The sequence below is a fragment of the Shewanella sp. cp20 genome (genome assembly GCF_000832025.1).
Taxonomy (GTDB): domain Bacteria; phylum Pseudomonadota; class Gammaproteobacteria; order Enterobacterales; family Shewanellaceae; genus Shewanella.
Genome location: NZ_JPII01000019.1, coordinates 1 through 57,671 on the forward strand (window position 1 = coordinate 1; position 57,671 = coordinate 57,671).

The following is a 57,671-nucleotide window of genomic DNA, read 5'->3' on the forward strand; positions in this document are numbered from 1 at the left end:
CTATGGACTCTCATCATTGCATTGAGATTTAAATCGTTTTCGATTAACTCAATACCTGTGAGTGTCCACACAGATTTCTTGTTTTATCTTGTTAAAGAGCACTGCATCCTTACTTTTGGATGCCGCCGTTAGCGCTGGGCCGTCGGCTTAGGGATGCGTATTCTACACTTCCCGGTGTTGGCGTCAAGGGTTAATTTTAAGAAGTTTTTCAAGCGTCGATTCTTTAACCATAAGGCGACATTTGAAAGCCTTAAACCACTTTCTGCCTGACTTCAGCATAATGCGTATAACCGCTTACTAACCAGAGTCTCTGACCAGGCTGAACCCCTCTATTTATCAGGCTTTTACCTGTTAAAGAAGTTGCTGCGCCGTGTCAGTGGATGCGCATTATAGGGAGACGATTCTTTTACGCAAGGGCTTTTTGAAAGAAAATGACACTTTGATGTTCAAGCGGGCAATTATCAGGCATTACGTATAAAAAAGGGGCTAAAAAGCCCCTTTTAAGATGTTTCACCGTTAACAGCCAGCTTATTGGCTAAAGAAGCGCGACTCCTGGGTCGCCTCTACGGTTTCACCATCTAATACAGTCGTCACCTTGAAATCGACCTTAGTCATGGCACGCGACAGCCCCACGGGGTCGACGGCAACACTTACAGGCAGCGTCAGCACCTCGCCTCCCTCAATGGTCACAGACTGTGGGCCGTACCACTGATAATCAGGCAGACCTTCGACGCTGAGTTGATATTCATGCTTGGCTTCAGTCTTATTTAAGATCTTCAGGGTAAAGGTATTCTCGATCAGCCCCTGATTATTCTCTCTAAAGAGCTGGTTACGATCGCGAATGATGTCGATACGCACAGGGGCAATAGTCACAGTCGCATAGATAAACACGAAGACCATGAATGCCAATACTGCACCATAGCCTAATAACTTAGGTCGAAGTACCTTCTCTTTGACACCTTCGAGTTTATTTTCTGTGGTATAGGCGATCAGGCCTCTTTCGTACCCCATGCGGTCCATGGTGGTATCACAGGCATCGATACAAGACCCACAGTTGATGCACTCATATTGCAGACCGTTACGAATGTCGATACCGGTTGGACATACCTGCACACAAAGATCACAGTCGATACAGTCGCCCAGACCAAGCGCCTTAGGATCGGCCTTGCGTGAGCGGGGGCCACGACTTTCACCGCGCTTGGTGTCATAACCCACAATAAAGGTATTCTTGTCGAACATGGCCGATTGGAAGCGAGCATATGGACACATATGAATACACATGATCTCGCGCATCCAGCCGGCATTACCATAGGTAGCTACGGTAAACAGGGCTACCCAGAAATAGATGGCCCCCGAGGCACTGCCGGTAAAGACGTCGGCGTAGACTTCGGTGGTCGGCACGAAATAGGAGACGAAGGTCATGGCCGTTAATAACGACACCAATAACCAGGAGAGATGCTTGGCCGTCTTGCGCCAGACCTTATTAAAGCTCCAGGGCATCTGATCCAATTTCATCCGCTTATTACGCGCACCTTCAAATTTCTCTTCGAACCAGATGAAAATAAAGGTCCACACCGTCTGCGGGCAGGTATAACCACACCAGACACGGCCAAGATAGGTTGTCACAAAAAAGAGACCAAACGCGGCTATCATTAATAATGCAGCGAGTAAGGTTAGATCTTGCGGCCAAATAGTTAGACCGAAGATATGAAACTTCTGTTCACCCAGGTTAAACCAGACGGCTTGTCTGTCTCCCCAGGGAATCCAGGGCAAGATAAGGAAGAAGAGCATAGCAACCCAGCCTAAACGGCGACGTAGCTGAGTCCAAAATCCTTCTATTGCTCTAACATAAATACGATTGCGGGGATTAAAACGATCGGATTTATTCTCGTCGGGCTGATGAATTTTGATCCGTTCAGCCTTGGAATAATCCTTTTTATTTGATTCTGCGTTCATATTTAACAGCCTTACAGCTTTAATATTCCATGAAAACTGGCTTATTATACATTTCTAATACTGATTGTTCACCATGGTTGGATAAATAATGAGAGGCTGGATTATTTTAGGTGCAGGGATAGGATTACTCTATTATCTAGCAACCGAGACAGACAAACTCGATGAGCCCATCGCGCAAACGGATGCCCTGTTGAAGCGAATCGAACGTAAACTCGATTCGATGACGGGCACCCAGATCATCCGAGTAGACAAGAACATTGCGATGTTCAAGACACAAATTGCCGAGCGACTGACTCGACAGGAGTTGGCTGCGCTGGACGATATTCTCGAGTCCAGAGACACGGTAATCGAGTTTAAAGAGAAATACTGCGACAACAGCAGTAATCGCTTTGACAAATTGAGCAAAGATAACCAGCAATTTATCTGCGACAAGCTCAGATAATCCCTCAAAGGCGGCGGAAAGCTATGCCCAGTGCACGGTTTTCTGCAGCCTAATTGATCTCTACTCATAATGAGCCTAGCCTTGGCTCATCTTCTCGATGCGACACACATAGGGTTACGAACATGACAGACAAGGTTTCCGATATCTTTGATCCCTCCTTATGGGATCGAGTACCAGGATTTGATTTTGAAGATATTACCTACCACAGGGCCAAAGATCAGGGCACGGTACGTATCGCCATCAATCGCCCTGATTGCCTCAATTCATTTCGCCCTAAGACGGTCGATGAACTCTATATCGCCTTGGATCATGCCCGCCAATGGTCAGATGTAGGTTGTGTTCTCCTGACGGGTAACGGTCCATCGGCCAAGGGACAATGGTCCTTCAGCGCCGGTGGTGACCAGCGCATCCGCGGTAAGGATGGCTACAAGTATGAGGGTCAAGAGACAGATAAACCCGACTTGGCCCGCATGGGGCGCCTGCACATCTTAGAGGTACAACGCCTGATCCGTTTCATGCCCAAGGTGGTGATTGCCGTGGTGCCTGGTTGGGCTGTCGGCGGTGGTCATAGCCTGCATGTCGTCTGCGATCTGACCCTGGCCTCTAAAGAGCATGCGGTATTTAAACAAACCGACCCGGATGTGGGCAGTTTCGACTCAGGATATGGCAGCGCCTATCTGGCTAAGATGATAGGCCAGAAACGCGCCCGGGAAATTTTCTTCCTCGGCTTTAACTACAGCGCAGATGAGGCCTTCGATATGGGTATGGTCAATCGCGCCATTCCCCATGCCGAATTGGAAACCGAGGCCCTGAAGTGGGGTAAAGAGATCAACTCTAAGTCGCCAACCGCCATGCGCATGCTGAAATACGGTTTTAACCTGCCGGACGATGGTTTGGTGGGGCAGCAACTGTTTGCCGGCGAGGCCACCCGTCTGGCCTATGGTACCGACGAGGCAGTTGAAGGCCGCGACGCCTTCCTGGAAAAGCGGGATCAGGATTTCTCTAAATTCCCCTGGCACTACTAAGCCGTTATTACGCGACAACCCAGAACAGGCCACCGCTTTGGCCTGTTCAACCGCTTGCATCACAATAGCAAAGCTTGCAACACCACTATCAGCAGGAGCAATACGCTCAATCCCTTCCAAAACATAATCGGCTCACGTTCAATGAAGGGCTGTGACTGATATTTCTGCACCATCTGTTGATTAGGACTGTTCAGGTCCAACAGCATTTCTGACATAGACTGATACCTTACGCGAGTATCTGGATGGCACGCCTTCTCGAGTGCCAGGTCGAGCCACAAGGGGACGGACTCTCGATACTGACGACAAGAGGTATAACACCAGTCCTTGTTCCTATGGTTATTAATGGATAGGGACCGACCTGTGTTATAGGGTAATTTCCCGCTCAACATCTCATAGACAATGACTCCAATCGAGAATATATCCGCCTGATGAGACGCCATTCCCGTTTGCAAATATTCAGGGGCGATATATCCCACGGCGCCAAGTGGCAGCGCCTCCTGGGTCGCTGGAGTCAACTCTGCCAAGCCGTCTACCTGAGCGGCGCCATAATCGATCAACACCACTTTATCATCCGAGGTGAGCATCAGGTTTTCCGGTTTTATATCCCTATGCACCACTCCCATGCGTTGCAGGGCTCTAACCGCAATGACTATCTCCTCCAGTATGGATCTAACCTTACCTATATCGGCAGCTGGATGGTCATACATCCACTGTCTTAGGGTTTGTCCCTGGATATATTCACAAAGGTGATACAAGAAAGGCGATTCACTAGGGTAAACCTTCATCAGCGATGGGTGCTGAGTTCGCTGCCCCAGCCACTGTTCTCGCACGAAACTCGCCAGATAATCCCCATCTTCGCTGAAATTAAGTGAGGGAGCCTTGAGTACATATACGGCGTCAGTTCCCAACTGCTTTACCAGATAGATATGACTGCGTGTACCGCTGTAGATAACTTTGAGCACCTCAAAGTTATCTATGGTATTGCCAACCGTCATCACAGGCGGGATCACTTTCTGTGATGACGACAAGGTTAACCCCTGAACATCGGCATAGGGCAATGAGTCCACCTGCAACAATAGACTGCTGTTGTTATCCTGGCTCCCTGCGGCTAAAGCCATCGAGGTCAACTGCCTGGCCAACACCTCTAAATGCTCGTTGCTAGCGGCCACATCTCTTAGCCGACTCAAGCTGAGGCTATCGTGGACGCCATCTGTGGTTAACAGATAGCGATCGCCCGGCTGCAGTTCATGACTCTGGTAATCCACCTCTAAATGACTATCCATCCCCAAGGCTCGAGTCAGAAAGCCTTTTTCACCAAATCCCTGATGACAATGATCCTTAGAAAGCTGAATGAACTCGCCCTCTCTCAGTCGATAGACCCGGCAGTCACCCACGTGAAAAAGGTGCAAACGGTTAGCCTTAAATACCAAGGCGCTGAAGGTGGTCACGTAGCCATTATGTCGCAGTGCCGTCTGCTGACTGTGATGGTTAAGCCATATGTTCAAGGCGTTCAGCACTTTAGTTGCCGCACGTTTGACTCCCCAACTGTCGGGAGCACTCAAATAGTCTTCGATAAATTGAGTCACACAAAGCTGGCTAGCCAGCTGACCATGTTGACTACAGCTCACACCATCGGCAATACAAGCCACCACCCCTTTATGCAGCAACTGATGGCTATCGACACTATGGTGCACGGCAAATGCATCCTGATTCTGCGGCCTAACCCCAGCACATGAACTGCCGCCGAAACTCAACGCCAACCGCCTGGTCTGCCCGGGCGTCCGCGCTGAATGTACCGCTTCGACAAGCTTAGGGTGAGCATTCATCGACTTAGCCTCTCGCTCAACGGCTCGACACATCGATCAATGTGACACTACCATCTTGGTTTATTTCAGCCATTTGCCCCCTAGGCTCCTCCATCCAAGTCAGCGCAACAAAACCGAGTACCGCGGTGGCCGCAATCACATAAAAGAAGGTGCTGTAATCCACAAAGGATAATACCGTCAGGTAGCACACGGCACCCACGTTGCCATAAGCCCCCGTCATACCGGCAATTTGCCCCGTCATTCGACGCTTAATCAGTGGCACTGTGGCAAACACGGCCCCCTCTCCCGACTGCACAAAGAAAGAGCATGCCATCGCCGCAGCCACGGCAACCCATACCGGCCACTCACCGTTTACTTGTCCCATCAGAAAATAACCCGCCGCTAATCCTGCCGTTAATATCAACAGGGTGGGCTTACGACCAAATTTATCTGAGATCCAACCGCCACCTGGACGCGACATCAGGTTCATGAAGGCATAGGCAGAGGCCACCATGCCGGCCATCACGGGAGTGAGCGCGAAGGTCTCGGCAAAAAACAGCGGCAACATAGACACCACGGCCAGTTCTGAACCAAATGTCGCGAAATAGAGAATATTTAACACCGCAACCTGCTTAAACTTATATCTATGGATCTCAGGTACCGGCCCTTCAAATACGCTCTTATTCACTTTCCATACTTGAGAGACTTCATAGAGGTAGAGCAGCAGCAAGCAAAGATAGATGCCATACATGCTCACATCGCTCAACATAGCAACGCCCGCTGGCGACAACTTCCACGCCAATAGTGCCAACGCGCCATACATAGGCAGTTTCATTATCAGAAGCAGTATGAAGTCGCCTTTCGAGGTCACCTCCATCGCCGTGAGACTCTTCGGCTTGAAATAGGTCGAACCTTTTGGGGTATCGGCCACATTAAGGTAGAACACCCAGGAAAATATCAGGCTGATCACCCCGGTCAGCCCCAATGCATAACGCCAGCCATCTTCTCCACCAAAGAGCACGGCAAGCGTTGGCAGGGTAAATGCGGCCGCCGCCGAACCAAAATTGCCCCAACCACCGTAAATCCCTTCGGCCGTACCTAGCTCATTATGGGGAAACCATTCCGACACCAGACGTATTCCCACCACGAAGCCGGCACCGATAAACCCCAGCAGAAAACGCGCTATCGCGGCTTGTACAAAGCTGTCTGCTAGCGCAAAGGCAAAACAGGGCAGTGCACAAATGGCCAGCAACCCCGAATAGATGATGCGAGGCCCAAAGCGATCGGTAAGCATGCCTATGACCACCCGCGCCGGGATAGTAAAGGCAACATTAAGAATGAGCAGCGTCTTGATTTCGGCCGAGGTGAGCCCTAACGACGCCTTAACCGACTGCAACAGCGGCGCAAAGTTAAACCACACCACAAAGGTGATGAAAAACGCCATCCAGCTCAGGTGTAGCACCTTCATTTTTCCGGTAAAGCTCAGTAAATTAAAGCGATTATCTGTACTCATGGAACTCTCCTTAACCGGGGATTAGGGCAATTTTTAGTTGCAAAGTCCCCTGCCACACTCATGTAGCATGCTTTAGCGTTAATAAAATTAATGGTTAGCTGTAAATACCTATTTGAACCTCAGTGCCACTGATGCGCACCGGGTAGGTGTTCAGTTGATGCTCCGGAGTCTGAATACAGCGACCGGTATTGAGATTGAAATAGTGCTTATACAGAGGAGAGGCCACTACAGGCTCACCTGCAATTGATCCCATGATCCCCCGAGATAACACACTGGCGCCGCCGATAGGATCGAAATTATCGATCGCATAAAAGGCCTGTGTCTGACGACAGCAAAACAGCGCCACCTGCCGCCCTCCAACCAAGGCACACACCCCGGTGCCGGGAGTAATATCTTGTGGCGAACACACTGATATCCAAAGATCTTGCATCTTATCGATTGCTAGGTTCATCACTTGTCTCCCTATTCAACGGTTAATACATCGATGATTTGACTGGACTTGGCCGGCATACGCTGAGAACGCTTTACCTCATAGGCCAAGTAGCTATCCTCTTGTTCGGCATTAACGAAATGCTTAAAACGTTTGAGCTTTTCCGGATTTTCCAGCGTGGTTTTCCATTCGCATTGATACTTAGCTATGTTGCCGGCCATCTCAGCTTCCAGCTCGTCAGCCAGCCCCAGCTTGTCATGGATCACCACGGATTTAAGATACTCCAGGCCCCCTTCGAGGTTCTCAATCCACACAGAAGTGCGCTGTAGCCTTTCGGCGCTGCGAATATAAAACATCAGGAATCGGTCGATATAGCGGATCAAGGTCTGGTCATCAAGCCCTGTGGCAAACAGCTCGGCATGCCTTGGACGCATGCCGCCATTGCCGCCAACGTAGAGGTTCCAGCCATGTTCGGTGGCAATGATGCCGACATCTTTAGATTGGGCTTCGGCACACTCACGAGTACAGCCTGAGACGGCAAACTTTAGCTTATGGGGGGAACGTAAGCCCTTGTATCGATTTTCGATATCGATAGCGAAGCCTAAACTGTCCTTAACCCCATATCGACACCAAGCGTCACCCACACAGGACTTCACCGTACGCACCGACTTGCCGTAGGCGTGGCCTGTCTCAAACCCTGCATCCACCAGCTTACGCCAGATCAGCGGCAGCTGATGCAGTTGCGCACCAAACAGGTCGATTCGCTGGCCACCAGTGATCTTGGTATAGAGATCAAACTCCTTAGCCACCTCGCCTAACACGATCAACTTATCGGGAGTCACCTCACCACCGGCGATGCGTGGCACCACAGAGTAGGTGCCATCTTTTTGCATATTGCCCAAATAGATATCATTGGTGTCTTGTAGTCCGATATGGGCATCGTCGAGGATATAATCGTTCCAGAAAGAAGCCAGAATCGATGCAACGGCAGGCTTACAGACATCACACCCCAACCCCTTGCCGTGACTGGCTAACAGCTCATCGAAACTACGAATCTGCTTAATCCGCACAATATCCACCAGCTCAGGACGAGTATAAACAAAGTGTTCACACAAGCTGTTATCCACTTCATGGCCCAAAGCGGCGAGCTCACAGTCCATCACCTGCTTGACCAAGGCGCTGCAACCTCCACAGCCGGTGGAGGCTTTAGTGCAGCTCTTTATCATGGCCATATCGGTAGCCCCGTTAGCCACGGCAGCGGCCACATCCCCTTTGCTCACGTCATAGCAGGAGCAGATTTGGGCGCTGGCGGGTAAGGCTTCGACGCCCATGCCAGCAGCCCCCTCCCCCTCGACTTGAGGTAAGATAAGCGCCGAAGGATGATCCGGTAGTGGCATATCATTGAGCATCATCTGCAGCAGCTGGCCATAGGCGCTGACATCACCCACCAATACCGCACCCAAGACTCGATCTCCCGTCTGATTGACCACCAGACGCTTATAAACCTGAGCTATCTCATCATGAAAGGTGTAAGACTGTGCCCCCTCTGTCTGCCCATGGGCGTCACCGATACTGGCGACATCCAGACCAAGAAGCTTTAATTTGGTGCTCATATCGGCGCCCCTGAAGGCGAGTTCACCGCCAGATAGATGCGCCGCAGCGACCGCCGCCATGGCATAGCCAGGCGCCACCAACCCCAAAATACGCCCCTGCCACAGGGCACACTCGCCCACCGCATAGATGTCTGGGTCACTGGTCTGGCAAAAGTCGTTTATCACGATACCGCCACGCTCACCGACCGCCAGCTGCGCCTGTCGAGCCAGCTCATCCTGTGGACGGATCCCGGCAGAAAACACCACCATATCGGTTTCAAGATGTGTACCATCGGCAAAATTCAATCGGTAACGACTTTGCTCACCCGGGACAATCTCTGTCGTCGCCTTTTGGGTATGTACCTGCACACCTAGGGCTTCTATTTGATGGCGCAATAGATTCGCGCCGCCTTCATCGAGCTGAACCGCCATTAGTCTTGGGGCAAACTCCACCACATGGGTTTCCAGGCCGAGATTCTTCAGGGCATTCGCCGCCTCGAGCCCAAGCAGGCCACCACCGATCACCACCCCACTCTGGCTATGGCAACTCGACTCGGTGATCGCCTCAAGATCGGCAATGGTGCGGTAAACCAAACAGTGGGGTTGATCATTGCCGGGGATAGGTGGCACAAAGGGATAAGAGCCAGTCGCCAGCACCAGCTTGTCATAAGCCACGGTATTTCCCTTATCGGTCAATACGGTATGCGCAGTGGGGTCGATACTTATCACCTTGGTATCTAGCAGAAAATCGACCTTGTGCTGACGATAGTAAGCCTCATCGGTTAACGCCAGATCTTGCTCTGTCTTACCACTGAAATAGGCACTCAGCTGTACCCTGTCGTACGCCAATCTGGGCTCTTCTGAGAAGGTGGTTAGTTGCACATTATCCGCCGCTTCGCTGGCTAAGATATTGTCGATAAACTTGTGGCCAACCATGCCATTGCCCACCACGAGTACAGATATGTTATCCATCTTGCTCTCCTTATATCGCTAGGCACTCAAACGGGCCGATATATACTTGTCTTTAGCTTGCGCTTGCTGCTCGAACCAACTTAGCTGGGACGCAAGATCCACCACCTGTCCCACCACAATTAAAGTGGGCGATTGCAGCTGGTGTTTAACCACCAGATCGGGCAGTTCTCTTAGTAAGCCGCTGATAACTCTCTGCTCTTTAGAGCAACCACGCTCGATGAGCGCCACAGGGGTATGGCTGGCTAGCCCGGCTTGAATGAGTTCTTTGGCAATAAGTGATGCCTTACTTAGCCCCATGTAAAACACTAAGGTGTGCTGCAGCATCGCCAGACTCTGCCAATTGAGCCGTAGCTCTGATTCAGCATGGGCGGTAACAAAGGTGGTGCCCTGGGAAACCCCTCTATGGGTTAAAGGAATACCGGCATAAGAGGTGCAGCCAGAGGCGGCGGTAATGCCAGGCACCACTTCAACAGAGATGTTTTGCGCTTTAAGAGAGAGGATCTCCTCTCCCCCGCGGCCAAAGATAAAACTGTCCCCGCCTTTTAAACGGCAGACATGTTTTCCCAGTAAGGCTTGCTCAACCAGGATTTCGTTGATGCGTTCTTGTTCGACACTGTGTTCATGCTTAGCTTTGCCTACATATAGGGCCGGCGTCTTTGCTGGGAATAAGGCACAGATCTCATCACTGACTAAGCGATCATAAATAATCAGATCAGCCTGCTGAATAATGCGCATCGCCTTTAGGGTCAGCAGCTCGGCATCACCAGGCCCTGCGCCCACTAAACTGACACGCCCCTCACATGCAGGCTTGCCAGTCTCGCCAAAGCCGATATTGATGACACTGTGGTGAGGGGTTTGCTCATGCTCGTTCATAATTAAGCCTCGATGTTATCGCCAACTGAACAAGTATTGAGCAAACTTGATGCCAACAACTTTAAAAAAGTATCAAGCAGCAATTTAAACAGTTAAAAATCAAATAGATAATAAAATAAACGTGAAAGTAAAAGGCAAAGATTGATGTTTTTGAGGGCTTAAAAACAAATTAGATCGCACACTAATCGTGCAAACAATGATCATTATTGAACATTTATCCTAAGCCAATGAAAAATATGGCATCAATCATATACCCCTAAATAGGTATATTTATAAAAATAAAATTTCAAGACGCTGTTTTATAACAACTTTAAAAACCAATTACAGACATAAAACCATCATGGCCTACCACTTGCTTTCCAAAGAGTAAATTTAAAACCATTCCATCCGGCAGAGAGAGGTTTTCATGAGCCAAAATCCGATAACTCCTTGGATTAAAACAACCTGCGCTTATTGTGGTGTGGGTTGCGGTGTCGAAGCAAAACCGCAGCGTAACGGTGCACTACTCATTCGCGGTGATAAGAGCCATCCGGCCAACTTAGGTAAACTTTGCTCTAAAGGACAAGCATTAGGGGAAACGCTATCGGACACCCATCGACTTAAGTTTCCAATGATCGAAAACCAACGGGTGAGTTGGGATAAGGCAATATCGACCGTGGCTGAGCAACTTCAGCAAACCATAGCAAAACATGGCCCCGACTCGGTGGCTTTCTATTTATCAGGCCAGCTACTAACGGAAGACTATTATGTCGCCAATAAACTGATGAAAGGCTTTATTGGTAGCGCAAATGTCGATACCAATTCGAGACTATGCATGTCCTCGAGCGTTGCGGGTCACAAACGCGCCTTTGGCAGTGATTCGATGCCTGGTTGTTATCAGGATATTGAGGCCGCCGATCTCATCATTCTTGTAGGCTCAAACCTAGCCTGGTGTCATCCTATACTCTTTCAGCGCATAAAAGCGGCAAAGGCCCAAAACCCCAACTGCAAACTGGTGGTGATAGATCCCAGAAAAACCGCCTCATGCTATGACGCCGATCTGCATCTAGCCCTTGCTAACGGTAAAGATGTACTGTTATTTAATCGCCTATTGACTTACCTCGCCGATAATCAATTACTCGATCACGGCTATATCGAGCAGCACACTCAGGGGTTTGAAGCCACATTACACAGTGCACAGCAAGATAAACTCACCCTGGAGCAGACCGCAAAACAGCTGCAGATAAGTCCTATACAGCTAAAGCAGTTTTTTGAGCTGTTTGGCCACAGCGATAAAGTATTAACCCTCTATTCTCAAGGCGTTAATCAATCCACTCAGGGTACAGATAAAGTCAATAGCATCATCAATTGTCATCTGGCCACGGGAAAAATAGGTCAACCCGGCAGCAGCCCCTTTTCTATTACCGGGCAACCCAATGCCATGGGCGGACGTGAAGTGGGCGGCTTAGCCAATATGCTTGCCTCACATTTGGACTTTAGCGACCGCAACTGTGAACTTGTGAGAGACTTCTGGCGCGCGCCTCAAATAGCAACCCGACCCGGCCTCAAAGCCATAGATATGTTCGACGCAATTGCAGAGGGAAAAATCAAAGCCATCTGGATCATGGCAACCAACCCTGCCGTCACTCTGCCCGATAGCCATAAAATTAAAGCCGCCTTAGCCCAATGCCCTTTTGTGGTGGTATCAGATTGTGTGGCCGATACCGACACTCTGGCATTAGCCGATGTGAAGCTACCGGCTCAGGGCTGGTCAGAAAAGTCGGGAACAGTCACCAATTCTGAACGACGCATATCGCGCCAGCGCAGGGTAACGACCACACCGGGCGAGGCTAAACCCGACTGGTGGATCATCAGTGAGGTGGCCAAAAAGATGGGGTTTGGTCATGGGTTTAACTATCGCCATGAAGCACAGATATTCCGAGAATATGCCAGCCTCACCAACAAAGCCCATGGATTAAGTCAAAATGCACTGGTTCTCGGCGACTTGGCCGATATTTCTGATAGCGATTATTATCGGTTAGCCCCCCAGCAGTGGCCTGTTAGCCGATTGCAATCTCAAATGTTCCATCAACGCCTGTTTGCAAACGGCCGATTTAATACCGACAACCGCAGAGCCAGGCTGATCCCGGTGCGCTATATTGCTTCGGCACAAGCATGTGATCAGCAGTTTCCTCTGAAACTCAACAGTGGTCGCAGCCGGGATCAATGGCACACCATGACACGCACCGCCTTGTCGGCTCGGCTATGCCAACACCAGCCAGAACCACAGCTGCAGATCCATCCCGAAGATGCCGCGGTTTATCGCCTCGATCAGCATGACATTGCAGAGATAACCAGTGCGACGGGCAAGGCGTTATTGAGGGTGAACATCAGCAAAGAGGTGAAGCCCGGCGAGCTGTTCTCGGCTATCCATTGGAGCAATAGCAACTCCAGTGCCGGCAAGATCAGTACCCTTGGCAAGGCATTTATCGACCCCATTTCGGGTCAACCTGAGATGAAAGCAACACCTGTAAGTATCCGCCGCTATAGCCCCCAGAGTCAGGCACTATTAGTGTGTCGCCAACCGTTAACCCAGCTCAAATCCCCCTACTGGGTAAAGCAGACAATCAAGGGAGGGTTTTGCTATTTCATTGCCAGCGAGCTGTCACCAGAATTACTTAATAAAAGCCTAAAAGCCCTGTCACCATATCAACAGATAACCCAAGTCATGGCCGAGTCGCCCCAACAAGAGTGTTATCGATTAGCCCAGAGTAGCCAGCAGCAGGTGCAATTTGCCTACATAGTGAGTGAGCAACTTGACCCGAGCCACCATGCCTGGTTTGCAGCACTATTTAATGATCAGGATGAGCTTTCAACCCTATTAAGCAGCCTGCTGTCGACGAAGCCTAAGGGAACACTGGCTGAAGGCAGAATCATCTGCGCCTGCAAGCAGGTCGGCGAGAAAACACTCACCTGCGCCATAAAGCAACAAGAGGTCAAAGATACCGCGACACTGACGACGCTGACTGAGGCGGGTAGTGGCTGCGGAAGCTGTATTGCGGAATTAGAGGAATTAATAAAAGCGGTTTATGAGTAGAAATTGGCAAGGAGTAAACCAACGAAAGCTATCAAACATGCAAAATTAATCGTTTTTTAAGATTAAAGCCATCTGACCAATTTTATTTACACCACAAATGATAACTATTATCATTTAAGTTAATTAAAGAGGAGTTGCATCATGGCTAAGACAATCACTTTCGCAATATTACACTTCGGTGTCGCATTCGGTATCACCTACCTGCTGACGGGTAGCATAGTGATTGGTGGTGCGGTGGCGCTTATTGAACCGGCAATCAACACTGTCGTCTTCTACTTTCACGATAAGGTGTGGCAGCGCATCGAGAAGCGCTCAAAGCCACTGCTGGCTTAAACTGCACGTATCACTAGCAAAGCTGCTTTAGTGATTAGCACTTTAATACTGTATACATTCAGTTTTTCATTGAAACAATGGCTAATTTAACAGTGATTAATATTGCCTGAATAAAAATTATCCTTACCTTTTATCGCCAACATCTGGTATAAATCGGGCTCGATATTTTGCTGTTATCACATTTCAAAGGATTGTTATGAAAGCTATTCTTGCTGCAGCCTGCCTGCTCGTCACGCCACTCTCTTTTGCATCCGACTACCATCACGCCCTGTCGGTCGGTGCGGGTATAGGAGAAGCTAAGGTCTCATCTGACAAAGCTATCGACGGTGATGATTTTCAAATCCATTATGACCTCGCCTACCGCTACCAATTCAGCCCAGAATGGGGCTTAGAACTGGGCTACATGCGACAAGATGTATTTGTTACCAACCTCTTTAACTTTTTTGGCAATCAACTCGATGATGTCGACAGCTTCCGTGCCGCAGCCCTATATACACTCCCCTTGTCTCAGCGAAACCGTCTGATATTTAAACTGGGGGCCAACCAATATCGACTGAAGTTTACCGATGTCGACAATAACGATCGTAAGTACACTGATGATGGTACCGGTCTGCTGGCAGGCCTAGGCTGGCGGATGGAGTTTGCATCGGGCATGGATCTCGGCCTTACCTATCACTATCAGGCGATGGACCTGCTCGATACCCATACACTGACGTTCGCCCTGGGATACCGCTTCTGATCGCTGCATAAAAAGTCGGGCAAACACATTTGTTTACCCGACTTCTAACTAATCACATTTATTGACCAAGCTTACTCAACGACTAGCACACCCTTATACATCTGCATCTGACAATGAAAGGCATATTCACCCGGTGTCGTAGCCGGAACATTAATAATGGTGGGCTTGTCGAATGCCAGCTCCTCGCTGATCGATAACGCCGGCAGTTGCAGAGTCGCCGAACAGGCCGACTTGTCCTGCCTAAGGAAGGTAAGTGTCGTCGCCTTACCCGCTGCTATCTTGATACGTGAAGGCGTATAGACTCCGTCTTTAACCACTATCTCTATACCCTCCTGACTCACGGCCGCCTCCGGCGAATAGAGCCAAAACCACCAGACGATAAAACCTATCATGGCGAGACAAATCAGATTGATAAATAACATACCAGCCTCCTAATGCACTTTGGCTTTAAACAGACGCAGACGATTGGCATTGCTCACCACGGTCAGCGATGAGAAGGCCATGGCCGCACCGGCGATCACTGGGCTAAGCAGCACGCCAAACATGGGGTAGAGAATACCCGCGGCAATGGGAATACCCGCGGCGTTATAGATAAAGGCACCGAACAGGTTCTGCTTAATATTTCTCAGTGTCGCCTTACTCACGGCTATCGCGTCGGCCAAGCCGTGCAAGGAGCCTCGCATCAGGGTGATATCGGCACTCTCGATGGCCACATCCGTGCCCGTACCTATGGCGAAGCCTACGTTGGCCAGGGCCAGTGCCGGCGCATCGTTGATGCCATCGCCCGTCATGCCCACTATCTCGCCCTCTTTTTGCAGTTCGGCCACCTTGCCAGCCTTATCCTGGGGCATCACCTCGGCGAAAAACGTCTCTATACCAACCTTTGCGGCAACTGCGGCAGCCGTGGCCTTATTATCTCCGGTTAACATGACCACCTTGATGCCATTATGCTTGAGCCTGGCGATAGCCTCCGCCGAGTCAGGCTTGATAGGATCCGCCACCGCGATGATAGCCAGCAGTTTATTATCGCGCGCCAGGTACATAGGCGTCTTAGCCTCCGCCGCCAGCTGCTGCGCCTTGGCTTGATAAGCCTGAATATCCACCTCATAGTCCTGCATCAACGCCTGGTTCCCAAACAGCAGCGACTGGCCATTCAGTTGAGCCTGTACGCCGCGACCCGAAATGGCGGTAAATGCCTCGACATCCTCAAGCTCAATTTCACGACGCGTCGCCGACTCGACGATCGCCTCGGCCAAAGGATGCTCAGAGTGACGCTCAATACCGGCCGCGAGGGCCAATACCCCTTGCTCGTCCATTGATGATGCCTGAGTAACGACTACGTCAGTGACCTGAGGCGAGCCCTGGGTAATTGTGCCCGTCTTATCTAACACCATGACACTGATCTTAGAGGCGGTTTGTAGCGCCTCGCCGTTACGGATCAATACCCCAGACTCGGCGGCCTTGCCCACCCCCACCATGACAGACATAGGGGTTGCCAGCCCAAGGGCACAGGGGCAGGCGATGATCAACACCGTCGTGGCCGAGACGATGGCAAACACCATGGAAGGTTCGGGGCCGAAGTTAAACCACACCATGGCACTCACTATGGCGATGATCATGATGGCAGGTACGAAATAGCTGGCGATCACATCGGCAAGCCGACCGATAGGCGGCTTAGAATTCTGCGCCCGTTTCACCATGGCGATGATTCTGGCCAGCGCCGTGTCTTTGCCCACATGGGTTGCGGTAAAGACGATGGCGCCCGACTTGTTTAGGGTGCCTGTGACCACTTCGCTGTCGATATGCTTCTCTACCGGAATGGGCTCGCCGGTCAACATTGACTCATCGACGCTGGTATTGCCTTCGATGACCACGCCGTCGACGGGGATCTTCTCCCCGGGGCGCACCCTTACCTTGTCCCCCTGCAGCACCTGGGCGATATCGATATCCAGCTCTTTGCCATCACGAATCACTCGCGCAGTCTTAGCCTGTAAACCGATCAAACGCTTAATTGCCTCTGAGGTCTTGCCCCTGGCCTTTACTTCCAGCGCCAGCCCCAGGTTGATCAAACCTATGATCATCGCCGTGGCCTCAAAATAGACATGGCGCGCCATCTCAGGCAACAGGGTCGGAAAGGCGACCACCAGCATAGAGTAGAGCCAGGCGGTCCCCGTACCTAAGGCGATGAGTGTGTCCATGTTGGCATTGTGGTGCACAAAGGATTTCCACGCCCCCACATAGAAGTGCCTACCCGATAACACCATGATAGAGAGGGTCACCAGCCCCACCAGCCCCCAGGCCAGCTGCTCTGCGGTGGTCGACACCGTCATCTCACCAATAAACAGGCCGTAGATCATCAAGGGAATACCGACAGACAGGGCGATAAAGGTGTGGCGCAGTAAGCTGTGATAATAGTCGAGATCCGCCTGCTCCTTCTCATCCATGGCATCAAATCCCGCCTCGGCCTGCAGCTGCGTCGCGTTATAGCCTGCCGCCTCGACGGCCGCAATCAACTGCTGCGGCGTTGCCGAGCCCGAAACATCGACGATGCGCTCGGCAAAGTTCATCTCGGCCGAGTCGACCCCAGGCACCGCCTTTAGTGCCTTTTCTATCTTACCGACACAGCTCGCACAGCCAGCGCCGATGATGTTGAGTTGTACTCTACTTGTGTCCATCTTCAATCCTCCTGGCTAAGCGTACTAGGCTCGAGAGTACCTTGGTGACGAGTGCTTTCTGCATGAGAGTCTTCTGCATAAGCTCCTTCCGCATAGGTGCCTTCGATTAAGTGGCAGATCATGTTGCCGGTCGGCGCCTTATCTGGCTTGTGGGACCAGTCCTCGACGGCATTCGACAGCTTGCGTCTCAGCTTCACCATCTCCTCGAACTGCTTCTCTGTCTCCTCGAGCTTCTGCTGGATCATCTGCCGCACCAGAGAGCAGGCACTCTCCCCCTGATCCGTACGCGAGAAGATCACCTTGATCTCATCGACGCTAAATCCCAGGCTTCTGGCACTCAGGATAAATTGCATTCGCGACTGATCTTTATCGCTATAGTCCTTGTAACCATTGACCGAAGACTTGGCAGGGCTCAGCAGCCCAATGCGGGTATAGAAGCGAACTGTATCACCCGTGATATTAAGATTCTTCGCTAGTTGATTGACGCGCATAACCACTCCATCAAGACACTTTTTAAAGCTCATGCTCTGACTATAAACCTATGTGTTAGACACAGGTCAAGGGAGTGATAGATAAAAAATTGAAACAATATTGAGCAGTAGCAAGGCACAAAAAAAGCAGCCTATGGACAGGCTGCTTTTTACTAAGGGTTATTTAACTAAGAGTGTAACTTACTCAACCGTTACCGATTTTGCCAGGTTACGCGGCTGATCCACGTCGGTGCCCTTGATCAAGGCAACATGATAAGACAGCAGCTGCAATGGAATCGTGTAGATGAGCGGCGCCATGTAGTCGTCACAGTGTGGCACAGGGATCACCTTCATGGTGTCATCCGACTCAAACTCGGCATCCTTGTCGGCAAATACATACATGAGGCCACCACGGGCACGCACCTCTTCGACGTTCGACTTGAGCTTCTCCAACAGTTCGTTGTTTGGCGCCACGACGATCACCGGCATGTCGGCATCGATCAACGCCAGCGGGCCATGCTTGAGCTCACCAGAGGCATAGGCCTCGGCGTGGATATAGGAGATCTCCTTAAGCTTGAGCGCACCTTCCATCGCTATAGGATATTGATCGCCACGACCCAGGAAGAGGGCATGATGCTTGTCGGCAAAGTCTTCGGCCAACTCGGCGATGGCATCGTCCAAGCCTAGCGCCTGCTCTACTTTAGCCGGCATAGACTGCAGGCTCTGGGTGATCTCGGCGAGCATCTCGGGAGACATGCCGTTGTGACGACCGATGGCGGCAGTCAACATCAAAAGACCAGCCAGCTGCACGGTAAAGGCCTTGGTTGAGGCCACGCCAATCTCGGCGCCGGCCTTCATCATATAGGCCATATCCGACTCGCGAACCAGTGACGAACCCTGTGCGTTACAGATGGTCAGAGTCGCCTTGTAGCCCATATCTTTGGCCAGACGAAGCGCCGCCAGAGTATCGGCAGTTTCACCCGATTGCGAAATAGTCACCAACAGGCTGTTGGGGAACAGGTGCGACTTACGGTAACGGAACTCTGAGGCGATCTCGACGTTACATGAGACACCGGCCCAATCCTCGAGCCAGTAACGTGCCGCCATGCCCGCGTGGTAGCTGGTACCACAGGCAATGATCTGCACGTGTTTGATATCTTTTAGGAATTCGGCTGCGTTTTCACCGAAGGCAGAATCCAGCACATGGCCACCGGCGATGCGTCCCTCAAGAGTATGAGCGATAGCGCGAGGCTGCTCATAGATCTCTTTAAGCATATAGTGACGGTATTCGCCCTTGTCGCCGGCATCATGGGTCACTTCAGACTCTTTCACTTCACGCTCGACCGCATTGCCATCGACATCGAAGATGCTCACTGTGCGGCGAGTCACCTCGGCCACGTCTCCCTCTTCGAGGAAGGCGAACGAGCGGGTAACTGGTAGCAACGCCAACTGATCTGAGGCGACGAAGTTTTCACCCAAACCGAAACCTATCACCAATGGGCTGCCTGAGCGCGCGACTATCATGCGCTCGCTGTCACGACGGTCGATCACAACCGTGCCGTAGGCACCTTCGAGTTGTTTAACCGTTGCCTGCACCGCGCCTAGCAAGGTGTCGTGAGACTTAAGCTCATGATGCACCAGGTGACAGATCACTTCGGTGTCGGTATCTGAGTTAAAGGTATAACCCAAGCCCTTTAGCATGTCGCGCAGCTTGTTGTGGTTTTCGATGATGCCGTTATGCACCACGGCAATGTCGCCACTCGACTGGTGAGGGTGAGCGTTACGCTCGCTAGGTTCGCCATGGGTCGCCCAGCGAGTATGAGCGATACCCGTACCGCCGACGAGCGGTGCCTGTTCCAGGGCGCTAGACAGCTCCTGCACCTTACCCACACGGCGCGTGCTTGCCAGTTCATTGTTGTGGATCACCGCCACACCGGCAGAGTCGTAACCACGATATTCGAGGCGGCGTAGCCCCTCGAGTAGAATTTCCGCAACATCCCTTTGCGCCACTGCGCCAACGATTCCGCACATAGTTTTTTCCTACTTACTCACTAATATGAAAATAAAATTTAAATGCTATTTCGAGTAGGGTGCGAGGATCACCTCAACCCCCTGCTCACTAATCTGTTTTACCGTCTGCTCATCGACTCTATCGTCGGTTACGAGCACGCTTATCTGCTGCCAGGCCAGTTCCAGGTTAGGAATGCGCCGCCCTATCTTGTCGGAGTCCACCATGACTATCACCTCACGAGAAACCTCGGCCATCACCTTGCTAAGGCCGGTCAGCTCGTTAAAGGTGGTGGTTCCTCGGGCAAGATCGATACCATCGGCACCGATAAACAGCTGATCGAAGTTATAGGAGCGCAGTACCTGCTCGGCCACCTGACCTTGAAAAGACTCGGAGTGAGTATCCCAGGTGCCGCCGGTCATCAGCAGAGTCGGCTCGTTTTCCAGCTCGTGGATGGCATTGGCCAGCTGCAGCGAGTTGGTCATCACCACCAGGCCCCGCTTGCCGTTAAGTTGCTGTACCAGGCCAGAGGTGGTGCTACCGCTATCGATAATGATGCGGTTATGGTCTTTGATCAGCCTGGCCGCCGCCTCGGCAATCGATAGCTTATTAGGTGCTATCTTGGCGCTGAACTGCTGAGTGACCTCATCCGGGATAGCCACGGCGCCACCATAACGACGCAGCAGCAGGCCGGTTTTCTCCAGCGCAGCCAGATCCTTACGTATGGTGACCTCAGAGGTCTCGAAACGATTGGCCAGCTCATCCACGCTCACCTCGCCGGTCTCGTTCAAGACGGCAATGATGCTATGGCGGCGCTGCTGGGTGTTTCGTTTATTCACAAAGAGTTTCACTTAAGTTTCGTTTCGAAAGATGAATTATAGTGATTCGAAACTTTTTTACCAGCCCTATTGACGTAAAACTAAGCTAAAAACAAAAAAGCCGCTATCTAAGATAGCGGCTCGGCACCTTGAATTAGGCAGGGTAAATCTAGAACTTAGCTTCCAGCGCCAGTCCGAAGTGACGGCCCTCGCCGACGGTGACATCGGTATTGGTGCCACCAGCCAGATAGTCGGTATCGAACAGGTTCTTCACGTTTAGTCGCACGCTGACATCGCTGCCCATGAGATCCATGGTATAGGCGGCGCCGACATCGAAACGCACGTAGGCGTCTTTAGTAATGGTGTTGTCCGTATTGGCAAATCGCTCACCGACATAGATGGCACCAAAGTTAAATGCCAAGTCTTCTGTCATCTCGTAGCGAGTCCAGATGTTAGCCGACCATTCGGGTGCATCTACAGGTGTCTTGCCATCTAGGCTGTCTTGCTCTGGGCGCTTGTATTGTGCATCAAGATACATCATAGAGCCGGTCATAAACCACTTGTCGCTCAGCTGTCCCTGGGCGCCCATCTCGAAACCCTTATGGCGCTGCTCACCGGATTGGGTGGTAATCGTCTTGTCGCCGCTGGTAGGGGTAACGTCGAGATCTTGAGTCACAGTCACATTGGATACCGTAATATCGAACAGGGCACCGGTTAACAGCAGGCTGCCATCGAATAGCTCCCACTTGGTACCGACCTCATACTGCTCGCCATATTCGGGATCCAGGTTCATCTGATCGTTCACATCTTCTGGATCATTCACCATGCCCTGGGGCGTGAAGCTCTTAGAGTAGTTAAAGTAAATGCTGCCATTGACTGCAGGCGAGTAGATCACCCCAAACTTAGGCGATACCGCATAGCTGTTGTTGCCCTTGCCATCCTTCTTCTGCTCGTCGTAACGCACACCAGCCAGCAATTGCCACTGCTCGTTAAGCGTCATCAGATCCTGAATATAGAAGCCATAGTGCTTGTAGTCTGACTCAGACTTAGTGGTATCACGATGATAATCGAGATCGGGTTTAGGTACAGGTTGACCCGGCATCACCAGCTGATTCTTGTCACCCGCCTCTTTTAGCTGGCCATAGTAGTAGTCCAGCATGTTGGCGCCAATCAAGAGTTGATGCTCAACGTTACCCGTATTAACTATGCCTGTGAAATCGATGAAGCCCGTCTTATGTTGCCAGTCGTCATAACGGTCGAACGGACTAATGGTGTAACCATCGGTAAAGGGATCTTCCGACCCTTTCACCAGACTGGGTAAAGAGTCCAAGCGGCGGCGATTAAATTGCTGGTCGTTATAACCGGCCTTAACCTGCCAGTCGTCGCTGATATGATAGGTCAACTCGGCGCCCAGGTTTGAAATAGTGTTGTCGGTAAAGGCCCAGGGCATATCCCAGATAATATCTCTGCCACCTATTAACTCACCATCGCTATTTAACCAGCCACCGCGGTCGATCCCCGTCTTGTCCTGGGTATGGTCATACTTAAGCGACAACATGAGATCGTCTGTGATATCAAACTCAAGGTTCAGATAGCCTAACCAGCGATCGCGCTCTTGGTTAGTGCCATCCTGGTACTCCCGCCAGTATTGGGTATCTTGCTTAACCAGTACACTGCGATAACGAATCGTCTGGGCTTCGTTCAGGCTACCACCAGCATCCAGTTGAAAACGCGTCGAACCATGTTCATCGGTATCGAACCCCAGGTTGAACAAGGTGTCATAGGTTGGTTTCTTGGTGACCATGTTGATCAGACCGCCAGGGCCAGACTGACCATAGAGCATGCTAGATGGTCCCTTTAATACCTCGACCTGCTGTAGGGTCTCAATAGGCTGAACATAGTGAGACCACTGCTGCTGACCATTGATCAGATAGCCTGAGCCAGATGACAGTTCGAAGCCACGTATGTTGAATACCTGGCGATTCCACTTCTCGCTGCCGCTGGTCACGCTAGAGTCGTTCACCAGCACCTCAGACAGGTTAGTCGCTAGTTGTTCATCGGTCACAAAGTTGGGGATGATAGCCACAGACTGTGGCGTGTCCATCAGATCTATGTCGCCGCGCATGGCACCCGAGGCGACCCCAACCTTATAGTCGTTAAAGGTTCGCCCCGTCACGGTAATGCGTTCGATATTTGCTTCGACTAGGCTGCTTTCGGCATCATCAGCCAATGCGGGCGTAGCCGTCAGCGCGGCCAGTACCGCAAATCCGACAGGAGAATAGTTAAACGAACATAGCTTAAATGACATGCAAACCTCACCACTAAACGACAAGTAAACGAAAGTTGCGACAAATATAAATGAGAATTGTTTTTATTTAAGCTTATTTACATCCCTTTACACTGTAGGGAGATCTCCTTCACTAAATTAGCCCGCTCAGATACTTGCTCTCCCTCCATTGGCACAAACAGGCATAAAAAAAGCGACCACCTGGGTCGCTTCTTTCGCTGCAGTCAGCCTATTTCTTCTGCTTCACCGGGCGTGCCCAGCCCGTCAGATGACGCTGCTTAACGCGGGTGATCACCAACTCATCGGCCGCCACGTCACGGGTGATGGTTGAGCCCGCACCTAAGGTGGCCCCCTTACCTATGGTGACTGGTGCCACCAGCTGAGTATCGCTGCCGACAAATACATCGTCTTCGATCACCGTCAGGTGCTTATTGGCACCATCATAGTTACAGGTGATGGTACCTGCGCCGATATTAACGCCAGCCCCTACTTGAGCGTCGCCGATATACGCCAGATGACCCGCCTTGGAGCCTTCCCCCAGCACGGCCTTCTTCATCTCGACGAAGTTGCCAATATGCGCATCACGCTTGAGCTCGGCGCCTGGACGTAGGCGGGCAAAAGGACCGGCACTGGCGGCTTCACCCACAATCGCATTTTCGATAATAGAATAAGGCTTAATCTCGGCGTTATCCCCTATCTCACAATCAATTAAGATGGCGCCGGCGCCGATAGTCACGTTATTACCTATTGTGACCTTGCCCTGGAAGACCACATTCACATCGATCATCACATCCATACCGACCGTCACCTCGCCGCGCACGTCTATACGGGCAGGGTCGCGCAGGTTAGCCCCTTCGAACATCAGCTTTTCGGCGGCTCGCGCCTGATAGGCACGCTCCAGTTGGGCCAGCTGTACGCGATTATTGGCCCCTTCCACCTCGATGGCCGAAGCGGGTTGCGCCGTGGTGATACTCACGCCATCACGATGAGCCATGGCCACGATATCGGTAAGATAATATTCGCCCTGAGCATTATCCGACGACAGCTGGCTCAACCAAGCCTTTAGCTGCTTGCCCGGCGCCGCCATGATACCCGTGTTGATCTCCTTGATGCTTAACTGCTCTTCGCTCGCATCTTTCTGCTCGACAATCCCGACGACCTTACCCGCCTCGCGCACGATGCGACCATAGCCAGTAGGATCCGGCAAGTTCACGGTAAGAATAGCCAGGCCGTTATCGTCACGTGCACCCAGTAGCGCCTCTAGAGTTGAATCCTGAATCAAAGGCACATCACCGTAGAGGATCAGCACGGTGTCATCATCGTTAATGTTGTCGTTTGCCTGCGCCACCGCATGGCCGGTGCCTAATTGCTCTGCTTGTAACACCCAGTTCAGCGCTTGCTCGCCCAGGCGGGCCTTAAGCTTATCGGCACCGTATCCGTACACCAGCTGAATAGCCTCGCTTCCCAGTTGATGTGCGGTGTCTATCACATGTTGCACCATGCTCTTGTGGGCGATGGGATGGAGAACCTTAGGAAGGTCTGAGCGCATGCGAGTCCCTTTGCCTGCGGCCAAAATAACGACGTTCAGTGCCATGGAGATATCCTTGGGTGATTACTGCTAATACAGAAGATAATGCAAATTAAGTCGGCTGATTTTAATAGATTGCGCCAGCAAAAGCGAACACGGCACGCCTTTAAGCCGCTTAGAAGTTGATTATCTTGTCCGACTCCAGCAGCCAGAGCGCGAGGTCATCCATGGTGGCCTTCATACATCCCTCGATAACAGAGAGTTCGGTGAGGCCTCGAGCCTGCACACAGGAGGTGCAATACTTCACCTCGGCTCCCTGCGCCAGTACTATCTCTAGCATCTGCTGTAGGTTGTAGCCCTCACCCGGTTGTTGCCTTGGTAACACCCCCGTCACGGCATCAGACAAGAGAAACAGTTTAACTTTAGGCATTGGGGTCTGCTCATTGAGCTGTATCGCCAGGCGTAGGGCGTTAAAGAGTTTCTCCGACCCATAGGGTGCATCGTTGACGACGATCAAGACTTGTTGCATGGCTTATCCTCCAGTGAAAACAGGAGCATTAGCCTATCATTGCAATCAGTGCTAAACGTCTGGCCCGATCACGTAAAGGAAGCAAATAGAAAGTTTGGGGAAGAAAAACAGATACAAAAAAGGCGGTCACCTCGCGGTTTCCGCCTTTTATCATCAAACAATAACCTTATCTGGCAATGTTCTTCTTGATGGTCTCTACAACGCGCAATTGAGCGATAGCCTGAGCTAATTCAATCGCTGCAGCGGCATAGTTAAAGTCTGCGCCTGCGTTAGCCATATGGGCTTCTGCACGACGCTTGGCTTCTACGGCTGCCTGCTCATCAATCTCTTCGGCACGCAATACTACGTCAGCCAATACGGATACTGAGAAAGGTTGTACTTCCAGGATACCACCCGAAAGGTAAAACACTTCCTCTTTACCATCTTGCTTGACGATGCGCGCCATGCCAGGTTTGATATGCGTAAGCAGAGGCGCGTGGCCAGGCATAACGCCTAAATCACCCTCAGCACCTGAGACTTGTAGGTGTGCTACTAGACCCGAAAAGATGCTGCTTTCTGCGCTTACAATATCAAGTTGTACTGTCATGGCTGCCATCCGTTCTCCTTAAAATATCAAGCTAATGCCTGATTATTTTTTGTTAGCTCGCTCGATAACTTCGTCGATTGAACCTGCCATGTAGAACGCTTGCTCTGGAATGTGGTCGAACTCACCTTCCAATAGACCTTTAAAGCCACGGATAGTGTCTTTAAGGGAAACGTACTTACCTGGAGAACCGGTGAATACTTCTGCTACGAAGAATGGCTGAGAAAGATATTTTTCAATCTTACGCGCACGGGCAACGGTAGTCTTATCTTCATCAGATAGTTCGTCCATACCCAGAATCGCGATGATGTCTTTCAGCTCTTTATAGCGCTGTAGTACGTTCTGTACACCACTTGCTACGTCATAGTGCTCTTGGCCAACAACCTGTGGATCTAGCTGACGTGAAGTCGAATCCAGTGGGTCAACCGCTGGGTAGATACCCAGAGAAGCAATGTTACGTGACAATACAACGGTCGCATCCAAGTGAGCGAAGGTTGTTGCTGGTGACGGATCCGTCAAGTCATCCGCAGGTACGTATACCGCCTGAACAGAGGTAATAGACCCTGTCTTAGTAGAGGTAATACGCTCCTGAAGAACACCCATCTCTTCAGCCAGTGTTGGCTGGTAACCTACCGCTGATGGCATACGGCCTAGCAGTGCAGATACTTCGGTACCCGCCAAGGTGTAACGATAGATGTTATCGACGAACAATAGTACGTCTTTACCTTCGTCACGGAACTTCTCAGCCATAGTCAGACCGGTCAGTGCCACGCGAAGACGGTTTCCTGGAGGCTCGTTCATCTGACCATAAACCATGGCCACTTTGTCGAGTACGCCAGATTCTTCCATCTCGTAGTAGAAGTCGTTACCCTCACGAGTACGCTCACCTACACCGGCGAATACTGACAAACCAGAGTGTGCTTTAGCGATGTTATTGATCAGTTCCATCATGTTAACTGTCTTACCAACACCCGCACCACCAAACAGACCTACTTTACCCCCCTTAGCAAACGGACATACAAGGTCGATTACCTTGATACCAGTTTCTAAAAGTTCAGTGGTGTTTGATTGATCTTCATATGAAGGCGCTTCACGGTGAATTTCATAACGCTCTTCTTCACCAATTTCACCCGCTTCATCAACTGGCTGACCTAGTACGTTCATGATACGGCCAAGAGTTGCACTCCCAACCGGAACAGTAATAGGTGAACCTGTGTTTACTACCTCGATACCACGACGCAGACCATCAGAAGAACCCATAGCGATGGTACGAACTACACCACCACCAAGCTGCTGCTGAACTTCCAGCACCAAGCCTTCACTTTTGATCTCTAGAGCGTCATAGACCTGAGGTACGGCATCATGTGGAAACTCAACGTCCACAACCGCGCCAATTACTTGGACAACAGTACCTGTGCTCATGATTAATCCTCTAAAACTTGTATTCGTTACCCAGCCTAAACCGCAGCGGCACCAGAAACAATTTCCGACAGTTCCTGCGTAATCGCAGCCTGACGGGCCTTGTTGTAGACCAACTGCAAGTCATCGATAAGTTCACCAGCGTTGTCTGTCGCAGCCTTCATAGCAACCATACGGGCTGCCTGCTCTGATGCGATGTTTTCAACAACACCTTGATACACTTGCGACTCCACATAACGAACCAATAAGGTTTCCAAAAGTTCTTTTGGATCTGGCTCGTATAGGTAGTCCCAGTGATGAGCAATCTCATCATCTTCTGACTTAGGCAAAGGTAGCAGCTGTTCGATCACAGGCGTCTGGCTCATGGTGTTCACAAACTTGTTGAATACCACATACAGACGGTCTAGCGTGCCTTCGTTGTATGCTTTTAGCATTACGCGTACTGTTCCGATCAGGTCAGCGAGCTTAGGAGCATCGCCGAGTCCTGACGTGTGAGCAGACACTTTTCCGCCAAAGCTGTTGAAGAATTGTACGCTGCGTGCACCGATTGGGCAGAATTCAACTTCCGCTCCGGCTTCACGCTGCTTCTTCACGTCCGCGACAACCTTCTTAAATAGGTTGACGTTAAGACCACCACAAAGACCACGGTCGGTTGACACAACAATGTAACCAACTCGCTTGGCTTCTCTCACTTCCAAATATGGATGCTTATATTCGAGAGAACCCTGCGCCACGTGACCGATCACCTTACGCATATTTTCCGCGTATGGACGGCTCGCTGCCATGCGTTCCTGCGCCTTGCGCATTTTGCTGGCTGCAACCATCTCCATTGCGGATGTGATCTTCTGAGTGTTCTGAACACTCGCGATCTTGGTTTTAATCTCTTTAGCGCCGGCCATCTTTACTCTCCAATCTGGACCTGAGGTGCCTTAAGACACCTCCGTGTCTTTACCAGGTTTGGGTTTCTACGAACTTGTCGAGGCCAGCCTTCAAACCACCTTCGATGTCGGCGTTGTAGTCGCCAGTCTCGTTGATAGTCTTCATTAGGTCAGCATGCTCGCTGTTCATGTAAGAGAGCAAAGAAGCTTCGAAATCACCGATCTTGTTCAGCTCAACGCCTTTTAGGTAACCTTTTTCAGCTGCGAAAATAGACACAGACTGGTCGGCTACGCTCATTGGCGCGTATTGCTTCTGCTTCATGAGTTCGGTAACACGCTCACCATGCTCAAGCTGAGCACGAGTTGCATCGTCAAGGTCAGATGCAAACTGAGAGAACGCTGCAAGCTCTCGATACTGTGCAAGTGCAGTACGGATACCGCCTGACAGTTTCTTGATGATCTTAGTCTGAGCCGCACCACCAACACGAGAAACCGAAATACCTGGGTTAACCGCAGGACGTAGGCCTGAGTTAAATAGGTCAGTTTCAAGGAAGATCTGACCATCGGTAATCGAAATTACGTTGGTCGGTACGAATGCAGATACGTCACCCGCTTGAGTTTCAATAATAGGCAGTGCAGTCAAAGAGCCAGTTTTGCCCTTAACTTCGCCATTAGTGAACTTCTCAACGTACTCAGCGTTAACGCGTGAAGCACGTTCAAGTAGACGAGAGTGAAGATAGAAAACATCACCTGGGTATGCTTCACGTCCTGGTGGACGCTTCAGTAGCAATGAGATCTGACGGTAAGCAACAGCTTGCTTAGAAAGATCATCATATACAATCAGCGCATCTTCACCACGATCACGGAAGTATTCACCCATTGAACAACCTGAGTACGGAGCCAGGTATTGTAGCGCCGCAGCTTCAGAAGCTGTAGCCACAACAACCACTGTGTTAGCCAGTGCGCCGTGTTCTTCAAGTTTGCGTACCACGTTAGCGATGGTAGAAGCCTTCTGGCCTACCGCTACGTATACACACTTAATGCCTGAATCTTTTTGGTTGATGATGGCATCGATCGCCAGTGCTGTCTTACCAGTCTGACGGTCACCGATGACCAGCTCACGCTGACCACGACCGATTGGGATCATAGAGTCAACGGCTTTATAACCAGTTTGTACTGGCTGATCAACCGACTTACGTTCAATAACGCCTGGTGCGATCACTTCAACAGGAGAGAAACCATCGTTGTCGATAGGTCCTTTACCGTCGATTGGTTGGCCCAGAGTGTTAACGACGCGGCCTAGTAGACCACGGCCAACAGGCACTTCCAAGATACGACCAGTTGTCTTAACTTTTTGGCCTTCTGCCAGATCGGCATAAGGACCCATAACTACGGCACCGACAGAATCACGTTCTAAGTTCAACGCGATCGCATAACGGTTACCAGGCAGTTCGATCATCTCACCTTGCATTACATCGGCAAGGCCGTGAACGCGAATAATGCCGTCGCTCACTGCAACGATAGTACCTTCGTTGCGAGCTTCACTAACGACTTCGAACTGCTCGATCCGCTGTTTAATCAGATCGCTGATTTCAGTGGAATTCAGTTGCATGCTCAAACTCCCAATTACGACTGCAGCTTATCAGACAGACGGTTTAGTTTACCGCTGACCGAGCCATCTATGACTAGGTCACCTGCCGTGATGATTACACCAGCCACCAGGCTGGCATCTACGCTGCAATTCAGCTTAACTTTGCGTGTGAGACGTTTTTCTAGAGAAGCACTAATTTGTTGCTGTTGCTCTGCGCTAAGCTCAGTGGCAGAAACAACAGTTGCTTCAACCTCTTTCGCCCACTCGTTGCTGAACTCATGAAAGAGTTCATATACAGCAGGAAGTACTTCCAAACGACCGTTTTCAGCCATTACCTTTATCAGATTTTGACCTTGCTCATTGATCTGCTCACCACATACCTTAATGAAAAGGTCGGCAAGCTGGCTGCTCGCGAGAGCACCAGACAGCAGCGGCTTCATCGTCTCGTTTTCACTGACTTGAGCGGCAAAGCTAAGCATTTGTGCCCAGCTTTCTACTGCATTTTTCTCAATAGCATAGTCAAATGCTGCCTTTGCGTAAGGACGAGCGATGGTGCTTAATTCAGCCATAACTCACTCCCTAATCAAATTTCAGCAACTAGTTTGTTAACTATGTCACTGTGGGCGGCTTCATCAATCGAACGCTCAAGGATCTTCTCTGCACCGGCGATAGCCAGAGCAGCGACTTGCTTACGCAGGTCTTCTTTCACGCGATTACGTTCAGCTTCAATTTCTGCTTTACCCTGAGCGATGATTTTCGCACGCTCAGCGTCTGCTTCGGCTTTGGCCTCATCGACAATCTGAGCTTTACGCTTATTAGCTTGCTCAATGATCTCGTTAGCAGTTGCCTTAGCTTCTTTTAGTTGGTCAGTGGCTTTCGCCTGTGCCAACTCTAGGTCTTTTACAGCACGATCAGCATCAGCTAGACCGTCGGCGATCCTTTTTTGGCGCTCTTCGATGGCATTCATCAAAGGGGGCCAAACAAACTTCATGCAGAACCACACGAAGATAATAAAGGCAACCGTCTGACCGATTAGGGTAGCGTTGATATTCACAACAGCCTCCTATTTAGATTAAAGACAGAAGCGTTGATTACAGCATTGCACCCAGTGGGTTAGTAAACAGCATAAATAGTGCAATACCTACACCGATCATGGTTACCGCATCCAATAGACCAGCAACAATGAACATCTTAACTTGTAGCATAGGAGCCATTTCTGGTTGACGCGCAGCGCCTTCCAAGAACTTGCCACCTAGTAGGCCGAAACCGATAGCGGTACCTAGAGCACCCATACCAATCAGTAGAGCAACAGCGATAGCTGTCATGCCTAATACAGTTTCCATCTCTATCTCCAATATTCTAAATCTTTAGTTAGTTTGTGATTTAGCTTAAAAAAAATTTCTTCAGCAACCCTTAATGATCTTCATGCGCCATGCTGAGATATACGATCGTCAGCATCATGAAGATAAACGCCTGCAGAGTGATAACCAAAATATGGAAGATTAACCAACCTAGTTGTAGAGTCACACCTAGGGTAGATAACGCCAAGTTAGCACCATACATCAGCGCAATAAGGATGAAGATCAACTCACCTGCGTACAAGTTACCGAACAGACGCAATGCCAATGAAATAGGCTTAGCGATGAGGGTAACCGACTCTAATAGGAGGTTGACGGGTATCATTGCCTTATGGTTAAAAGGCTGTAATGTCAGTTCTTTAACAAAACCTGAAACGCCCTTGACCTTGATGCTGTAGTAGATAATCAGCACAAACACACCGATAGCTAAGCTGAAGGTGATGTTTAGGTCGGTCGTTGGAACCACTTTCATGTATGGGATACCGGCAGCAGCTGCCAGCTCAGGAATCCAGTCAACTGGAATCATATCCATGAAGTTCATCATGAATACCCACACAAAAATCGTTAGTGCCAACGGAGCAATAACAGGATTGCGGCCATGGAAGGTTTCCTTCACGCTGCCATCGACGAATTCAACGATCATCTCGATAAAGCATTGAAGCTTACCGGGAACACCTGTCGTTGCCTTCTTGCCAACGCTGCGGAATAGCCACAAGAATAGAACACCAAGCCCAACCGAAAAGAACAACGAATCAATGTGCCATGTCCAGAAGCCTTCACCAACATGTAAGTTGGTAAGGTGGTGCTGGATATAGCCCTGCGGTGTTAACGCTTCACCAGTTGCAGCCATGATTCATCCCACTTAACTTTGCTTGAAGTATAAAGGAGCTGTCCAATGCACTATTAGCGCCGAGATATAACAAACAAAAAGCGGCATAAAGACCACTTTTAGATTGATAAACACCAGCGAAAACATTGCTATGGTTAACAGCAACTTTACCGCTTCCCCCCAGTAAAAAGTTTTCATTACTTTTCCTGCTGAACTTGCTCCCGTATGGGAAAAAGCGAGGGTCGCGAATACAAAATTAGGGAGTACAGCAATGGCGCCACCTGCTAACGCAGACAGTCCGTACTGAGCTCCCCACACGGCGAAAAAGACAATCGAAACACCCCCAGCCACCGCCGCCTGCATCAACACCAATTTATAGGCAGACCACCGGCCACGACGTGCTAAAACCTTGCTCAATTCATCTTCTCCGCATTCTTACTTTTTGTTTCTATGACCGGACGACAAATTATCAGGCCATCTTAGAGGTACAAAAAGCTTGCGAAAGTATACCTTTTCGCACATTCAAAGCAAGTTCAAGGTAAGTAAAAATAGGGACTTTTAACGTGATCTACGCCAAAAGTCTAAAAGTGAAAGATTAACAGATGTCACAAAGTTACATAATATTACGTTAACTTGGGCTAATTAACGGATTTTCTCAATAATACCATCCAATTCAGCCAAATTTTGATAGTTAATTACCATTTTGCCCTTGCCTTTTTTGTTATGGCTAATAGAAACTTTTGCCCCTAATTTTTCAATTAATTGGCTCTCCAGGCGGGCGACATCCTGATCTTTTGCGGGTTTATCGACAATTTCAGGTGGATTTAAGGTTTTATTCACTAATCGTTCAGTTTCACGAACAGTTAGTTCTTTGGCTATCACGGCTCTGGCCAGGTTGGTTTGCTCATCTCCGGGTAATGCGAGCAGGGCTCGGGCATGACCCATATCGATGTCACCATACTCGAGCATACGCTTAACAGGCTCTTCTAAGCCATTCAAACGTAAAAGATTTGATACAGTCGTGCGCGATTACCCACGGCATCGGCGGTTTGTTGATGAGTCAGATCGAACTCTTTGATCAGACGCTCAAGCGCAATAGCCTCTTCCATCGCGTTGAGATCTTCACGCTGAATGTTCTCGATTAAGGCGATAACACCGGCGGCCTCGTCCGGTACCTGTTTGACGATGCAGGGAACCTTGTCGAGCTTGGCCAATTGTGATGCACGCCAACGACGCTCACCGGCGATGATCTCATATCCCTGGTCCGACACCTTGCGCACCACGATAGGCTGAATGATCCCCTGGGTCTTAATAGACTCTGCCAGCTCCTCGAGCGCTTCGGGCGACATATCCTTACGGGGCTGATACTTGCCTGGCTGCAGCAGATCCAGGGCAATCATCTTGAGCTCTTCATTGTTGCTCGGTTCGGCCTCTTGACTCGGGGCCTGTTTTGCCGCCGCATGGCTAGTGCTTAACAGTGCGTCTAATCCTTTGCCTAGACCACGTTTCTTGGGTGTCATCTGTTGTTCCTTAAGCTTGCTCTAACTGAGTATGCTGCTCAGCGCGTCGAATGATCTCGCCTGCCAACGCCAGATATGCCTTGGCACCAGCGCTGGACTTATCGTAATACATCGCGGGCGCACCAAAGCTTGGCGCCTCGGCTAGCCTCACGTTACGCGGGATCACTGTGCGATAAACTTTATCGCCAAAATGCTGTTTTAACTGATCCGACACGTCGTTAGCGAGTCGGTTACGGGGATCGTACATGGTACGCAGAATCCCTTCGATGGAAAGCCCAGGGTTCACCATGGCCGCCAGCTTGCTGATGGTATCCATCAAGGCGGTCAATCCCTCCAGCGCATAATATTCACACTGCATCGGCACTAACACCGAATCGGCAGCCGACATAGCGTTAACCGTCAGCATGTTCAGCGAAGGCGGGCAATCGATGAAGATAAAATCATAGTAATCTTTGACCGGAGCCAGGGCGTTACGCAGGCGGATCTCCCGGGCAAAGAACTCCATCAACTTGATCTCGGCCGCGGTCACATCACCATTGCCGGCGATCAAATCGTATTTGCCGGCAGTGTCGCGATAGACCACTTCATCCACCGACTTTTCCTCGACCAAGAGTTCATAGGCCGTGTTTTCGACACTGTACTTATCGACACCACTCCCCATAGTCGCATTACCTTGAGGATCAAGATCGATAAGCAACACTTTTCGCTTGGTGGCAGCCAGAGAGGCCGCTAAGTTCACACAAGTTGTTGTTTTTCCGACGCCACCTTTCTGGTTGGCCACGGCTATCACTTTACCCACAATATCATCCTGTCTATCACGTTCGTCGATTAGATAGTAATACCAATCGTAATAAATAATTGATCATTCTAGCTTGTTAAAACGCTCGATAACTACATTAATATTTTTAATTGTAGAATAACTACTTATCTAAAAATCTTGCTTTGTTCTCAAGCGTTTTTCCTGCGCTATTTCTGATCAAATACTTACTGTGATTGGTATAAAACGCTCCATCAAATTGCTTGAACTGGTTAAATAATGCAACTCTTAACCCAGGGGACTAAGCCGCTTTGACCACCCGTAGCAGGTGGCGCTGTTCGTCGAGGCGAGGTACGCGCAGTTCGAAGACATCTGTCAGCTCGAATCCTTCGGGCATGTTCGCCATCTCTTCATCGCTCAATTGCCCCTTCAAGGCGTAAAAACAGCCTGTGGGCTTTGGCAGATGGTGGCACCACTGCAACATGTCCTGAATAGACGCAAAGGCGCGACTGAGCACGCCATCAAACTTCTCTTCGGGTTGATAGGCTTCGACCCGGCTCTCGACCGAACTAATATTACCTATCGCCAGCTCAAATTGAACCTGTTTTTGAAAACGAATCCGCTTGCCCAGGCTGTCGAGCAACACAAACTCTTTATCTGGATTCATGATGGCCAGCGGGATCCCAGGAAGGCCTGGCCCGGTTCCCACATCGATGAATCGCTCACCCACTAGATGAGGGCTAGCCGCTAGGCTATCCATGACATGACGGATCAACATCTGCTCGGGATCCCGTACAGATGTCAAGTTGTAGGCCTTGTTCCACTTGGCAAGCATGGCAACAAAATCAAGCAATTGCTGCTTCTGCTTCGGAGTAGCCGTCATCTGCATGTCGGCAAGATAGCTGTCTAATTGGGCTGCTAACACTGGGGTATCCTCGATAAACAATGGGATATTATGAAGCCGAGTCGCAGGGATGGGAAGTGTTAGACCTCCCATCCCGGTCATCAAAATAGATTTTTTAGTGGTTTAGGCGCTCTTTCTGAGCAGGCCACGTTTCTTCAGGTGAACTAAGAGGATCGAGATAGCCGCCGGCGTGACCCCAGAAATACGCGAGGCCTGACCCACTGTATCCGGCTTATGATCGTTAAGCTTGGCGATCACCTCGTTGGAGAGACCGGGTACCTCTTGATAGTCGAGATCTTGTGGCAGTCCGGTCTTCTCGTGGCGAATCGCCTTGTCGATCTCGTCTTGCTGACGCTGAATGTAACCCGAGTATTTCACCTGGATCTGCACCTGCTCGGCGGCGCGTTGATCTTCGATGGCCGGACCAAAACCCTCTACACTCATTAGCTTAGGGTAATCCAGCTCGGGTCTGCGCAGCAGTTCCTCGAAGGTGGCTTCGCGGGTGATTGGCGTCTTAAGATGCGGATTAAGCGCATCGACTAGTGGCGAATTAGGGTGAATCCACTGGCTACGCAGACGCTGTAACTCGAGCTCGATCGATTCACGTTTGGCATTGAACTTAGCCCAGCGATCGTCATCCACCAGTCCTAACTCGCGGCCTTTCTCAGTGAGACGCAGATCGGCATTGTCTTCACGTAGCAACAAACGGTATTCGGCGCGGCTGGTGAACATACGGTAAGGTTCTTTAGTGCCTAGGGTCGACAGATCGTCTACCAATACCCCGAGATAGGCCTCGTCACGACGCGGACACCAGGCTTCTTTGCCCTGTACCTGCAATGAGGCGTTCATACCCGCCAACAGACCTTGGGCACCGGCCTCTTCGTAGCCCGTGGTACCGTTGATTTGACCGGCGAAGAATAAACCTGAAATCGCTTTGGTTTCTAAAGAGTTTTTCAGGTCTCTCGGATCGAAATAATCATATTCGATGGCGTAACCCGGACGAATGATCTCGGCGTTTTCCATCCCCTGAATTGAGCGCACCAGATTCAGCTGTACATCGAAAGGCAGGCTGGTGGAGATCCCGTTAGGGTAGATCTCGTTGGTGTTCAAGCCTTCAGGTTCGATAAAGATCTGATGCGAGCTCTTATCGGCGAAACGGTTGATCTTATCTTCGATAGAAGGGCAGTAGCGCGGGCCAATCCCTTCGATCACCCCTGAGTACATAGGGCTTCTGTCCAAGCCACCACGAATGATCTCATGGGTACGCTCATTGGTATGGGTAATAAAACAGGAGATCTGCCTTGGATGATCCTTAACGTCACCGATAAAAGACATCACAGGTAAAGGATCGTCACCTTTCTGCTCAGTCATGAGATCGAAATTAATCGTGTTGGCATCGATACGCGGTGGGGTACCTGTCTTCAGGCGGCCAACACGAATCGGTAATTCACGTAGACGATCGGCAAGGGAGATCGATGGTGGATCGCCGGCGCGGCCACCACTGTAATTTTCGAGACCAATATGGATCTTACCGCTCAAAAATGTTCCCGCAGTCAGTACGATAGCAGGCGCCTCAAAGGCGAGTCCCATCTGAGTAACGACCCCGATAACACGATCATTCTCAACGATTAGATCGTCTACCGATTGTTGGAACAGGCGTAAATTAGGCTGGTTTTGCAGGATCTGTTGGATCTTGGCGCGATAGAGGGCGCGATCCGCCTGGGCACGGGTTGCACGCACCGCAGGGCCTTTACTCGAGTTTAAGGTACGAAATTGAATACCGGCATGATCGGTTGCAGTGGCCATGGCGCCACCTAAGGCATCGATCTCCTTAACAAGGTGACCCTTACCAATACCACCAATCGCCGGGTTACAGGACATCTGGCCTAAGGTATCGATATTATGGGTTAACAATAATGTCTTGGATCCCATCCTAGCAGATGCCAATGCTGCTTCGGTTCCTGCATGACCACCGCCAACAACAATTACATCAAACCGCTCATGAAAATGCATCAGATTACCTTAAAACCTATATCGAAAATAAAAATGATACTGCCCTGAGATCGGACAGAGTTACTCATCGAGTAGCCGAGTATTTTAGCATCTGGAAAGCCATAGGTGAAAGATCAATTTAGGCCTTTCGATCGCCAAAGGATCTGGCTTATAGATCTTAAGATCTTTATATAGATCTTTTGTTATGTTTACTATTAGGATCGCGATCTTCTGTGGGTAAGTCTATTTATCATTTAAAATCAATAGATAACAGGCATTCGATCCTGTGATCTGATCGCGATCTAAATGAAATAAGCTTGTGGGTAGATCCCCTACTTATCCACAATGCCGATCTTACTCGTCGATAGGGGTTGAATAATGCAGAGTTAGATCAGATCAAAATAATACCTTATCCACATATTTATCATTTAAGATCGCAATTTGTGGATAAGGTAGATCTAATCTGTGGGTGAGATCGCTTTGATTAAGGGGGAGGGGATCTAAAGTTTATCTTGCCAGCTGCTCAACCATGCCTGGGCGGGCTCTTCGGGAATGGGATCGTATTGCACATCGATCTGGATCTTATCCACATAGACTTGTGCACCGCAATTTTCCATTACTTCAATCAGTTTCTCCGGGCCCTGACAAAAGGTGTCGTAACTCGAGTCGCCGATGGCGCATAAGGCGTATTTGGTTCGGCTCAGATCCGGTTTTTTGCTGTCGATCTCATCGAAAAATGGCTGGATATTGTCGGGTAGATCGCCAGCGCCATGTGTCGATGAGACGATCAACCACAGGCTCTTGGGATCCAGATCGCTCAGTTCTGCCTTTAGATGTACCTGGGTTTCGTGGCCCTGATCTTCCAATTGGGCGGCTAACTCGTCGGCGACATACTCTGCGCTTCCCAGAGTGGTGCCGACAATAAGTTCAATTTTTGCCATTATATTTCCTAAATTCAAATGGTTAACTTAGTATCTGTTTACCTGCTTGATTGCTATTAACATAGTGCAACTATGTTTCATGCCTCTCGCCTCGCGCAAGATGCACCTTGATTGAGCAAGATAAACCAGACAGATAAACAGACACTAAGCAGACAGCTAATGCTGTCTGTTGCGGATTGCAGCCATCATAAGCCAATTATTGCTAGCGGTCTTCTCTGCATCGCTTATTTCGCGAGCTGAAAGGGCTTAGGCTTCTAGCAGCCCTCTTGCTGGCGTAGAGTAGATAATTGACCGCCGAATTACTGGACAGCTTCCAGCGGCGGGTGAAGGGATTAAAGACCATTCCCTCGACTGCCTTAGTCGACAGTCCGTGGGGAGTGAGCATCTCGTCTAACTCCTTCGGAGTAACGAAATGGTGCCAGTCGTGTGTGCCTATGGGCAGGTAGCGCATGATGTACTCGGCGCCCACTATGCCAATGATATAGGATCTCAGGGTGCGATTAAGGGTCGCCATCACTAAGAGACCGCCTGGTTTTAACAGATGGCAACAGGTGGCCACCAGCGCTGCCTGATCCTCCACATGTTCAATCACCTCGGTATTTAAGATCACATCATATTGAGGCTGATCCCTTGGCAGATCGTCGGCTAAGCAGTGGCGATAATCTATGGGAATTGACCAGCTGTTGGCGTGGCGACGGGCCAGGGTGATGTTGTGTTCGCTGGCATCAATTCCAGTTACTTGGGCGCCTTGGCTGGCTAAGGGTTCACACAAGAGGCCGACGCCGCAGCCGATATCTAAAAGCGAGAGCCCATCGAAGGGGATGTCCTGGGTGAGATCGCGGTTAAAGTGGCAGGCTATTTGATCTTCTATGGCCGTGAGGCGTGTCTGGTTAAAGCCGAGCACATGCTTAAATTTACCTTGGGGATCGCGCCACTCGTTCGCCAGGGCATCGAACTTGGCGATCTCCGTTTGGCTGTCTATCTTGGTCTTGAAGCGGCTCAGTTGGCTTTTGTCTAACATGGGCTAATGCCTTAGTCTGTGGCGATAAAGGCGGCTACTCGAGTCTAAGCATCTAGTCAAAAAACAGGAGAACCGCTATTTATCACTGCATTATAGGTGATGCTCCCGGTGACTTTGATGAGCTAAAAGCTGGATCACGTTAGTTTGTCCAGGAGCAGGCTAAGCTTGTGTCACTTTATACGTCTGTTCAAGGAAGTGAAGATCATGGTACAGAAAATTATTTTAGATACAGATCCTGGCATAGACGATGCCATGGCCATCTTGTTTGCCGAGGCGCATCCCGATATCTCCCTCGAGGCGATCACCTGTGTCTATGGTAACGCGACAATCGAAAATGCCACGGCAAATGCGCTGTTTTTAAAAAAGAAATATTCGCTTAAGGCCGATGTGGTTAAAGGCGCTGACAAACCCCTTGAGCGGCCGCCGGTCGGGGCGACAACCATAGTCCATGGTGAGACGGGATTTGGCGACTTTCACGCGCCTAAGATAGAAGATCTTAAGACCGATCCAAGACCCGCCTATCAATACATCATAGATAGCGTGCGATCTCAGCCCGGCGAGATCACCCTGGTAGCGGTCGGGCCACTGACCAATTTGGCCCTCGCCCTCAAGGCGGCGCCGGATATAGTGGATCTGGTGAAAGAGGTGGTAGTGATGGGCGGCGCCTTCGGTGTCAACGGCCACAGAGGCAACGTGACGCCCTATGCCGAGGCCAATATCCATGACGATCCCCATGCGGCGGATCTGGTCTTCACGGCGCGTTGGCCAACGACCATCATAGGCCTGGATGTGACGCAGCAGAGTTTCTTTACCCGCCAATATCTCGATGAACTGCGCGGTGCGGCCGGGGAGCCGGGTGAGTTTATCTGGAAGATTAGCCGCTTCTACCTCAAGTTTTATTCCCAGAAGTTGGGGCTGGAAGGCTGCCATGTGCATGATCCATCGGCCATCGCCTATGTGATCGACAAGAGCCTGTTTACCCTGCGAGAGGGCCCGGTACGTGTGGTCACAGATGGGCCGGCCGAAGGCCATACCATACAGAAATTTGATGGCCGCCCGTATCCCCACGATGAGTGGCAGGACAAGCCGTCTCAGCGCATCGGGGTGGCAGTGGAGGACAAGCGATTACTCGCCCTCTATTGGGACACTCTAGTGGATTATGGTAAGCGGGTCTCGGTGTAACAGGGCTGCCTAGCCTATGCTCTGTAGCTGTGAGGCCAGTAGCCAGATGGCCAGGACGAAGAAGATAAGCCCCATGAACTTGTTCTGATTGGCTCTGAACTTTTCATTGTTAAGCAGATTCTTGCCTAAGCTGCCAACCAGGGCCACCAGCAAGAGGTTGAAGCTGAGTCCCATGATGTTGAGCAGCAATCCCAGGGCCAGCATCTGCTCCGCCGAGCTGGCAGTCAGTTGGCTGGAGACAAACTGAGGTAAAAACAACACGAAGAAGATCAGCGCCTTGGGGTTTAACAGGTTGCTGATCACCGCGCGGCGGTAGAGCTGCTTGGCTAATTTATTCTGCTCTGCAATTTCTGGTGCCTGGCTCGGGGCGGCGCGCATGCAGTCCCAGCCCATCTTCAGTAAGTAGAGGCCGCCGGCGATCCTTAACACTTCGAGTGCTACCGGGTTGAGTGCGATCAGCGCAGAGACACCCAATGCCGCCAACAGGGTCAAGATCAATCCCGAGGTAGCATTACCGAAGCTGGCATAGACGCCCACCTTTTTACCATAGCTGAGACTCGAGCTGGCGATCAGTAGCATGTCGGGCCCGGGGATCAGGAGTAGGGCGATTACCGTGGTTAAGTAGAGGGGGAGTAGTGCCAGATCTATCATGGTGCGTGTACAAATATGCCGTCTAGGGTCAAACAAGGCGCGGATTGTACAGGGTTAGTGTTAGATTAACAGTGATCTGTTAGTTAAAGCGGCTATCTCGTTGGCAGCTAAGCTTTACGCTTGATAGGTACTGTCTATGGTCGCTAGCGCCTGTTTTCCTGCCCAGCTCTTTTCATTATACTGCCCTCCTATTTATCACGAGCTATTTCTCACGAGCTATTTCTCCCGAGCCATCTCTATGAATTATCACCAGCCTACATCGACGGATCGTCAAGTCAGACCTGCGAGTAAAACCTTCATCATAGGATTGCCACGTACGGGTACCACTAGCGTCAGTGTTGCCATGCTAGATATGGGACTCAAGGTGGCGCATCAGGCATTTACTAAGCAGGCTGTCATGCTTGCCGACGCGGTTTCCGATGCCCCCTGTTTCAGCGATTATCGTCAGTTGCATCGTCTCTATCCTGACGCCAAATTTGTTTATCTGGATCGGCCATTAGATGCCTGGGTGCCTTCGATGCAGATGCTACTCGGCCGAATGCTGGTGCATTTGGATGAGAGACTAGGGCGTTTTCACCCGCTGCTCAAGCGCAGTTTTGGCCATACCTTTGGCATCTATCGGGCGGCGAATCCCATGGATGCCGAGCATTTAAAGACTTGTTATCTGGCGCATAAGCAGCAGGTATTTGATTATTTCTATCAAAATCAGGCGATGACGCAGCAGTTTTTGAGCCTGCAGCTGGATCAGCCCCAGAGTTTGTCGCAATTAGCCAACTTCATCGGTGTCGATCCCCTGGTTGTCAGCCATCAGCAAGCGTTTCCCCATCTTAATCGGGGCCGCAATGTGGCCAGCTGGGATGAATATAAGCACGAGCTAAAGATAAGCAGTAACCTGGCCGGGCCAGAAAATCGTAAGTATTTCAATTACAAAATTTAATTTACATCAGAGATAGCTTAACTAAGGTGGTTTTCGTTTCGGGTCTGCAGTGGGTTATTATTCTGGGTGAATAATTTGCCGATAATTGTTGCCATGACGAATCCATTTCTACCCATCGATACCCTCTACACCGAGTTTAAAGCAGCCTATCCAGGGCATCATCTGGTGATCGAATCCGATACGGGCTCGGGTAAGTCTACTCGATTGCCTCTGTGGTGCGCCGAACCCGACGAGCAGGGGAGGCGTCCCAGAGTATTAGTGGTGGAACCTAGGCGGGTGGCATGTTTGGCGTTGGCTGAATATGTACAAGGCCTGACAGATTTAAGGGTCGGCTACGCCATCCGTTTCGATTGCAGCATAACGACCGAAACCCAAATTGCCTTTGTCACGCCGGGTATCGCCCTGCGCTGGTTGTCTGGCGACATGGCCAGCCTTGGCGATTTTGATACCGTGATGATCGATGAGTTTCATGAGCGTCGTTGGGATACCGACCTGCTTCTAGCGCTACTTAAGGCCAGAGGGCTGCATAAGCTGATCATCACCTCGGCCACCATAGCGGGTAGGGTGATTGCAGACTATCTATCTGATAACCATGATGTTAATGCCATCAGCCTGAGGGCTGAGGGGAAGAAGTTTCACGTGGAACTAAGCTACCTGGCAAGAGAGAGTCACCATCTGCCGGATATTCATGGGTTAGAGCAGCGCCTGATCCCCGCGTTGCAACAAGCCCTGGCGTCGACCCAGGGAGATATCTTGGTCTTTCTGCCGGGCAAGGGGGAGATCTCATCTGCGATACAGGCCTGCCGGGCGCCACTCGCCGAAGTCGATGGGCATATCACTCTGCTGCCGCTACATGGGGGCATAGATGCCCAGGAACAGGCCAAGGTGCTGCAGGCTAGTGACCATCGCAGGGTGATCTTTGCCACCAATATTGCCGAGACCTCCCTGACCATTCCCGGTGTGACCGCAGTGATCGACTCAGGATTGGAGCGCCGCACCCATCAGCGCAATGGTCGTACCGTCTTGTCCCTGTCTCATATTTCCAGGGCGAGTAGCGATCAGCGTATGGGCAGGGCCGGGCGCGTTCAGGCGGGCATCTGTATCCGTCTCTGGGGACGGTCGGCGCCTTTGCTGGCGAACACTCCGCCTGAGCTAAGGCGGGAGGAGCTCGTCGAGCCCATGCTGGCGGCTGCCTGTGCCGGCGCCAACTTGGCGCAGCTGGATTTTGTCGATCCTCTGCCGGAGAGGTCACTGCAATTGGCGAAGGAGAGATTAATCGCCATGGGGGCATTGGATGCTGCGGGCCGTGCCACCGACCATGGGCGGCGTCTGTTTCCGCTTCCCATAGATACGCTATTTGCCCATCTGATTAGCGTCATGCCTGACGATAACTGCCTGGATTTGATGATAGACCTGGCCGCAGCCTTGGCTACGCCTGGGCGTCTCTATCGGCTGCCCAATGATGAATATGAGCGACACAGGTTGTCGCTATGGGAGCCTTTTGGCTGCGATGCCTATTGCTTGATCAAGCTAGTTAGGAGTGATGAGCAAGCCGATGAGATCCCCCTTAAAGATATTAATCATCAGGCGATAGCCGAGGCCCGACACTTGGCCGGGCAGATCCGCGGCGCGCTGCGGCTCACCACCCTTCCTAAGGCTGACCTTACTGACTCACTACTTAGGCGTAACTGGCTGCTTGCGGTGATGCGTGCCCAGCCCGAACTAGCCTATATCTGCCGGCTTAAGCGTCAACAGGCGCTCGGGAATGGCTTGAGTGAAGTGCTTATCGGCCGGGAGTCTCGTTTCGGCCCAACAGACAAGGACAAGTCGTCGCCAATGGCGGCCGTGGTGTTTGATCAACATGTAACCGTAGGTCGCGGCGTGAAACAGACCATCAATCTGGCATTCTGTATGGCGCCGATAACCTTAGATACCTTGTTGCAGGCTGGACTGGGAGAAGACAGTGTTGCCGAGCAGCTGAGTCCAGATGAGGTGCGTATCGAGCGACGCTATGCGGGCAGGGTGATAGAGACGCGCCGTGAGAAGGTAAAGGCGCAAGAGGTTATCCCCTCCATCATCAATAGTATTGTCGAGAATCTGTTGTTTCCCGGTCTTGGTGAGCGTCTAGCACAGGATATTGCGGCCTGGAACATCTGGCTCGAGCTTGGTGGTTATGAGGAGGCTAAGGCCAGTGGTGCCGCCTTACCTGCACCCAAGCCGCAGACATTGGAGACATTTTTGGCGCGGCGGCTGTCGAGCCTAGGGGTCGAAACACTAGCCGATCTTGAGCTTATCGAGGCAGGGGATCTCGAGTTTGCGGGGATTCCCGACTGGTTGCGACAAGACTTCGATCTGGCTTATCCAATGCAAGTGACGCTGGCGGATCTTAAGCTCAGTGTCAGCTATCAGATCAAGGGGAAATGGGTGGTGTGTGAGTACCTGAGTGGGCAGCGAAAATCTGGTCCCAAACGTTGGGAATTGCCGCGCTGGCAGGGCTGGCGGGTCAAGTATAAGAAAGCCAGTCGGGTGGTAGAGGTCAACTAGCCGTTCGATCCCTAAAGATCTTATTCAAAATTCATGACATGGTTTTGAGTATAACTTTTTACTTTCGATCCCGTTGCGGGATCGAAATTTAGCAGAGTGTAAAATAAGAAAGAATAAAAAATAAATATAATCAATGAATTAGCTTTGATTAGGAGTTGTGCACCAATTTTGATCGCTAAGTGAATTACTTGTTGATATCTCTGTTGATTAATTCGATCGCCATCTTGGATGTTTATGCACCAAAATGAGGAAAGATCCCGCCTGGATCTTTCTCTGCTTGTTTAAATTATCTTGTCTGTATACCGCAAAAGCCGCTGCTTAAAGCTATCGGCCTTGAGCTTCATAAATGGCTGTTTGAAAAACGCTCATCTATAGTGCAATAGGAGTGCAATAAGTATGCTTACTTACCGATACAGAAGGAGCCGAAGATCTTGCCGAGGAGATCATCTGAGGTGAACTTTCCGGTGATTTCCGATAGCGCCAATTGACACATGCGCAGCTCTTCTGCCAGGAGTTCACCCGCTTGATAGACCTCTAACTGTTCCTGTCCGAGCGCCAGGTGGCTGCTGGCGAGCTCTAACGCTTCCAGGTGGCGACGACGGGCAAGGAAGCCCCCTTCGAGATTGCTCTGATAGCCCATCAGGGACTTCAGGTGTGCCTTGAGCTCCTCGACCCCCGAACCTGTCTTGGCAGACAGGCGGAACACCTTATGGCCCTGCTCGTCGGTGGCATCGAGTGCCTCGCCCGTGAGGTCGGCTTTGTTACGCACCACAGTAACCCCCAAGTTTTTGGGGAGGCGATCAATAAAATCTGGCCAGATATCATGGGGATCGACTGCATCCGTGGTGGTGCCATCAACCATAAAGAGTACCTGATCGGCGGTGTCTATCTCGGCCCAGGCGCGTTCTATCCCTATCTGCTCTACCGTGTCTGTGGTATCACGTAGGCCGGCTGTGTCTATGATGTGCAGCGGCATGCCATCGAGATGGATATGTTCGCGCAGCACATCGCGGGTGGTACCGGCAATTTCGGTGACAATGGCCGATTCTTTACCTGCGAGGGCATTGAGCAGGCTAGATTTGCCCGCGTTGGGACGACCGGCAATCACCACCTTCATCCCTTCGCGTATGATGGCGCCTTGCTTGGCGCTGGATTGCACCGAGTCGAGTTTAGTGATGATTCTGCTGAGCGAGCCGGCAATCTTGCCATCTGAGAGGAAGTCTACCTCCTCGTCGGGAAAATCTATTGCGGCTTCCACATAGAGGCGTAGGTTGGTGACCTGATTCACCAGCTCGTGCACCTGGGTGGAGAACTCACCCTGTAGCGAGTGTAGGGCGCTCTTGGCCGCCTGTTCGCTGGTGGCATCGATAAGATCGGCAATCGCCTCGGCCTGAGTCAGATCCAGCTTATCGTTCATGAAGGCCTGCTCGCTGAACTCGCCTGGTTTGGCGATGCGTACACCCTCGACATCCATGACGCGTTTGATCAGCATGTCGAGTACCACCTGGCCACCGTGGCCCTGTAGCTCGAGGACATCTTCGCCGGTGAAGGAGTTAGGGCCCTTGAAGTAGAGGGCTATGCCCTGGTCTATCACGGCACCATCGGCGTCTTTGAAGTCACAGTAGTCGGCATAACGTACCTTAGGCAGATGCCCGAGTACGGCCATGGCTACGTCGCTGGCCTTGTCGCCAGAGACCCTGATGATACCTACGCCGCCGCGGCCTGGTGCGGTTGCTTGTGCCACGATAGTATCTGTCGTCATTACTGTGTTTCCTGCGCTGATGGAGTGAAAAGCTGTCTTCATTAAAAGCAAAAAGCGGTCAATACAAAGTATCCGACCGCTTTTTCATTAGTTGGAGCTAGAGGTTATTTTAACCCTTTTTTCTCCAAACCGGCATAGATGATCTTCTGCTGGGTAATGGCTACCAAGTTACCGACCAACCAGTAAAGCACCAGACCCGCTGGGAACCAGAGGAAGAAGACGGTAAAGATAACCGGCATCCACTGCATCATCTTCTGTTGCATAGGATCCATGGTAGGCGCCATAGGCTGCATCTTCTGCATCGCGAACATAGAAACACCCATCAGCAGCGGCAGTACATAGTAAGGATCTTGTACCGAAAGGTCGGTGATCCATAGCATGAATGGCGCGTGACGTAGCTCGTAGCTTTCCAGTAGTACCCAGTAGAGTGCGATGAAGATTGGCATCTGTAGCAAGATAGGCAGACAGCCACCCATAGGGTTTACTTTCTCTTTCTTGTACAGTTCCATCATGGCCTGACCCATCTTCTGACGGTCATCGCCGAAGCGCTCTTTCATCTCCTGCAGCTTAGGTTGCAGGTTACGCATCTTGGCCATAGAGGTGTATTGCGCCTTAGTCAGCGGGTACAACATACCACGTACGGTCAGAGTGATTAGGATAATAGCCACACCCCAGTTACCCACGAAGGACTGGTAGAACATCAATAACCAGTGGATAGGGATAGCCAGCCACCATAGGAAGCCGTAATCGACTACTAGGTTCAGGGATTCAGAGATGGCCGATAGGGCCTCTTGATCCTTAGGACCTACGTAGAACTGGGCGCTAATCGTTTGCTCAGCACCCGGTGCGATATCGTAGACGGCACCGCGGAAACCAATATTAGCCAGGCCACCGGCGCTTACGCTAGAGAAGATGGTGTTTTGATCGTTCGCTGGTGGTACCCAGGCCGATACGAAGTAGTGTTGCAGCATTGCCGCCCAACCACCAAGTGTCTTCTTGTCCAGATTCTTGTCAGCCATATCTTCGAAGCTGTACTTCTCGTAGCGAGTATCTGCCGTTGAGAAGGCGGCACCACGATAAGTCGGCATCATCATGCTGCTTTCGCTCTTCTTGATGCTGTGCTTGATCTGGCCATACATCTGCACCTGAAGCTGCTCTGCTGAGGTGTTGTTGATGCGGTATTCTACGCCTACATCGAACTTGCCTCTGTGTAGGGTGAACACCTTGGTATAGGTCACGCCGTTGTCGGCAACATAGCTCAGTGGGATCTCCAGGGTATCCTGGCCATCGGCTAGGCTGTAGGCTTGAGATAGGCTGGTAAAGTGAGCACGGCCCTTAGCGCTGCTATCGATACCGTTACGGCCAATTAGACCACTCTGAGAGATGTAGTAGATATCTTTGGTTTGCTGCAGCAGGACGAAAGGTTCTTCCTTGTCTTGCTCTAGCTTATGACCCACCAGCGCAGAGTAGACGATATCGCCACCCACTGGGTTAATTTTCAGGTTCAGTTGGTCAGTTGTGACACTAATGAGTTCTTTAGAGGCGGCCACTGCTTCGGGAAGAGCAGCGTCGGCATCAGGAACGTCAGCACTGTGCGCATCTGTGACGGTTGAAGCTACAACTGAAGATTCAGTGGCAACCGGTTGCGGATTTTTGTCTGTTTGCCATTGCTGCCACAGCAAAAAGCTGACAAAAAGCAGACCGATGAGCAATATATTGCGTTGAGATTCCATAGCCTATTTATTACACCTGTTATTTTTTGGAGGGACGGGATCTTCTCCGCCCGGATGTAAAGGGTGACATTTTAATACGCGTTTCCCTGCAAACCAACTCCCTTTCACAAATCCGTGCAATCGAATCGCTTCGAGAGCGTAATTGGAACATGTGGGGTGAAAACGGCACTTTGGCCCCAGTATAGGGCTGATAAAGATTTGGTAGCCTCGGATCAGCTTAGTGGCTAGCCATTGTAACGGCGACTGAGCTTGCGCCATAGCTTCTCTACCAGTTTGTGCAATGCTGCATTATCCATATCCAACACGCCGTTTCTGACGAGCACGACGATATCGAGTGGCGGTAATTCGTGTTGGTGCAAACGAAAATTATCGCGGATGATACGTTTAACTCGGTTGCGCTGATTGGCTCGCTTAACATAACGCTTTGCAACAGTTAATCCAATACGAGGATGCTGCAGCTCATTAGGGATGGCGAGTAAGGTTATTTCAGCTGAAGAAGCTTTGATGGGATTGGAGAATACAGATTTGAATTGCGCGGGAGTTAACAGACGTAACTCCCGCGTAAAGGTATAGCTGGTCACTTGCATTTCTACTTATTAAGCAGAAAGACGAGCGCGACCTTTTGCACGACGACGTGCGATAACCTTACGGCCACCAACAGTAGCCATACGAGCGCGGAAGCCGTGAGAACGCTTGCGCTTCAGGTTGCTAGGTTGAAAAGTACGTTTACTCATTATGGCAATCCGTCTTTGTTAGGTGAATAAACCTTATCCCTATAAAAGAGGTAAGGGCAAAAAAGAGGCCGAATTGTAATCACTTTAGTTAAGCCCGTCAACATGCAAAACCGTCAAGTGGGTAAAATCTGCCTCTAAATCTTCTTATCTTGTCATCCTTACATACTATCTAATGTGGATAACTCTGTGAATGGCCACTACATCTTGTGGATCTAGTGATCATTAGCCAGATCGAAGGTCGCCAATTATAGATCGATCTGGATCGCTTAATAAAGCTGAGTTTACTGCTTTGTCAGATTATTTTGATCGATAAGGATCGTTTTGGATCGGCGTAAATAAATAAAGATGATCTTACTGGGGATAAATCTATTTAAAGGATAGCGATCCTAGTGATCTCGCTATAGAATACACCTCTTTTGTATGATCTTTTGGGGATAAGTACGTGGCGGTTTCACTTTGGCAGCAATGTATCGGACGACTACAGGACGAGCTTTCCGCTCAGCAATTCAGTATGTGGATCAGACCGTTACAAGCCGAAATGGACGGGGAAACTCTAGTGCTCTATGCACCGAATCGATTCGTACTCGATTGGGTGAGAGACAAGTACCTTAATACCATCAATCAGTTCTTTACCGAACAGATGGGCAGTGACGCCCCTAAGCTACGTTTCGACATTGGTAGCCGCCCGGTGAGCAAACCGGCAGCGCCGGCTGCCTCGACCAAGAGCCCAGTTGCGCCCGCGGCCAGCAAGTCCCCAAGCAAGCCGTCATTTAATAGCAACGAACCTGCGGTTACGGCCAATCATAGAAGTAATATCAACCCCACCTATCAGTTTGATAACTTCGTCGAGGGTAAGTCGAACCAGTTGGGTAAGGCGGCCGCCTTGCAGGTGTCTGAAAACCCGGGTGGTGCCTATAACCCTCTGTTCCTCTATGGTGGAACGGGTCTTGGTAAGACTCACCTATTGCACGCCGTGGGTAATGGCATCATCAAGAATAAGCCCGATGCCAAGGTGGTCTATATGCACTCAGAGCGTTTCGTGCAAGACATGGTGAAGGCACTGCAGAACAATGCGATCGAAGAGTTTAAGCGCTACTACCGTAGCGTCGATGCGCTGTTTATCGATGATATTCAATTCTTTGCCAACAAAGACAGATCCCAGGAAGAGTTCTTCCACACCTTCAACGCCTTGTTAGAAGGTAATCATCAGGTGATCCTGACCTCAGATCGTTATCCTAAGGAGATCGATGGGGTGGAAGATCGCCTCAAGTCTCGCTTCGGCTGGGGCCTGACGGTAGCCATCGAGCCGCCTGAGCTGGAGACCCGTGTGGCGATTCTGATGCGTAAGGCACAGGAGAGTGGCATTAACCTGCCTGACGAGGTGGCCTTCTTTATTGCCAAGCGTCTGCGATCTAACGTGCGTGAACTGGAAGGCGCACTCAATCGTGTGATCGCCAACGCTAACTTTACCGGTCGTCCGATCACTATCGATTTTGTGCGTGAAGCCCTAAGAGATCTCTTGGCTCTGCAGGAAAAATTGGTCACTATAGATAACATTCAGAAAACCGTAGCTGAATACTATAAGATCAAGATGGCCGACATGCTGTCGAAGCGTCGCTCACGCAGCGTCGCCAGACCGAGACAGATGGCGATGGCATTGTCGAAAGAATTAACTAACCAGAGTCTGCCCGAGATTGGCGATGCCTTTGGTGGCCGAGATCATACGACAGTGCTACATGCCTGTCGCAAAATTGCCCAGCTACGTGAAGAAAGTCATGACATTAAAGAAGATTATGCTAACTTAATCCGTACGCTATCTTCATAAACTCTGGGAAATTGAAACTGATGAAATTTTCAATTGATAGGGATGCCCTATTAAAGCCGCTTCAACTCGTGAGTGGGGCGGTGGAGAGACGACATAATTTACCGATTCTGGCAAACCTTTTAGTTGAAGTAAGTGGTCACTCACTTAAGTTGACCGGTACCGATTTAGAGGTCGAATTAGTCGGCCAGGCGCAGCTGCAAGGCGAGGTCCAAGAGGGCCGTACCACAGTACCGGCGAAGAAATTTCTCGATATCGTCAAGTCACTTCCCGAGCAAGTCGAATTAAAAATTGAGCAGCAGGACAACCGCCTCTTGCTACGCTCGGGTCGCAGCCGCTTTACCCTGGCGACCCTACCGGCAGAAGAGTATCCCAATGTGGATGCCTTCCAGGCCGATATCGAATTTACCCTCAAGCAGGGTACCCTCAAGTCACTCATCGATGCCACTCAGTTTTCCATGGCTAACCAGGATGTACGTTACTACCTGAATGGTTTGCTGCTTGAAACCGAAGGCAATGTGCTGCGCGCCATCGCGACAGACGGTCATCGTCTGGCCCTGAGTCATCGCATGGTAGAAGATTCCCTGCCCGAGAAGCAGGTGATCGTGCCGCGTAAAGGCGTGTTGGAACTCCAGCGCCTGTTCGAGGGTGAAGATCTCGATGTCACCCTGGCTATCGGTGAGAATGCCATTCGTGCGACGACTCAGAGCGCCGTGTTTACCAGTAAGCTGGTGGATGGTCGCTTCCCGGATTATCGCCGCGTGCTGCCTAAGGGCGGTGACAAGATAGTTATCGCCAGCCGTAATCAGCTCAAGCAGGCGCTGCTGAGAGCCTCGATCCTCTCCAACGAGAAGTTTCGTGGCGTGCGCGTTCAGTTAGAACAGAATCTGATTAAGATCACCGCCAATAACCCAGAGCAGGAAGAAGCGGAAGAGATTCTCGATATCGAATATGACAACGCCCCTCTGGAGATCGGCTTTAACGTCAGCTATCTGCTGGATGTGCTCAATAACCTGCCGTCGGATGACGTGCGTATCACGCTGATCGATGGTAACTCCAGTGCCCTGATCGAAAATCACGTCGAAGAAGATTCCATGTACGTCGTGATGCCGATGCGACTCTAGTCTTAAGCTGTGCGCGCCCACAAGGGCGTGCCTCTTCTTAGATGGCCCCTGCGCCATTGTCATGAGTATTAGATGAGTTTATCTCGCCTTCATATCGATTCCTTTCGTAATATCGCCAGTGCCCAGTTGCAGCTCGGTGACGGCCTGAATCTAATCTATGGCCAGAACGGCAGCGGCAAGACGAGTATTCTCGAGGCTATCTTCTTTCTGGGGATGGGGCGCTCCTTTCGCAGTCACCTGTCTCAGCGGGTGATTCAGAACGATCAGGACAAGCTGACCCTGTTTGCCCATCTGGAACAGGGCGAGCAGGAGACCAAGATAGGGCTAAGGCGTTATCGCTCCGGGGAAACCGAGGTCAAGATGAACGGCGAGAAGGTGAAACGTCTGTCCACCTTAGCCGAAACTTTGCCCATTCAGGTGATCACTCCCGAGAGTTTTTCGCTGCTTTTTGAGGGGCCAAAATCCCGTCGTCAGTTTATCGACTGGGGGGCCTTTCATACCGACAAAGGCTTCTACACCGCATGGGCGAATGTAAGACGAATTTTAAAGCATAGAAATCAGATGCTTAAAAGCGAAACTCCTTATCAACAAATTCAGTTTTGGGATAAGGAATTGGTGCGCTACGCCGAAATAGTGACTGAGATACGAAAGCGATATGTAGGCTCGTTAAATGAACGACTTAAGGGTATAATCGAAGAGTTTTTACCTCAGGTTGATGTTAAGGTTTCCTTTACCCGAGGCTGGGATAGTAAAACTGATTATCAGACCCTGTTGCAGGCACAATATCCCAGAGATGTAGCGGCGGGACACACGGCCAGTGGTCCTCATAAGGCCGACCTCAGATTAAGGGTCGGGACTTTGCCGGTACAGGATGCCCTATCCCGAGGGCAATTGAAGTTGCTCGTATGCGCACTGCGTATTGCACAGGGAAAGTTGCTCAAACAACAAATAGATAAAAACAGTATTTATCTGGTGGATGATCTGCCATCGGAATTGGATGCTAGGCACAGGCAACTCTTGCTGCAGCAGCTAAGCGATACGGGCGCACAAGTCTTTGTCACCGCCATCGAGCCTGCGGCAATAATGGATTCGTTAAACACGCCACCCGTTAAGGTGTTCCATGTGGAACAAGGGCGTGTAACGGTAATTGAATAACCGACGAGAGAATAATATGTCAGAGAATAGTTACGATTCTTCGAGTATTAAGGTACTAAAAGGCCTTGATGCGGTACGGAAGAGACCTGGGATGTATATTGGTGACACCGACGACGGTACGGGTCTGCATCACATGGTGTTCGAAGTGGTCGATAACTCTATCGATGAGGCGTTAGCGGGCCACTGTAATGACGTGATCATTACTATCCATGCCGACGGTTCGGTATCGGTAAAGGATGACGGACGTGGTATTCCGGTTGCTATCCACCCTGAAGAGGGGGTTTCGGCGGCTCAGGTTATTATGACGGTACTGCACGCCGGCGGTAAGTTCGACGATAACTCTTATAAAGTATCTGGTGGTCTGCACGGCGTGGGTGTTTCCGTGGTTAACGCCCTGTCTGAGAAGCTTAAGCTGACCATTCGCCGTGACGGAAAACTGTATGAACAGTTCTACACCATGGGTGAGCCCGATGCGCCAATCGCCGAGATAGGCGAGGCTACCAACACAGGTACAGAGATCCGTTTCTGGCCAAGCCCAGAGACCTTCTCGGACACTCTTTTCCACTTCGATATCCTGGCTAAGCGTGTTCGCGAGCTGTCATTTCTAAACTCGGGCGTAGGTATTCGCCTGATCGATGAGCGCGACAACAAGGATGAGTTCTTCAAGTATGAGGGCGGTATCAGTGCCTTCGTCGATTACCTCAACCTGAACAAGACACCGGTTAACAAAGAGATCTTCCACTTCGTACAGGAGCGTGAAGACGGCATCACAGTTGAAGTGGCGATGCAGTGGAACGACGGCTTCCAGGAAAACATCTTCTGTTTCACCAACAACATTCCTCAGCGTGATGGTGGTACTCACCTTGCCGGTTTCCGTGCAGCCTTAACCCGTAACCTCAACAGTTACATGGACAAGGAAGGCTTTAACAAGAAAGGCAAGACATCTGCCACAGGTGATGATGCCCGTGAAGGTCTGACTGCGGTGATCTCGGTTAAGGTACCGGATCCTAAGTTCAGCTCTCAGACCAAAGACAAGCTGGTATCGAGCGAAGTGAAGTCGGCCGTTGAGCAGACCATGGGTGAGAAGTTGGGTGACTACCTGCTGGAGAACCCGAACGAGGCTAAGCTGATCGTCGGTAAGATCATCGATGCGGCCCGTGCCCGTGAAGCGGCGCGTAAGGCCCGTGAGATGACTCGTCGTAAGGGCGCATTAGATTTAGGTGGTCTGCCAGGTAAGCTAGCGGATTGCCAAGAGAAAGACCCAGCGCTTTCTGAAATTTACATAGTGGAGGGTGACTCTGCGGGTGGTAGTGCCAAGCAGGGTCGTAACCGTAAGAACCAGGCGATTCTGCCGCTTAAGGGTAAGATCCTTAACGTGGAGAAGGCCCGTTTCGACAAGATGCTCTCTTCACAGGAAGTGGCAACCCTAATCACGGCGTTAGGTTGCGGTATTGGCCGTGACGAATATGACCCTGATAAGACGCGTTATCACAACATCGTCATCATGACCGATGCTGACGTCGACGGCTCGCACATTCGTACCTTGCTGTTGACCTTCTTCTTCCGTCAAATGCCTGAGCTTATTGAGCGTGGCTATGTGTTTATCGCTCAGCCACCACTGTACAAGGTGAAGAAGGGTAAGCAGGAACAGTACCTGAAAGATGATCCGGCACTGACTGAATACCTGACCAACTTGGCACTGGACGGCGGTGAGATCCATCCGTCGCAAGACGCACCGGCCATGTCTGGCGCGCCACTCGAGAAGTTGGTTTATCAATACCGTGAAGTGGAAGCGATTTTCGATCGCCTAGAGCAGCGTTTCCCTATCATGTTGACCGAGCGCATGCTGTATCAGCCTGGCTTGACCAGCGATACCTTGGCCGACGAAGCTAAGGTGAAGCTGTGGTGTGACAACTATGTGGCGGCCCTGACCGAGGCGGAATCCGGTGGCTTTATCTTTAGCGCCGAGCCTTTCCTCGACCCCGAGCGTCAGGTCTATCTGCCTAAGGTGACGGTACGTAAGCATGGTATCGATACCCACTACCTGTTCTCATACGACTTCCTGCAGTCGAGCGATTACCAGCGCATGACGGCACTGGCCGAAGCCCTGGAAGGTCTGATCGAAGAGGGCGGTTATGTGAAGCGTGGCGAGCGAGTGAAAGAGGTTTCTTCGTTTGTCGAAGCCCTGGATTGGCTGATGAACGACTCTAAGCGTGGCCTCTACATCCAGCGCTACAAGGGATTGGGCGAGATGAACCCTGAGCAGCTGTGGGAAACCACCATGGATCCTGAGTCGCGTCGTATGCTGAAGGTGACCATCGAAGATGCCATCGCCGCCGATCAACTGTTTACCTGCTTGATGGGTGATCAGGTTGAGCCGCGTCGTGACTTCATCGAGTCTAACGCCCTCAACGTGGCCAACCTGGACGTATAACAGGTTTGTGAATGTGAAAAGCCCCGGTCTTCCGGGGCTTTTTTGTATGTGTACGACGCAAAGCAAAGCTATCTTAGTGCTTCACACTTGCCACAGGCTTTTGGTTATCGTTCCAGGCTTGCCCTAATCGCCCTGGCAAACTCTAGTGCCTCCGGATTGTCGCCATGAAGGCAGAGGCTGGTGGCTCGGCAGCTAACGACTTCACCGCTGATGGCCTTCACTCGTTGCTGCTTTACTATAGATGTGACCTGGGCAAGCACCCCTTGTGTGTCTTTGATGAGGGCACCGGGCTGTGCGCGGGGGGCCAGTGTGCCATCGGCCAGGTAGCCGCGATCGGCAAAGGCCTCTTCTATCACCTCAAGTCCCGCCAGCCTTGCCTGACCGACCAAGGGGCTGTCGGCCAGTATCATCAGCTTCAAATCAGGATCGATCGCCTTGATGGCTCGAATGAGAATACCGCCCAGGACGGGATCTTGGGCCGCGTCGTTGTATAGGGCACCGTGAGGCTTAACGTGGTGAAGTTCGACGCCCAGCTCCTCGCATATGGCGCCTAAGGCGTTAATCTGTTGTATTAGTGAGTTAAAAAGCTGTTCGGCATCCATGTCGATAGACTGCCGCCCGAAGTTGGCCCTGTCGGGGTAGCTGGGGTGAGCGCCAACATTCACATGATATGCCTTGGCACGTTTAACGGTCGCCAGCATGCTCTGGTGATCGCCGGCGTGTCCGCCGCAGGCGACATTGGCCGAGGTGACTAGGGCTAACAGCGCCTCATCTTGGGCGCCTCCCTCGCCGAGGTCGGCGTTGAGGTCAATTTTTAGTGGCTTAACTTCCATCCATTGCCCTCGCTAAGCGGTAGAAATAGTGTTGCCATTCAAGGTTAGCATCTTCCACCTGGTTGGGGCTCACATGCTGAAAGCGGATCGCCTGACCCGTTCTGGCCTGGGCCAGTTTCCATCTGTCGGCCTCGATAACCACCGCCATTCTCGGGTAGCCACCGCTGGTCTGCGCATCGGCCTGCAAGACGATAGGTTGACCGCCGGGCGGCACCTGGACAACACCCGGCAGCACGGCGTGGGAGCGGAGACTCAGCTGTTTGGCCGAGTCGAGTGACTCACCGGTTAGCCTGGCGCCCATGCGATCATTTTGGGGCGAGACAGTCCAGGCATAGTGCCAGAAGGCCTTACGGTCCTGGTCGCTAAACTGACTCATCTCCGGGCCGGTCAGGGCCCGCAAGATACCGTCGTTGGCTCTGTGTACCGCTCCGACGGGGCGGCTAAAACTCGCCTTGGCCTCAAGCTTGATACTGAGGGTGTCACCGGATGCCAGCCGGCCTCCTCTATGGCCACCGAACCGTCCGGCCAGGAAGGTGCCGCAGCCGCCAAGTAGCTCGGGCACGACCACGCCGCCTAAGATGGCCAGGTAACCCCACACGCCTTGTCTCGGTCCCTTCAGCGTCAGGCATTCCCCTGGATTAATCCGTCCACGCCAGCCATGCCACAGGGGACGATCATCTATCTTGGCCTCGAAGGTGGCGCCACAAAGGGCGACCCAGCTTGGGGCCTCGAAGGTCAATTCATAGCTGCCGCTGGCGAGTTCGATGGCGGGGGTATTGTCCTCGTTGCCCAGTAGGCGGTTGGCGAGGATTAGCGAGAATCTATCCATGGCGCCACCGCTCGGCACGCCGAGATGTCCCTGTCCCTGCCTGCCGAGATCTTGAATGCTGGCCAGGCCGTTTACGCTATCTAGCCGTATCATAGGCAGATCTCCACGGGTGTAAATCTTACTCTGTCACCAGGCTTGAGCAGGTTGGGATGCTCACTCTTGGGGTCGAACAGCATTTCCTTTGTTTGACCTATGATCTGCCATCCACCAGGGCTTGCCAGGGGGTAGATCCCCGTCTGCTCACCGCCTATCCCCACAGAGCCTGCGGGAACCTCTAGTCTTGGGGTTGCCAGCCTGGGTGTGTGTAGCGTCTCGGGTAGGCCGTCGAGGTAGGCAAACCCAGGCTGAAAGCCGATGAAAAACACCCGGTAACAGACCTGGCTGTGAAGCTTGACCACCTCTTCCGGGCTGAGGCTATGGTATTTGGCGACGGCATGCAGATCCGGCCCAGCCTCACCACCATAGCTCACAGGGATCTCTATGGTGCGGCTGTCGAGCTCCTCAGTTGGCGCGCTGTGCCAAAGGTCGTCGAGTTTCGCCTGCAGGGCTTTTAAGTGTCTGCTCTCCCTGACGACTATCGTCAGGTTGTTCATGCCGGGAATTGCCTCTTCGACGCTCGGTAAATGGCGCAATTGTTCGGCTATCCAGCAGAGCTTGGATTGCAGCGCCCAAGAGAGTGCGGCTTGGGGGGCGGGATCGAGAACCAGGGCGCGTTCGCCCAGGGGGTAGATACTTGTCTGCAAAACGGGCATTAACCTGTGACTGACACTAATCATCTGAGTCTACCCAGCTTGAGGCCCAATAGCCATTAATCCCATGTCCGGACATAAAAAAACGCACCACTAGGGATGCGTTTTTTGTTTAACTAGCAGCGACTTACTGCAGCAGCGAGATATCTGCCGCGTGCAGGAATTGGGCTCTAAGCTTAGCCAGCAGCGCCAGACGGTTCTGCTTGAGGGCTTCGTCGTCGGCCATCACCATCACATCTTCGAAGAAGGTGTCTACGCTCTCACGCAGGCTGGCTAACAAAGCCAGTGCCTGTTGGTAGTCGGCGTTGGCAAACAGTG

50 protein-coding genes and 1 pseudogene (1 of these 51 running past the window's edge) are annotated in these 57,671 nt (G+C 51.1%); 12 read left to right on the forward strand and 39 right to left on the reverse strand.

The features are described from left to right. Positions 1-528: 528 nt before the first annotated feature. Positions 529-1,956, reverse strand: coding sequence for a cytochrome c oxidase accessory protein CcoG (ccoG, locus tag DB48_RS06950; RefSeq protein ID WP_041509579.1), 1,428 nt, complete (start codon positions 1,954-1,956; stop codon positions 529-531). 88 nt (positions 1,957-2,044) lie between these two features. Between ccoG and DB48_RS06955 the strand changes: the two genes are divergently transcribed. Together DB48_RS06955 and DB48_RS06960 are read left to right on the forward strand one after the other, a co-directional pair. Next, complete coding sequence (locus tag DB48_RS06955) at positions 2,045-2,398, forward strand: hypothetical protein (protein WP_041509580.1); 354 nt, start codon at positions 2,045-2,047, stop codon at positions 2,396-2,398. Positions 2,399-2,520: 122 nt separating this feature from the next. Next, a complete protein-coding gene (locus tag DB48_RS06960) occupies positions 2,521-3,423 on the forward strand; it encodes a 1,4-dihydroxy-2-naphthoyl-CoA synthase (RefSeq protein ID WP_041509581.1) in 903 nt (300 codons plus the stop codon). Positions 3,424-3,482: 59 nt separating this feature from the next. Here DB48_RS06960 and DB48_RS06965 read toward each other — a convergent pair whose 3' ends face one another. From DB48_RS06965 to cobA, 5 genes are all read right to left on the reverse strand, one after another. Continuing rightward, complete coding sequence (locus DB48_RS06965) at positions 3,483-5,249, reverse strand: bifunctional protein-serine/threonine kinase/phosphatase (RefSeq protein WP_052813711.1); 1,767 nt, start codon at positions 5,247-5,249, stop codon at positions 3,483-3,485. A gap of 16 nt (positions 5,250-5,265) precedes the next feature. Beyond that, a complete protein-coding gene (locus tag DB48_RS06970; RefSeq protein ID WP_041509582.1) occupies positions 5,266-6,741 on the reverse strand; it encodes a NarK family nitrate/nitrite MFS transporter in 1,476 nt (491 codons plus the stop codon). A 94-nt stretch (positions 6,742-6,835) separates the two neighbouring features. Beyond that, positions 6,836-7,192 carry a nitrite reductase small subunit NirD gene (gene nirD / locus DB48_RS06975; RefSeq protein ID WP_200890546.1) on the reverse strand — a complete coding sequence of 119 codons (357 nt, stop codon included), beginning with the start codon at positions 7,190-7,192 and terminating at the stop codon, positions 6,836-6,838. A gap of 11 nt (positions 7,193-7,203) precedes the next feature. After that, positions 7,204-9,735: a nitrite reductase large subunit NirB gene (nirB, locus tag DB48_RS06980; RefSeq protein WP_041509583.1), complete on the reverse strand. Its 2,532-nt coding sequence runs from the start codon at positions 9,733-9,735 to the stop codon at positions 7,204-7,206. A gap of 18 nt (positions 9,736-9,753) precedes the next feature. Then, positions 9,754-10,608, reverse strand: coding sequence for a uroporphyrinogen-III C-methyltransferase (gene cobA, locus DB48_RS06985; RefSeq protein ID WP_041509584.1), 855 nt, complete (start codon positions 10,606-10,608; stop codon positions 9,754-9,756). Positions 10,609-11,014: 406 nt separating this feature from the next. On the opposite strand from cobA, the gene DB48_RS06990 reads away from it, so the two are divergent. The 3 genes from DB48_RS06990 (at position 11,015) to DB48_RS07000 (ending at position 14,756) form a co-directional block, all read left to right on the forward strand. Continuing rightward, complete coding sequence (locus DB48_RS06990; protein WP_041509585.1) at positions 11,015-13,684, forward strand: nitrate reductase; 2,670 nt, start codon at positions 11,015-11,017, stop codon at positions 13,682-13,684. Between the two features lie 141 nt (positions 13,685-13,825). Further along, a complete protein-coding gene (locus DB48_RS06995) occupies positions 13,826-14,017 on the forward strand; it encodes a DUF2061 domain-containing protein (protein WP_041509586.1) in 192 nt (63 codons plus the stop codon). Positions 14,018-14,213: 196 nt separating this feature from the next. Continuing rightward, the gene (locus DB48_RS07000; RefSeq protein ID WP_041509587.1) at positions 14,214-14,756 is read left to right on the forward strand and encodes a porin family protein; all 543 of its coding nucleotides are present in this window, start codon (positions 14,214-14,216) and stop codon (positions 14,754-14,756) included. A 71-nt stretch (positions 14,757-14,827) separates the two neighbouring features. On the opposite strand, the gene DB48_RS07005 is transcribed toward DB48_RS07000, so the two are convergent. From DB48_RS07005 to ubiG, 23 genes and pseudogenes are all read right to left on the reverse strand, one after another. Next, complete coding sequence (locus DB48_RS07005) at positions 14,828-15,178, reverse strand: cupredoxin domain-containing protein (RefSeq protein ID WP_041509588.1); 351 nt, start codon at positions 15,176-15,178, stop codon at positions 14,828-14,830. A gap of 9 nt (positions 15,179-15,187) precedes the next feature. Beyond that, positions 15,188-17,431: a heavy metal translocating P-type ATPase gene (locus DB48_RS07010; RefSeq protein ID WP_041509589.1), complete on the reverse strand. Its 2,244-nt coding sequence runs from the start codon at positions 17,429-17,431 to the stop codon at positions 15,188-15,190. A 2-nt stretch (positions 17,432-17,433) separates the two neighbouring features. Further along, on the reverse strand, positions 17,434-17,922 hold the full coding sequence (locus DB48_RS07015; protein WP_041509590.1) for a MerR family transcriptional regulator: 489 nt from the start codon (positions 17,920-17,922) through the stop codon (positions 17,434-17,436). 180 nt (positions 17,923-18,102) lie between these two features. Then, on the reverse strand, positions 18,103-19,932 hold the full coding sequence (gene glmS, locus DB48_RS07020) for a glutamine--fructose-6-phosphate transaminase (isomerizing) (protein ID WP_041509591.1): 1,830 nt from the start codon (positions 19,930-19,932) through the stop codon (positions 18,103-18,105). Between the two features lie 45 nt (positions 19,933-19,977). Continuing rightward, positions 19,978-20,748 carry a DeoR/GlpR family DNA-binding transcription regulator gene (locus DB48_RS07025; RefSeq protein WP_041509722.1) on the reverse strand — a complete coding sequence of 257 codons (771 nt, stop codon included), beginning with the start codon at positions 20,746-20,748 and terminating at the stop codon, positions 19,978-19,980. A gap of 148 nt (positions 20,749-20,896) precedes the next feature. Then, positions 20,897-23,035, reverse strand: coding sequence for a TonB-dependent receptor (locus tag DB48_RS07030; RefSeq protein WP_041509592.1), 2,139 nt, complete (start codon positions 23,033-23,035; stop codon positions 20,897-20,899). Positions 23,036-23,243: 208 nt separating this feature from the next. Beyond that, positions 23,244-24,608 (reverse strand): bifunctional UDP-N-acetylglucosamine diphosphorylase/glucosamine-1-phosphate N-acetyltransferase GlmU, encoded by a 1,365-nt coding sequence (glmU, locus tag DB48_RS07035; RefSeq protein ID WP_041509593.1) that lies wholly within the window; start codon positions 24,606-24,608, stop codon positions 23,244-23,246. A gap of 109 nt (positions 24,609-24,717) precedes the next feature. Continuing rightward, positions 24,718-25,071: a DsrE/DsrF/TusD sulfur relay family protein gene (locus tag DB48_RS07040; RefSeq protein ID WP_041509594.1), complete on the reverse strand. Its 354-nt coding sequence runs from the start codon at positions 25,069-25,071 to the stop codon at positions 24,718-24,720. A 166-nt stretch (positions 25,072-25,237) separates the two neighbouring features. After that, positions 25,238-25,666, reverse strand: coding sequence for a F0F1 ATP synthase subunit epsilon (locus DB48_RS07045; RefSeq protein ID WP_011867635.1), 429 nt, complete (start codon positions 25,664-25,666; stop codon positions 25,238-25,240). A 33-nt stretch (positions 25,667-25,699) separates the two neighbouring features. Next, positions 25,700-27,076 carry a F0F1 ATP synthase subunit beta gene (gene atpD / locus DB48_RS07050; RefSeq protein WP_041509595.1) on the reverse strand — a complete coding sequence of 459 codons (1,377 nt, stop codon included), beginning with the start codon at positions 27,074-27,076 and terminating at the stop codon, positions 25,700-25,702. 35 nt (positions 27,077-27,111) lie between these two features. Beyond that, on the reverse strand, positions 27,112-27,972 hold the full coding sequence (atpG, locus tag DB48_RS07055; RefSeq protein ID WP_041509596.1) for a F0F1 ATP synthase subunit gamma: 861 nt from the start codon (positions 27,970-27,972) through the stop codon (positions 27,112-27,114). A 49-nt stretch (positions 27,973-28,021) separates the two neighbouring features. After that, positions 28,022-29,563: a F0F1 ATP synthase subunit alpha gene (gene atpA / locus DB48_RS07060; protein ID WP_041509597.1), complete on the reverse strand. Its 1,542-nt coding sequence runs from the start codon at positions 29,561-29,563 to the stop codon at positions 28,022-28,024. Between the two features lie 14 nt (positions 29,564-29,577). Further along, the gene (atpH, locus tag DB48_RS07065; protein ID WP_041509598.1) at positions 29,578-30,111 is read right to left on the reverse strand and encodes a F0F1 ATP synthase subunit delta; all 534 of its coding nucleotides are present in this window, start codon (positions 30,109-30,111) and stop codon (positions 29,578-29,580) included. A gap of 14 nt (positions 30,112-30,125) precedes the next feature. Then, a complete protein-coding gene (gene atpF, locus DB48_RS07070) occupies positions 30,126-30,596 on the reverse strand; it encodes a F0F1 ATP synthase subunit B (RefSeq protein WP_041509599.1) in 471 nt (156 codons plus the stop codon). A 37-nt stretch (positions 30,597-30,633) separates the two neighbouring features. Then, positions 30,634-30,885, reverse strand: coding sequence for a F0F1 ATP synthase subunit C (gene atpE, locus DB48_RS07075; RefSeq protein WP_011639455.1), 252 nt, complete (start codon positions 30,883-30,885; stop codon positions 30,634-30,636). A 70-nt stretch (positions 30,886-30,955) separates the two neighbouring features. After that, the gene (gene atpB, locus DB48_RS07080) at positions 30,956-31,750 is read right to left on the reverse strand and encodes a F0F1 ATP synthase subunit A (RefSeq protein ID WP_041509600.1); all 795 of its coding nucleotides are present in this window, start codon (positions 31,748-31,750) and stop codon (positions 30,956-30,958) included. 12 nt (positions 31,751-31,762) lie between these two features. Continuing rightward, positions 31,763-32,146 carry an ATP synthase subunit I gene (locus DB48_RS07085; protein ID WP_011867642.1) on the reverse strand — a complete coding sequence of 128 codons (384 nt, stop codon included), beginning with the start codon at positions 32,144-32,146 and terminating at the stop codon, positions 31,763-31,765. 225 nt (positions 32,147-32,371) lie between these two features. Then, positions 32,372-33,249 (reverse strand): annotated as a pseudogene (locus DB48_RS07090) (ParB/RepB/Spo0J family partition protein). Positions 33,250-33,259: 10 nt separating this feature from the next. Further along, on the reverse strand, positions 33,260-34,048 hold the full coding sequence (locus DB48_RS07095) for a ParA family protein (protein WP_041509601.1): 789 nt from the start codon (positions 34,046-34,048) through the stop codon (positions 33,260-33,262). Positions 34,049-34,307: 259 nt separating this feature from the next. Continuing rightward, a complete protein-coding gene (gene rsmG, locus DB48_RS07100; protein WP_041509602.1) occupies positions 34,308-34,931 on the reverse strand; it encodes a 16S rRNA (guanine(527)-N(7))-methyltransferase RsmG in 624 nt (207 codons plus the stop codon). A 102-nt stretch (positions 34,932-35,033) separates the two neighbouring features. Beyond that, positions 35,034-36,923, reverse strand: a complete 1,890-nt coding sequence (gene mnmG / locus DB48_RS07105; RefSeq protein ID WP_041509603.1) for a tRNA uridine-5-carboxymethylaminomethyl(34) synthesis enzyme MnmG — start codon at positions 36,921-36,923, stop codon at positions 35,034-35,036. A 479-nt stretch (positions 36,924-37,402) separates the two neighbouring features. After that, entirely contained in the window at positions 37,403-37,843 is a 441-nt protein-coding gene (gene mioC / locus DB48_RS07110; protein ID WP_041509604.1) for an FMN-binding protein MioC, read from the reverse strand. A gap of 202 nt (positions 37,844-38,045) precedes the next feature. Continuing rightward, positions 38,046-38,864 carry a bifunctional 2-polyprenyl-6-hydroxyphenol methylase/3-demethylubiquinol 3-O-methyltransferase UbiG gene (ubiG, locus tag DB48_RS07115; RefSeq protein ID WP_052813698.1) on the reverse strand — a complete coding sequence of 273 codons (819 nt, stop codon included), beginning with the start codon at positions 38,862-38,864 and terminating at the stop codon, positions 38,046-38,048. 204 nt (positions 38,865-39,068) lie between these two features. On the opposite strand from ubiG, the gene DB48_RS07120 reads away from it, so the two are divergent. Then, the gene (locus DB48_RS07120) at positions 39,069-40,046 is read left to right on the forward strand and encodes a nucleoside hydrolase (RefSeq protein ID WP_041509724.1); all 978 of its coding nucleotides are present in this window, start codon (positions 39,069-39,071) and stop codon (positions 40,044-40,046) included. Between the two features lie 9 nt (positions 40,047-40,055). Here DB48_RS07120 and DB48_RS07125 read toward each other — a convergent pair whose 3' ends face one another. After that, positions 40,056-40,697 carry a LysE family translocator gene (locus DB48_RS07125; RefSeq protein ID WP_041509605.1) on the reverse strand — a complete coding sequence of 214 codons (642 nt, stop codon included), beginning with the start codon at positions 40,695-40,697 and terminating at the stop codon, positions 40,056-40,058. Positions 40,698-40,935: 238 nt separating this feature from the next. Here DB48_RS07125 and DB48_RS07130 point away from each other — a divergent pair, with 238 nt between their 5' ends. Both DB48_RS07130 and DB48_RS07135 read left to right on the forward strand, forming a co-directional pair. After that, positions 40,936-41,634 (forward strand): sulfotransferase family protein, encoded by a 699-nt coding sequence (locus tag DB48_RS07130; protein ID WP_041509725.1) that lies wholly within the window; start codon positions 40,936-40,938, stop codon positions 41,632-41,634. A gap of 93 nt (positions 41,635-41,727) precedes the next feature. Then, on the forward strand, positions 41,728-44,178 hold the full coding sequence (locus tag DB48_RS07135; RefSeq protein WP_052813699.1) for a helicase-related protein: 2,451 nt from the start codon (positions 41,728-41,730) through the stop codon (positions 44,176-44,178). Between the two features lie 400 nt (positions 44,179-44,578). On the opposite strand, the gene mnmE is transcribed toward DB48_RS07135, so the two are convergent. The 5 genes from mnmE to rpmH all read right to left on the reverse strand — a co-directional run bounded on the left by mnmE (position 44,579) and on the right by rpmH (position 48,407). Further along, positions 44,579-45,940 (reverse strand): tRNA uridine-5-carboxymethylaminomethyl(34) synthesis GTPase MnmE, encoded by a 1,362-nt coding sequence (mnmE, locus tag DB48_RS07140; RefSeq protein WP_041509606.1) that lies wholly within the window; start codon positions 45,938-45,940, stop codon positions 44,579-44,581. Positions 45,941-46,044: 104 nt separating this feature from the next. After that, entirely contained in the window at positions 46,045-47,673 is a 1,629-nt protein-coding gene (yidC, locus tag DB48_RS07145) for a membrane protein insertase YidC (RefSeq protein WP_041509607.1), read from the reverse strand. 3 nt (positions 47,674-47,676) lie between these two features. Then, positions 47,677-47,931, reverse strand: a complete 255-nt coding sequence (gene yidD / locus DB48_RS19850; RefSeq protein ID WP_011867657.1) for a membrane protein insertion efficiency factor YidD — start codon at positions 47,929-47,931, stop codon at positions 47,677-47,679. Further along, positions 47,898-48,254 carry a ribonuclease P protein component gene (gene rnpA, locus DB48_RS07150; RefSeq protein WP_152619114.1) on the reverse strand — a complete coding sequence of 119 codons (357 nt, stop codon included), beginning with the start codon at positions 48,252-48,254 and terminating at the stop codon, positions 47,898-47,900. The genes yidD and rnpA overlap by 34 nt, the downstream gene beginning before the upstream one ends. Before the next feature lie 15 nt (positions 48,255-48,269). Further along, complete coding sequence (gene rpmH / locus DB48_RS19855) at positions 48,270-48,407, reverse strand: 50S ribosomal protein L34 (protein ID WP_011867659.1); 138 nt, start codon at positions 48,405-48,407, stop codon at positions 48,270-48,272. A 442-nt stretch (positions 48,408-48,849) separates the two neighbouring features. On the opposite strand from rpmH, the gene dnaA reads away from it, so the two are divergent. The 4 genes from dnaA to gyrB all read left to right on the forward strand — a co-directional run bounded on the left by dnaA (position 48,850) and on the right by gyrB (position 54,942). Continuing rightward, positions 48,850-50,232 carry a chromosomal replication initiator protein DnaA gene (dnaA, locus tag DB48_RS07155; protein WP_041509609.1) on the forward strand — a complete coding sequence of 461 codons (1,383 nt, stop codon included), beginning with the start codon at positions 48,850-48,852 and terminating at the stop codon, positions 50,230-50,232. A 20-nt stretch (positions 50,233-50,252) separates the two neighbouring features. After that, positions 50,253-51,353, forward strand: a complete 1,101-nt coding sequence (gene dnaN, locus DB48_RS07160) for a DNA polymerase III subunit beta (protein WP_041509610.1) — start codon at positions 50,253-50,255, stop codon at positions 51,351-51,353. A 72-nt stretch (positions 51,354-51,425) separates the two neighbouring features. After that, the gene (gene recF / locus DB48_RS07165; RefSeq protein WP_041509611.1) at positions 51,426-52,508 is read left to right on the forward strand and encodes a DNA replication/repair protein RecF; all 1,083 of its coding nucleotides are present in this window, start codon (positions 51,426-51,428) and stop codon (positions 52,506-52,508) included. Between the two features lie 16 nt (positions 52,509-52,524). Next, positions 52,525-54,942 carry a DNA topoisomerase (ATP-hydrolyzing) subunit B gene (gene gyrB / locus DB48_RS07170; protein WP_041509612.1) on the forward strand — a complete coding sequence of 806 codons (2,418 nt, stop codon included), beginning with the start codon at positions 52,525-52,527 and terminating at the stop codon, positions 54,940-54,942. 104 nt (positions 54,943-55,046) lie between these two features. On the opposite strand, the gene pxpA is transcribed toward gyrB, so the two are convergent. The 4 genes from pxpA to glyS form a co-directional block, all read right to left on the reverse strand. After that, a complete protein-coding gene (gene pxpA / locus DB48_RS07175; RefSeq protein ID WP_041509613.1) occupies positions 55,047-55,775 on the reverse strand; it encodes a 5-oxoprolinase subunit PxpA in 729 nt (242 codons plus the stop codon). Then, entirely contained in the window at positions 55,765-56,697 is a 933-nt protein-coding gene (locus tag DB48_RS07180; protein WP_041509614.1) for a biotin-dependent carboxyltransferase family protein, read from the reverse strand. Before DB48_RS07180 ends, pxpA begins: the two co-directional genes overlap by 11 nt. After that, complete coding sequence (gene pxpB, locus DB48_RS07185) at positions 56,694-57,380, reverse strand: 5-oxoprolinase subunit PxpB (RefSeq protein ID WP_082035602.1); 687 nt, start codon at positions 57,378-57,380, stop codon at positions 56,694-56,696. Before pxpB ends, DB48_RS07180 begins: the two co-directional genes overlap by 4 nt. A 100-nt stretch (positions 57,381-57,480) precedes the next feature. After that, a protein-coding gene (gene glyS, locus DB48_RS07190) for a glycine--tRNA ligase subunit beta (RefSeq protein WP_041509615.1) crosses the window boundary here: on the reverse strand, positions 57,481-57,671 show its end. It continues 1,879 nt past the right edge of the window; 191 of the gene's 2,070 nt are visible here — the last part of the coding sequence; its start codon lies beyond the right edge, outside the window; its stop codon occupies positions 57,481-57,483.

What these genes read in the sequence shown, in the direction of transcription:
- ccoG (WP_041509579.1), bottom strand. Translation starts at nt 1,956, where the DNA reads ATGAACGCAGAATCAAATAAAAAGGATTATTCCAAGGCTGAACGGATC.
- DB48_RS06955 (WP_041509580.1), top strand. Translation starts at nt 2,045, where the DNA reads ATGAGAGGCTGGATTATTTTAGGTGCAGGGATAGGATTACTCTATTAT.
- DB48_RS06960 (WP_041509581.1), top strand. Translation starts at nt 2,521, where the DNA reads ATGACAGACAAGGTTTCCGATATCTTTGATCCCTCCTTATGGGATCGA.
- DB48_RS06965 (WP_052813711.1), bottom strand. Translation starts at nt 5,249, where the DNA reads ATGAATGCTCACCCTAAGCTTGTCGAAGCGGTACATTCAGCGCGGACG.
- DB48_RS06970 (WP_041509582.1), bottom strand. Translation starts at nt 6,741, where the DNA reads ATGAGTACAGATAATCGCTTTAATTTACTGAGCTTTACCGGAAAAATG.
- nirD (WP_200890546.1), bottom strand. Translation starts at nt 7,192, where the DNA reads ATGAACCTAGCAATCGATAAGATGCAAGATCTTTGGATATCAGTGTGT.
- nirB (WP_041509583.1), bottom strand. Translation starts at nt 9,735, where the DNA reads ATGGATAACATATCTGTACTCGTGGTGGGCAATGGCATGGTTGGCCAC.
- cobA (WP_041509584.1), bottom strand. Translation starts at nt 10,608, where the DNA reads ATGAACGAGCATGAGCAAACCCCTCACCACAGTGTCATCAATATCGGC.
- DB48_RS06990 (WP_041509585.1), top strand. Translation starts at nt 11,015, where the DNA reads ATGAGCCAAAATCCGATAACTCCTTGGATTAAAACAACCTGCGCTTAT.
- DB48_RS06995 (WP_041509586.1), top strand. Translation starts at nt 13,826, where the DNA reads ATGGCTAAGACAATCACTTTCGCAATATTACACTTCGGTGTCGCATTC.
- DB48_RS07000 (WP_041509587.1), top strand. Translation starts at nt 14,214, where the DNA reads ATGAAAGCTATTCTTGCTGCAGCCTGCCTGCTCGTCACGCCACTCTCT.
- DB48_RS07005 (WP_041509588.1), bottom strand. Translation starts at nt 15,178, where the DNA reads ATGTTATTTATCAATCTGATTTGTCTCGCCATGATAGGTTTTATCGTC.
- DB48_RS07010 (WP_041509589.1), bottom strand. Translation starts at nt 17,431, where the DNA reads ATGGACACAAGTAGAGTACAACTCAACATCATCGGCGCTGGCTGTGCG.
- DB48_RS07015 (WP_041509590.1), bottom strand. Translation starts at nt 17,922, where the DNA reads ATGCGCGTCAATCAACTAGCGAAGAATCTTAATATCACGGGTGATACA.
- glmS (WP_041509591.1), bottom strand. Translation starts at nt 19,932, where the DNA reads ATGTGCGGAATCGTTGGCGCAGTGGCGCAAAGGGATGTTGCGGAAATT.
- DB48_RS07030 (WP_041509592.1), bottom strand. Translation starts at nt 23,035, where the DNA reads ATGTCATTTAAGCTATGTTCGTTTAACTATTCTCCTGTCGGATTTGCG.
- glmU (WP_041509593.1), bottom strand. Translation starts at nt 24,608, where the DNA reads ATGGCACTGAACGTCGTTATTTTGGCCGCAGGCAAAGGGACTCGCATG.
- DB48_RS07040 (WP_041509594.1), bottom strand. Translation starts at nt 25,071, where the DNA reads ATGCAACAAGTCTTGATCGTCGTCAACGATGCACCCTATGGGTCGGAG.
- DB48_RS07045 (WP_011867635.1), bottom strand. Translation starts at nt 25,666, where the DNA reads ATGGCAGCCATGACAGTACAACTTGATATTGTAAGCGCAGAAAGCAGC.
- atpD (WP_041509595.1), bottom strand. Translation starts at nt 27,076, where the DNA reads ATGAGCACAGGTACTGTTGTCCAAGTAATTGGCGCGGTTGTGGACGTT.
- atpG (WP_041509596.1), bottom strand. Translation starts at nt 27,972, where the DNA reads ATGGCCGGCGCTAAAGAGATTAAAACCAAGATCGCGAGTGTTCAGAAC.
- atpA (WP_041509597.1), bottom strand. Translation starts at nt 29,563, where the DNA reads ATGCAACTGAATTCCACTGAAATCAGCGATCTGATTAAACAGCGGATC.
- atpH (WP_041509598.1), bottom strand. Translation starts at nt 30,111, where the DNA reads ATGGCTGAATTAAGCACCATCGCTCGTCCTTACGCAAAGGCAGCATTT.
- atpE (WP_011639455.1), bottom strand. Translation starts at nt 30,885, where the DNA reads ATGGAAACTGTATTAGGCATGACAGCTATCGCTGTTGCTCTACTGATT.
- atpB (WP_041509600.1), bottom strand. Translation starts at nt 31,750, where the DNA reads ATGGCTGCAACTGGTGAAGCGTTAACACCGCAGGGCTATATCCAGCAC.
- mnmG (WP_041509603.1), bottom strand. Translation starts at nt 36,923, where the DNA reads ATGCATTTTCATGAGCGGTTTGATGTAATTGTTGTTGGCGGTGGTCAT.
- mioC (WP_041509604.1), bottom strand. Translation starts at nt 37,843, where the DNA reads ATGGCAAAAATTGAACTTATTGTCGGCACCACTCTGGGAAGCGCAGAG.
- ubiG (WP_052813698.1), bottom strand. Translation starts at nt 38,864, where the DNA reads ATGTTAGACAAAAGCCAACTGAGCCGCTTCAAGACCAAGATAGACAGC.
- DB48_RS07120 (WP_041509724.1), top strand. Translation starts at nt 39,069, where the DNA reads ATGGTACAGAAAATTATTTTAGATACAGATCCTGGCATAGACGATGCC.
- DB48_RS07125 (WP_041509605.1), bottom strand. Translation starts at nt 40,697, where the DNA reads ATGATAGATCTGGCACTACTCCCCCTCTACTTAACCACGGTAATCGCC.
- DB48_RS07130 (WP_041509725.1), top strand. Translation starts at nt 40,936, where the DNA reads ATGAATTATCACCAGCCTACATCGACGGATCGTCAAGTCAGACCTGCG.
- DB48_RS07135 (WP_052813699.1), top strand. Translation starts at nt 41,728, where the DNA reads ATGACGAATCCATTTCTACCCATCGATACCCTCTACACCGAGTTTAAA.
- mnmE (WP_041509606.1), bottom strand. Translation starts at nt 45,940, where the DNA reads ATGACGACAGATACTATCGTGGCACAAGCAACCGCACCAGGCCGCGGC.
- yidC (WP_041509607.1), bottom strand. Translation starts at nt 47,673, where the DNA reads ATGGAATCTCAACGCAATATATTGCTCATCGGTCTGCTTTTTGTCAGC.
- yidD (WP_011867657.1), bottom strand. Translation starts at nt 47,931, where the DNA reads ATGGCGCAAGCTCAGTCGCCGTTACAATGGCTAGCCACTAAGCTGATC.
- rpmH (WP_011867659.1), bottom strand. Translation starts at nt 48,407, where the DNA reads ATGAGTAAACGTACTTTTCAACCTAGCAACCTGAAGCGCAAGCGTTCT.
- dnaN (WP_041509610.1), top strand. Translation starts at nt 50,253, where the DNA reads ATGAAATTTTCAATTGATAGGGATGCCCTATTAAAGCCGCTTCAACTC.
- recF (WP_041509611.1), top strand. Translation starts at nt 51,426, where the DNA reads ATGAGTTTATCTCGCCTTCATATCGATTCCTTTCGTAATATCGCCAGT.
- gyrB (WP_041509612.1), top strand. Translation starts at nt 52,525, where the DNA reads ATGTCAGAGAATAGTTACGATTCTTCGAGTATTAAGGTACTAAAAGGC.
- pxpA (WP_041509613.1), bottom strand. Translation starts at nt 55,775, where the DNA reads ATGGAAGTTAAGCCACTAAAAATTGACCTCAACGCCGACCTCGGCGAG.
- DB48_RS07180 (WP_041509614.1), bottom strand. Translation starts at nt 56,697, where the DNA reads ATGATACGGCTAGATAGCGTAAACGGCCTGGCCAGCATTCAAGATCTC.
- pxpB (WP_082035602.1), bottom strand. Translation starts at nt 57,380, where the DNA reads ATGATTAGTGTCAGTCACAGGTTAATGCCCGTTTTGCAGACAAGTATC.